Origin of the sequence: Paenibacillus sp. FSL L8-0641 (assembly GCF_038006265.1) — a bacterium.
GTDB lineage: Bacteria > Bacillota > Bacilli > Paenibacillales > Paenibacillaceae > Paenibacillus > Paenibacillus polymyxa_D.
Genome location: NZ_JBBOUW010000001.1, coordinates 445,001 through 502,671, shown reverse-complemented (window position 1 = coordinate 502,671; position 57,671 = coordinate 445,001). Strand labels below are relative to the sequence as shown.

The window sequence follows — 57,671 nt, the reverse complement described above, 5'->3', positions numbered from 1 at the left end:
GGCGAGCAAATTCCACTTTTATGTCGGATGCTGACGATCATCGACTCTTTTGATGCGATGACAACCGAGCGTCCCTATCAACCCACCAAAACGTTCGAGGAGGCCATTGAAGAATTACGTGCTTGCTCGGGTAGCCAATTCGATCCCAAACTAACGGCTATTTTTATCCATTATATTCAACACAAGCAACCTGCTTTCACGGATCTCATGGAAACAGGGCTCTAATTCCTTCATAGGCTCTTCCTCTTTCCCCTAGCATGGTTGAAATCGTCCTGAATTCAACCACACTAGGGGTTTTCATATGATTGGCATTTTGTATAATGCTTATTATTTCAAATTTCATATAAATGTCATAATTCGCTCCATCTATTCGCGCTATATGCACTATGATTAAGATAGGAATGGATTTGTACGTCAGGCAAAATCCTCCTGTATAAAATGTTATAAATGGGGATATCCTCGCTTCAAGTAATCGAGAGAAGGTGACTTCACAAGCATGTTGTATCTGTCCAGACCAGCCCGTGTGGCTTGTCTTTTATTGCTGTGTCTCCCCCTTCTGGTCCTGTTTCCTCACTCTTCGTGGGCTCATGCATTTGTCATTGAATCCAGTCCGACCGAAAATCAGGTTTTGGACAAGTCGCCTTCTCAGGTGACCATTACCTTCAATGAAGATTTGCAATCTGCCTTCATGTCGATCAAAGTGACCGACGAAACAGGCAAGCGGGTCGACACAGGAAAAGCACAGCTTGACCCGAATCACAAAGCCACCATGGAAATCCAATTGATCCCAGGGATGAAAAATGGAATTTACTCTGTTAGTTGGAGAGCTTTATCCGCAGACGGACATCCAGTTAATGGAGTTATTCCATTTCAAGTAGGCAGCGGTTCCAATGCGCCTACCCATCAAGCTACCGCACCTGAAGGCTCAGGGACATCACGAATCGACTTAATCGCTGTCCGTTGGTTTCTTTACATAGGACTATCGCTGCTTTTTGGAGCGATTTGTTTCCGGCTGTTCATCTTACCGAGCATAAGCCAAGACAAGAATCAAAGTGAACAGCATAAGCAAAATCAGCGGCCCTTTGAAACATCGCCCCGCTGGAATAAACTGCTATGGAGCGGCTACGGCATAACGTCTGCCGCCATTCTGATCAGCCTGCCACTTCAGGCTTCATGGGATGCCGGGGTTTCCATCAGGGAGGGCTTCTCACTCCCGATTCTGGGAGAAGCTCTCCAGTTTACTGGAGCCGGACAAATTTGGTTTATCCAGATGATTCTCGTGCTACTCCTAAGCGTAACGCTGATTTACGCGCTGGATTACAGCATTTCGAGTCGCCAGCGCCGTCTTTGGGGCTACAGCTCGGCTCTCCTAACGCTATGCCTCATGCTGTCCAAGGCCTTTGTCGGTCACCCGGCAGCGGCTACCCATCCAGCTCCAGCCATTGCGGCGGACTTCGTCCATCTCGCGGCAGCAGCCTTTTGGATCGGCTCACTTGCCGTCATGGTCGTGTGCCTGCCGGTTGCCGGAGCAGAGTTGCCCGTATCCGAGCGGGCAACTCTACGACAAGCCGCCTTGCGCCGCTTCGCCGGCTGGGGCATTGCTATGGTGGCGGCGTTACTCGCCACCGGTATATATGGAGCCGTGCTGTACATTCCGGCTCCCTCCATGCTGCTGAACACGTCCTATGGACTCGTTCTGCTCGGCAAGGCAGCGCTGCTGCTAGTCATGCTGGCCTTCGCGGCCAGCCAGTTCCGCAGCGCACGGCAAGCGGCGCCCAGCAAGCAAGCCGCCCGGGGATTGCGTGCCGAGTTGTCCGTCGGCCTGCTCGTGATGCTGTTGACTGCGGTGCTCACTCACCTGTCACCCGGTCAGGCACCTGCTGTACCGTTTGAGGAGACTCGCACTACGGGTGGATATAACGTTACCCTGGCAGTCAGTCCCAATGCTGTGGGCAGCAATGAATTTAAGGTATCCGTTCAGGACAGCAAGGGTGCTGCCGTTTCAGGAATCCAGCAGGTTACATTAACGCTCACTCCAGCAGACCCTGACCAAGATCAACAGGAATTTGTTCTACCTGTGAAGCAGCAACAGCCATTCCGCAGTCAGGAATTGATGACCTCCGAAGGAACATGGGCGGTAAAGGTACATGCTCTGACGGCTTCACTCGATGCGGTTGATGCTGAATTCACCCTGCATGTAGGCGGTAAAAAATAATTATTTTATACTTCAGGATTTTGTGAAATCCTCACTTAAAAGGAGCGAATTGAATATGAATACAACAATTCAAACAGCAAAATCCAGATTTTCCAGGTTTGCGACCTCTGTGGGTCTAATCGCAGCGGGTGCCTTACTTTTTGCAGGTATGGCCAGTGCACATGTGACAGTCAAGCCTTCTGTTTCACAACCTAATGCGTGGGAAACGTACACATTGAAAGTACCCGTGGAAAAAAACATTCCAACCACCAAAGTCGCCTTGAAAATTCCGAAAGAGGTCGTTTTCAAACAATACGAGCCTGTACCGGATTGGAAGGTAGCCACCGAAAAAGACAGCTCTGGCAAAGTAATCACCGTGACCTGGACGACTGAAAAAGACGGCATTCAAGCAGGTCAATATCAGCGTTTCGGCTTTGTAGCGCAAAATGCAGACCAGAATACCGCAGCAGCCTGGGACGCCTTCCAGTATTACAGTGACGGAAGTATCGTGGAATGGACAGGCGACGAAGGAAGTAGCAATCCTCATTCCATTACCGAAATTACGACGGACGCCACGTCCGCAACCCCTGCACCTGCCGCAGACAGCGGACACGATTCGGCGGGTACGGCAGCAGGCCACGCCAGCACAGATACGGCTAATGATAGCAACCCCGCACCTGCTTCGAACAATGCTGTAGAAGCTGCACCTGCCGCTTCTGCTCCAGCCAGCTCTGCTGCACAAACGACAGCACTCGTTCTCTCGATCATTGCAGTCGTTCTTGGTGCCACAGCTGTCGGCATTGCACTCAAGCGCCGCAAGTAATCTGGGTTACGTATAAAGTTAAGAGCGTTTTAAAAAGAAAAAGCTGATACCTATTTAAAAGGTGTCAGCTTTTTTTGTATGAAAGAAAACGATTAATAGTCAGCTTTAATACATACTCAGATTCATCTCATCCTATTATTTCACATTCACCTTTCTATCATTTTTTTGGTAAAATAGGTAGAACCCTCACGATTCTAACATGATAGCATTGCAATCTATTGAGCATAGGAGATCATAGGATGAAAATCGTAAATAAAGCTCTGTTATCTAGTGCTATTTTTCTGAGTACCACAGTGGGCATCTATAGCCCCTTGGCACAAGCTGAAGCCGGCAAGATCAGCATTATGCTGGACGGATATGCATTACCGTTCCCTGTACAACCTGCCATGATGAACGGCACGACCATGGTTCCCTTTCGTGCGATTTCTGAAGCTCTTGGCATTACAGTGAAATGGGACCAAGCCAGCCAAAGCATCACCGCTACCAAAGCGCAAGGTTCTGCTACCAAGCAGGTGATTCTAAAGATGGGTAGCCGCAATGCCACAGTGGACGGACAAGCGGTTCAACTAACAGCCGCTCCGCAAACCGTGCACGGCAGCACCATGATTCCGCTGGGCTTTTTCGGGCAGCAGTTTGGAGCCACGGTGAACTGGAACCAGGGAACACGGACGGTCTCCATTACATCGCCTCGTGAATCGATGTATACAGTAGGCTTCTATGCGCTGTCTTCCTTTGACCAAAAATCCAAAATACCGGATTTTAACGTCGTTGCCTTCGGCTGGAGTCGAATTGATACGAACGGACAATTTACCACAAACGGCAAAGAATACAAATGGCCTCAAGCCGCTGGAACTGTAACGCCAGAGTCCATTGTGCAGGAGGCAGACAGCCAGGGGACTTCCCCTTACCTGATGGTCTATTCCGGAGATGGCAATCACGAGCTGACCAAAGTTTTGGAAAATGCGCAGCTTCAAGAACAAACCATTTCCCAAATTGTTAGCACCGCCACCGACAAACAATTTAAAGGCATTTCGCTAGACCTGGAAGGATTGGGCTGGAGCGGCGACAAAGCCAAAGCTCGTTCAGACTACAACACCTTTATTAAAAAGCTATCGACCAAAGCGCATCAGGCCGGGCTCAAGCTCACCGTCGTTCTGCATCCGCTGAACAGTTCTTACTCTGGCTATGACTACAAAACGCTGGGCAATCTGGCGGACGATCTGATCATCATGGCTTATGATTACGGACAAAAGGCTACACCTGAGCCTTTGGAAAAAGTGGATGAAGCCATCCAACTGGCCTTGAAGGAAACCTCGCGGGACAAGCTCATTTTGGGGATTTCGATGGGTAGCGAAAAAGACAGCACCGTTAACGCCAAGATCGGTTTAGCCAAACGTTATGACCTCAAAGGAATCGCTATCTGGCGCTTGGGCATCATTGGAGAAACGGCCTGGTCACAGATGAACGAAGCCATCGAGTTTAAATAAGTGTACATTTTATCCAAGTAAAACCGACCTTATTTCGCCCGCCAGATGATTTCTTATGAGTCTTCTATGAAATCATCTGGCGGGCTTTCTTCATTCCCTTTAACAAAAGTGCTTGCCTGATTTGGAAGTTGTCGTCACAGGCTCGCAACCCTGTTCTCCATAGAAGATCCCCCAGTCTCTCATAAAATCCAGCAATGGCCTTAACGTATCTCCTAACGGGGTAAGCGAGTATTCCACACGCGGTGGGTTCTCGTTATAAATTTCACGGTGCACAATGCCATCTCTCTCTAATTCACGCAACTGCAAGGTTAGCATCCGCTGTGTAATATTAGGCAAGGTCCGTCGAATTTCGTTATAGCGCCGCGGTCCTGTGGTCAAATGATACAAGATGACTCCCTTCCATTTGCCGCCTATAACCCCGACGGTTTTCGCTACCGGACATCCAAAATTAACGCTAACTGCATGTTCCATCTCCTGTGCCATGTATACCCTTCTTTCTGTAGAATGTGTAAACCAATAGCCTCAGACGTATGACAAGAAACAAATATGTGCGTACTTGTTCCCTGCAAAAACTTTCTATATGATAACTATATATTCGATATCAGCTCTCATTATAGTAGCAGAAAACCCATAGAGCACCAACTAAACCCATACCCAAAGGAGTACATTTTATGTCTAATACATCAGCTAAAAAACAGGAAATTCTGGACGCCTTTCTGTTCAGGCACGCCACGAAAGAATTTGATCCCAATCGCATCATACCGGAAGAGGATTTTCAGTTCATTCTCGAAACCGGGCGACTTTCTCCAAGCTCCGTCGGTTTTGAACCATGGCAGTTTGTAGTTGTACAAAATCAGGCATTAAGAGAGAAGCTGGCTGCGGTTTCCAGCGGTGGCCAAAAGCAGATTCCTGCGGCTAGCCACGTCATCCTGATTTTGGCGCGCAAGGATGTTCGTTATGATTCTCCTTACGTGGAGTATATGTATAAAGAGGTTAAAGGTATGTCTGAGGAGGAATTTGCCTCACTGCCAGGCCGCTATAAGATTTTCCAGGGTGAAAGTCAACACCTGCTGGAAAACGAACGTACGCTATTTGACTGGGCTTCCAAGCAAACCTATATTGCCTTAGGCAATATGATGACCGCGGCGGCTCAGATCGGTATTGACTCCTGTCCGATTGAGGGTTTTAACTACGATCAGGTGCATGCCATTTTGGAGGAAGAAGGACTGCTGGAGAACGGGCTGCTCGATATTTCAGTCATTGCTGCCTTCGGTTATCGCGCTCATGAACCCAAACGTGAAAAATCCAGACAACCCCTGGAAAAGGTCACACGCTGGATTCTGTAATCTAATATCCCGATTCTCTCCCAAACGATGAACATTGAAGCATCAAAAAAGCGGGCTTGCGGCACTTCATCTGAATGATGAACCTACCACAGCCCGTCTTTTTTAGGTCACTTCAATTTCTATTAAAATCCCCTTGGAAGCCAGGTTATCCAGGCACTCCTTCATATACTCATCGTCATGCTCCACATATGCACCCGCGCCTGCCAGTTCCTCACCCAGCTCTGCCTCCCAAGGCTCACACTGCTTACCGCGATACAAAGGCTGTTCCCATAGTGGGTCAACATTGTACCCTCTGCTTTTCATTTCGTCCATAATGAGCCTATGATAGCGCACCAGCAGCATGGGGTGATAATCGAACACATAATTCACCGTGGCGTGTGGCTTGCCCCACCCATTCCCGCGCAGGGCACAGCACTCACGATGTTGCCCCAGCAGTTGCGGACGGGGTAACTTGTCGATTAAATGTTCATGCCAAAGCCTCATGCTTCCACAACCCTATCTGTAGCTTTTTCTGATCTATTGGATTAGCATACGGATACCTGTCAGCACAATGCCGATCAGGAAGCCTGTAACTGCGCCATTAATACGTATCCACTGCAAATCCTGTCCCAGTTTGTCCTCCATCAGTGCAATCAGGGATTTGTTATCCATTTTGTCTACATTTTCGCGCACCAAGTTACCAATCCGACTATGGTTGGCTTCCACCAGTCCAGTAATACCTTCCACAATTCGCACATTAATCTTGTCCAGCAGCTCGGTATTCCCTCTTAAATCAGTCAACATTCGATCCAATAGCGGTAAAATATAGGTCTGCACATAGCTTCCGTCTTCCATGTAGTCCAATAAGCGTATACGCAGTTCCTCCATTTTTCCCAGCACCGACGCATCACCTTCCCAGGCTTCAACAAGGCTATCCTTCCAGCCGTTCAACCCTTCCTGAACCGTATCTTTCGTCGCCAATCGGGTCACCTGTGTTCTTAGACCATCCAGCACGGCCTGACGGCGCGGGTGCTCTTCCCTTTGCAGTTCTGCTACCTGATCCAGCAAAAAATGACGAATCATTTCACCCATACGCTCTTCGTTCAGATAGCCGAGGAATGCGTTCAAGGCAAACTGCATCAGTCCGCTCACCTGCAAACCGCTGACAGCCTGCATACCTAAGGTACCCAGCGTATAGCCCGTTTCGGGTCGCAAAAGCCAGGACTCGGCTTGTTCCAGCGTGTAATCCAGCGCGCGGCGATCATAACCCTTCTCGCTGGTCTGACGAGCAAGCGCCTCCAGCAGCGGTCCGGCGTCAAAGTCAGTCATCTGCCGCTTGAGCTCTGCCACGATGACCGGAGCCAATTCCGCGAGCGGGAGCGACTGGACGAGCCGCTTGGCAAGAACATCTATGGATGCCGCCGCCTCCGGCGTGCGCAAACCTTTTTCCACACCACCCAGCACCAAATCGGCCAAACGAATATCTGCAATTTTAGACGCGATGCTGTCTTTGTTTAGCAAGTTATTTTCCACCGTACTCACCAAGGCATTTGTGAGCTTGTCCCTATTTTTAGGAAGCAGCGCGGTATGTGGTATCGGAATGCCTAGCGGATGACGGAACAAAGCAGTGACAGCGAACCAGTCCGCCAGTCCCCCTACAAGTCCTGCCTCAAAAGCTCCGGCTAACAAACGAGCCCAGCCATATTGCTGGAAGGGCAATGTGGCTGCAAAGCCTGCCCCTAGAATAACAAGCGACCAAGCCGCTGCGGTTTTCGTATTTTTGGGTTTTCCCATCCTGTAATCCTCCAAACTGACTGTCGAGTAAGTAAAGCACTATACCTGTATTACCCATCATATCATTGCCCGTGTCATTTCCAAAGTTGAAAGCACTCTTGATGAAACGCGTAAGGCCACTTTTTGCGTAATTTTTTATGCATATATCTCTCTTTTTTACATTCATGTTCGTGAACTAAATCACAACACTAGGCCCAAAATCTCATTTTTAATAATAAGCCTTACGAACCATTTTATCAGAACCAAGTCCTAAATTTCTTAAACCGAAAGGAGAAGTGAAGGGAAAAGTTGAATGGGCATGTAAGATATCTTTTTCAGCACTAATTCTATCTTTGACCCCAGAAAGGATTTGAATCCATGATGACCTCAGAATTCTTTCAACAATATTCGACCTTTTATACGGACGATCAGGTTAGATGTCCATAAGAGCGAGGCTTCTATAAAACTTACAAACATATTTTGATATATAGACATATTTCATGTGATAAAATAAACTTTTATATATAGTAAATCATGTTTAATCAGCCATTATATATTGGTTAAATCAAACCAAGATAAGCTAGATAAAATTGCTTCTTTGTAAAGGAATTGAATATGACAACAGACCAAAAAAACAACGAGGGCCTCTGGAACGGCGAACCTGTCGTAATTGTGCGCACTCCCTCCGCTTTTGCCAAGCAATCCCTTTTATATATTCAGGAATTAGGCTACTTCCAAAAAACTTCTGCTTTTACGGTGGAAAGAAAAGAACTCGCCTCTTTTTTGCTTGTTTTTACGTTGTCTGGTAAGGGAGAATTACTATACCGGGACAAGAAATATATTTTAAAGCCTCATGATTTGTTTTTTATTAATTGTGAGGAGTATGTGCAATATAGCACCTCCGGTCATGAAGCCTGGGAGTTTATCAGCTTATACCTGTACGGCAACCTGATCGGAAACTTTTACGAACAATTTGCCAAGCATAATAAACCGGTAATATCCATGCATAATCCGTATATTATATTGGACAAACTGCATGCTCTGATTTGTGGGCAGTCTGACAGAAGTCTTTCCGCTGAACTGCTAACGTCCAGGCTCATTGGTGAAATACTGATGTGCATCTTGCAGCATCCCTATGATCACCAGCATGTGAATGCTGAAACCCTCAGCGAAGTACGTCGGGTACAGCAATATTTGGATCAGTCCTACTGTGAGCGAATAACACTGGACTCGCTGGCAGATATGTTTGAATTAAACAAGTTTAATCTGGCTAAAAATTTCAAAAAGCAGATCGGTTTCTCTCCGATTGATTATCTCATTAATGTCCGTATCACGGCCGCTCAAAGCTGGCTTAAAACCAGTGACATGTCCATTGTGGATATCGCAAGGTACGTAGGTATTCCCAATACGAGCCATTTTATTAACCTGTTCAAGGAGCATGTAGGAGAAACACCTCATTCCTTCCGCAAAAAGTGGGGGAACCGTTCCAAGCTGTAAATGAGAGGTTACATGAAACCAGTTTGATAGATGATAGACGCACAAGCTATTCAAGTTAATGGCAAAGCTGTCGAAAGGCAGTGACGCAAAACTATAGGGCCTTCCTATCCGGATGGCAGCCAGCTACCAGATGAACGAGCTTTTTATTATGCCCTTTTTTACATAGATCCACCACAATTTGCTATGCCTATCTCGAAAAAAGCCCTGATCGCTATGATCAGGGCTTTTTTTTCTATTGGGATAGTCATGTCAGCCTAGCATGCTGAATATACTAATTTCGAACGAAGCATTGCCATATTACGATGAATAGGAGAATCACTTGGAGCATGAGAACAAAAATAAATGTAATGATCATTGCCTTATTGCTCATTGTCCAAAGCTTTTTCAACGCAACACTGGCTTACGCAGATGCTCCAGCCCCAGAACTGCCGCAGAGTGCTGTATCCGATCCTACACATACCGTTACGGATGCTGTATACGGTGTCCCAAACCTTGAACCTCCCAGGGAGATTCCTTCAAACACGCCCCCCTTCGTTCAAGGAGCAGTCAGTTCAAAATCTCAACATGATGCAACTCCGCAGAGCATACTAACGAAGTTGAGCCTGACCGACGAATCAGGGCATGTCATTGATGCAGTATATAGTCCCGACAGCCAATTCGACATCGGATCAGCCATCCAACTAGGCTATGAATGGGAGCTTCCTGACAATACCTATAAGTCAGGAGACACTTTCACCTTTCACTTACCAGAACAGTTTGTCATCTACACTGATATCTCATCTCCGTTAGTCACTACCGACGGAACCGTGGGATACTTCACAGTAGATCGTCAGGGCAAGGTGATCATGACCTTTAACCCATATGTAGAGACTCATTCCAATGTCAGCGGCAAACTGCAAATCAAAACCGAGTTTACAAAAGAAATAGTGAAAGGTAGTACAGAGGTCATCATTGCGATTCCGATCAAAGGCGGGGTGCAAACGGTCATCGTGAATGTAAAGCCCCAGTCAGGGCCGACCCTAAGCAAACAAGGGAAACTAGCTGGCACAAATCAGATCGACTGGACCATTGATGTGAACAAACAGCTAAACACCGTAAAGCATGCCTTCATCACCGATCCAATTCCTTTAGGACTGGAACTCAGAAGAGACTCTATCCGGCTCTATCATCTCCAAGTCAATATCGACGGATCGACCGTTGTTCGAGACCTAGTAAATGCGAGTGAATATGCCATTGAAGCAGATCAAGCCGGGACAGGGTTTGTGATTCGTTTTCAAGACGGTAGCATGAACACGGCCTACCAGATTCAATATTCCACGCGCATTACTGGCGACGAAACTCGTTTTTCCAACACAGCAACGCTTTCAGGAGATGCGATAGAGAACGTTGCTGCTACCGGTACTGTTCATGTAGAACGTGGTGAGTTTTTGTCCAAAAAGGTTGAAAAATATGATCATGCCACACAAACACTCTCGTGGGCCATACGATACAACTTCGGCGAGACAAAAATCCCCGAAGCCAAAGCTCTTTTAATTGATCATTTCAACAAAACTCAAGAATTGCTACCCGGTTCCTTGAAAGTATTTAAAGGAAACACGCTGGAGGAACTCCCATCGTGGGCGTATACTGTCATCCCAGTTGATTATCCGGACCGCAACGGCTTCAAACTTCAATTTAACTTTGACGTAGATTCAGCCTATACCATCCGATACCAGACTCAAGCCAGAGGCCGTGTCTATGAAAATGGAAAAGTTATAAACATCATAACCTCAGATGGAATCCAGAAGATCGTATCGACAGAAATCACAAGCGGAGTTATGACTAAAATGTATGACACACCCAATTACAACACCAAAATCATACCTTGGGTGATTACCATTAATACAGACTTGTACACCATGAAAAATATTGTCATTCACGATGTGTTTCCAAACGGGGGCTTGGCCTTGTTGCCGGACACCCTGAAAATTCAAACTGTTGACGGAACAACGGAGCTACGTGCCCCCACGGATTATGAGCTGATTCCGCTATCACAGGACTATAAACAAGGATTTACGCTCAAATTTCATAAAACCATTCATAAAGCTTATACGATCAAGTATTCAACCACCTATAACAATGACTGGAAAACGGATACGACGAAGCCTGAGTTTCGTAATAAATCCATTATAGAATACCAGTTTGAAGACGGAGAAACATCATCGCATGCCGTGGAGTGCCCGATCTGGCCGGACTTTATGACACAACGAAACGGTGCCAAGCAAGGAAGCTATAATGCGACCTCCAAGCTCATTACCTGGGACATTAAAGCCAACTACAATCGCAAGATCCTAAACCACGCGGAAGTGAGAGACCCCTTGCTGCAAGGTCAGAAGTTACTGCCCGGCTCCGTGAAAGTACACGATATGACCTTGCTGGGATGGTGGGATGGCGTACAAAAAGGGGCTGAAATCCCGGCAGATCAATACACCATTATCCCTCCCTCCGAGCAAAATGGGAATGAATTGCGTATCCAGTTCAAGGAGCAGATACAGACTCCCTACTGGATTACCTTTCAAACTTCATTGGAAGGAGAACTGATTGACAAGGAAATTCATAATCAAGCCCTTCTACTGGATGGACAAAAAACAGTCTCCAAATGGGCAGCGCAAGTCACGGTACCTCATGGTGGAGAATATGTATCTAAAGTCGGTACACAAAATGGAAATAAGATCGACTGGAGCATCCGCATCAATGAAGGACAGTCACATGTATCCAACGCTAAAATTATAGATCAGCCTAGCAGCAATCAAATCTTAATCGAGGATTCCTTTCATTTGTACTCTACAATCATCGCTGCCAACGGAAATACCACCAAGGGCACCGAGTTGATTAGAAACCAAGATTACAAGCTGTATATCAAAACAGATGCTCAAGGCCAGCAAACTTTTGAACTTGCTTTTGCCAAGGATATTTCCTCTGCTTTTATTCTTGAATACCAATCATTCATTCATGCTGAGGACAAAGCCAAAGTGAGTAATAAGGTTGCCTTTGAGGGGGATCGCTTGACGACAGAGATACGGGAAACCAGCCAGGAAATCATTGTACGAACGTCTTCCGGCTCCGGTTCCGGCGGGGGTGTGACCGAAAGTCTTGAGTTGACCAAGGTAGACCAGGATATGCCTGAGAAGATACTGCCTGGCGCACAGTTTGCACTCTATGATAAAGGTCAAAAAAGAGCCCCTCTCATTCAGACCACCAATCAGGAAGGCAAAATCATCTTTTCCTCCTTGCTTCATGACGATTACATCTTGGAGGAATTGGCAGCACCGGAGGGCTATAAAATCACCGAGAGCAAGCTTGAGATCAAAATAGACGCAACACTGCGACAAAGCTCTGGTGTAAAAAAGATTGTGATCACCAACCGTAAAGAAAAGAAAAACGAACCAGGAACGCCTACTCATCCAGACCCGTCACCCCCGTCTGGAGGCTCAGGTAAGAAACATGACAGAGATCCGGAAATACCCGATACTCCGTCTGTAACCGTTCCTCCGTCATTGCCAATGTCTCCGGAGGACATAGCCCTTCTACAGGAGGAACCTGCACCTATACCGCCGGAGCCGCCAGCCGTCATGCCTCATCAAGATCCTTCTCCTCCGGTGGATTCGAAAGACGATCCCAAACCTAAGATCCGTGTCAAGGTTCCCGGGAAAGAGCCAGAAGAGCCAGAGGATCCACCTGCGGTACATCAGTTGCCCCAAACAGGTGAAAGCAGCCCCGTTCCGTTCTATTTGACAGGCATAGCGTTGGTTATGTGGGGCGTATTGTTGAAATTCACACGGACGAACAAAAAATAAAATGGATCACCTGCCCTGATCTCTCGCCTCATTCCATTTCCGATTGGAATGAGCCGGGAATGGGGCATTTTTCAAAAAAATATGTATAATCCGTACTTTGCTTAGGGGAGGCGAGATTGCTGAGTCTGCGTAAACTTTCCTACGTATTTATTTTGTTAGGCTTACTTTTTATTTTGTTTCCTAAAGCGACGGAATGGAATGAGGATCGGGAACAAAGCAAGCTATTAAAAGCAGCAGAACTACCATCAGGAAAAAGCGATGCGCTATGGCCCCCCAGTCTTACGGACAGCTATGCTCGCTTGTCCACTACTCTTACGGAAGTCCCGGCTCGTGAAGCACGACAAAATACTTCCACACCCCCTGTTACCATTGGAAGCGCTAATGAACAAACTCCCATAGCCACTATTAGTATAAGTCGTATTGCTTTAAAGCTCCCTGTATTGGAAGGCGCAACGAGGATAAATATGAGACACGCGGCTGTACATATGCCGGAAACGGGGACGCTGGGACAGGCGGGGAATGCCGCCATTGCTGCTCATCGAGCCCGCACCTCTGGACGTTTATTTAATCGTCTAAATGAATTGAAGATCGGGGATAAGATTGTTGTTAACACTCGGGGTAACCAATATGTATATAGCGTTTATAGCCTGAAAGTGGTCGATCCTACGGACGTGTCTGTTCTGAAAAGCTTCAAAAAACAAAAGCTGCTCACACTGATTACATGTGACCCTCTCGTAAACCCCACCCATCGTCTCATTGTTCAGGCGAAACTAAGCACCTAAAGCCATTTTAAAGCGCCTATTTCTATGAGTAAAAATAAATCAGGCGGGCCATTCCTGTTCATTTACAGAAATACACCCGCCAATGTTCACATTACGATTCAGTTGGATTCTTGGCAATCAGCTTGAAGTCATCAAAGTGGAATCCTGGTGCAACAACACAGGTTACTAGCACAGGCTCATCCCCCAGCGGACGTGCTGTTTGCCATACTGTTCCTGGTACGAGTGCTTGTGGATGCTGTCCTGCCTCCACATCTGCACCGACGATGATAACAGTTTCTTCGCCTGGCTCTTCTCCGCTTCCACCCAATTTCAACTCTACAGGGCTTCCGCTATGATATAGCCACAGCTCATCAGAATGGACCACATGCCACTCGGAGAACTCACCCGGATGCAGCAAGAAATACGTAGACGAAGCTGCAAAACGCGGACCGGAATACACATCCGGCAGTACAGGCTTCGGAATTTGAAAATTGGCCTTCCACATCTCTTTGTACCAGCCGCCTTCTGGATGGGGCTCCATGCCCAATGCCGTGACTAGCGGTGAAATAGCTTTCGTCATTGTCTAACCTTCCTTTACCCTAAATTCCTTCTTCCCTACTGTAAAACATAGCGTTGCTTTTGTCACGTTTCTCCCTTGGCATGTCGAGGATTAATATTTTATGTCAAATTTAATAACATAAAATTGCGGATAATTACTTATTATTATCATATAAATAACAAATCAATAGTAAAAAAACACATCAAAATACATTTCACGTAAAGTTTTATAACATAATATCTTGTTTTTTATTGTAAGCTTATAGTATCATGAGAGAAATTTTTAAATTCTAATAGAGCTTGATCATGTCAATCCGTCTACTAAGCTATGTATCCAAGCCTAAAAGGGGTGAGCTCTCTGATCCAGTTTCGCAATGTCAACAAGCATTACGGTCACTTTCATGTACTCAAAGACATTAATCTTCAGATTAAGGAGGGCGAGGTCGTCGTCATCATCGGTCCCTCCGGCTCGGGTAAAAGCACCCTGCTTCGCTGCATCAATCGTCTGGAAACGATATCGGATGGGGAACTGATCGTTAACGAGATCCCTGTACATGACAAAAAGATTGATATTAATGCCTTCCGTCGCAATATCGGAATGGTGTTCCAGCATTTCAATCTGTATCCCCACAAAAAGGTAATTGAAAACATTGTACTGGCACCTATGAAGGTACTGGGCATCTCGAAAGAAGAAGCTACTCAAACAGCCATCACTTATCTAAAGCGCGTCGGAATCGAGGAAAAGGCACAGAGCTACCCCGCCCAATTGTCTGGTGGACAGCAGCAGCGGGTCGCGATCGCCCGCGGGCTCGCGATGAATCCAAAAATTATGTTGTTTGACGAGCCTACCTCAGCTCTTGATCCCGAAACGATCGGAGAGGTACTGGATGTTATGCGCTCGCTCGCCCATCAGGGCATCACAATGGTCATTGTCACTCATGAAATGGGCTTTGCACGTGAAGTGGCGGACCGCGTGATTTTTATGGACAAAGGACAGATTTTGGAAGACGGCCAACCTGCCGAATTTTTTCAGAATCCGGGTGAAGAACGGGCCCGCCTGTTCCTGAGCCGTCTGATTCATCATTAAACAGACTTACCAATGTAGCGTAAATCGAAAGGGGAATGTTCTGATGAGAAAAAGATTTCAATGGAGTACTTTGGTGCTGGTAGCTTTATCTTGTCTGCTCGTCTTGGCAGGCTGCGGAGGCAAAGAAGGAGCGGCAACGTCGGGAAATGAGCCGGCAGCAGCCAACGGACTGGAAGCGATCAAACAGCGTGGCAAACTAGTCATTGGTGTGAAATACGATACCAAGCTGTTCGGACTGAAAGACCCGGCTAGCGGAAAAGTAGAAGGTTTTGATATCGACATCGCCAAGGCTGTAGCCAAACATATTTTTGGCGATGAAACCAAACTTGAACTAAAAGAAGTCACGTCCAAAACACGAATCACCTTATTGCAAAACGGAGACATCGACGCCATTATCGCGACGATGACCATTTCGGATGAACGTAAAAAGCAGGTTGATTTTAGCGACGTCTATTTTAACGCCGGGCAATCTCTACTCGTGAAAAAGGGGAGCCCCATCACCGGGCTGGAGTCCCTGACCCCGAATACCAAGGTGCTCGCCGTGAAAGGCTCTACTTCCGCCAAAAATATCCGTGAAAAAGCACCAGAAGCGACGATATTAGAATTCGAAAACTATCAGGATGCTTTCAATGCCCTCAAAGCAGGTAAAGGAGAAGCGTTAACTACCGATAACTCTATTCTGCTCGGCATGCAGAAGCAAGATCCGAATTATATTCTTGTAGGCGGGAACTTCACAGAGGAACCTTACGGCATTGCAGTAAAGAAGGGACAAACCGAACTCCTACAAGCCATTAATGATACGATCAAGGAACTGAAAAGCAACGGTGAATACGATAAGCTCCACGAGCAATGGCTTGGGGTTAAGCCCGAATAGTATTCTTGTGAAGGAGCCGCGCTTGCGAGCTCCTTCCTTTCTTAAGTCTGGATAAGGAGGTATACCTGTAGATGCTTACTTTTGATATCAACGTACTTTTCGATCATAGCGACCGTTTCAGAGAAGGCTTGCTTCATACCGTTCAAGCTAGTGTCATTGCCTTGATCGGAAGCTTTATTCTGGGAGCTATTATTGCCATCCTCCGAATTGCGCCTTTTAAATGGCTAAACTGGATCGGTACCGTCTATGTAGAGGTCATCCGCAATATCCCATTGCTGATCGTCGTGCTGTTTTTTTATCTGGGGCTTCCCACTTTGGGCATCCCTTTGGACGGATTCGTATCTGGAACGCTTGGATTGACCGTATACACAGCCTCCTTTATTGCTGAAGCCATACGTGCCGGCATTCAATCTGTGCCCAAGGGGCAATTTGAAGCGGCAAGGTCCTCCGGGTTGAGTTACAACCAGACGATGATCAGCATTATTTTACCGCAAGCCATCAAAATTGTGCTGCCTGCGATCGGCAACCAATTCATTAATCTGGTCAAAAACTCTTCCGTGCTGGCTATTGTGGCCGGGCTGGATCTCATGTATTACTCGGACCTCATTAACTCGGATACCTTCCTGCCCATCACAGTCTACGTCATCACGGCGTTGTTGTATCTTATCTTGACAGTTCCGCTTAGCTTTCTTGTACTGTACATGGAACGGCGTCTGTCCAAAACATCCTAAGGAGGGAAGCCTGTATGGATTTCGGTGGATTGTTTGTGTGGCCTAATGTGCGTTTTATACTGGAGGGCTTCCTGCTCACGCTGGAGGTTGCTATTTACTCTATCGTGTTCAGCTTCGCTCTTGGTATCTTATTCGGCATTCTGCGCTATACCCGCTTACCTGTCATTTCACAGGTTGCAGCCTTTATCATTGATCTCATTCGTAATCTTCCATTATTGCTCATTATTTTCTTCATCGGTATGGTTTTACCATCTATCGGTCTTTCCATTTCCCTCAAGTGGGCAGCCATTACAGGCCTGTCGATCTTCGAGGGAGCCATGATTGCTGAGATTGTGCGTAGCGGTCTGAATTCGGTCCATAAAGGACAGGTGGAAGCCGCACGTTCCTCTGGTCTAAGCTATTCTCAAACCTTATGGCATATCATTCTGCCCCAAGCGCTTCGTCGCATGGTGCCCCCGATTGTCAGCCAGTTCATTTCCCTATTCAAGGATACCTCACTGGCTGTCATTATCAGTTTGCCGGAGCTGACGCATAATATTCAGATTGTCGGTGGGCAAAATCAATCCTTTGTCATTCCAGCCCTGCTGTTCGCAGCTTTCCTGTACTTTGCTGTCAATTACAGTATGTCACTGATTGCACGCAGGCTGGAAGTTCGTACACATTAAAGCTCGTGATACTCATCAGGGTTGCCACTAGTTGGAACGCACGGTTAGTACAGCTTGTATCTCTTTAATCAATTGCTTCAACGCTTCTCCCTGATAACGGCCAGACCGATAAACCAGCTCTAGCTGACCCTGGAGCACGTCGCACAAAATAGGTACAGTGCAAAATTGTGAGTGATCCAATTCTGTTGCAAGGGACTCCGTCTGTAGGGTTACGGCAAGTCCATCCTGCACCCAGCGCAGGATGGAAGGTATGGAATTGGTCTCCAAGACGGTTGCAAAAGGATACCCGCGATCACGGAAGCACTTCTCAATCAGTTTCCTGCCGGGATGACACTCTGGCTGCATCCCCCAGGGTACATGCCTCAATTCGTCCAGCGTAATGGAAGAACGGTTGGAAAACACATGCTCTACCGGAACAACAAGACAGTAGTTCTCCGTACGAAGAGGAAGCTGGACAAGCCTTTCATCCGTACCCGAATGCAGCGTGATGCCAACATCCACTCGGTTATCCAGCAGCTGTTCTGTGACATCAAATGATGGATGGATGTGCAAGCTGACTCTAGGAAATGACTGATGAAAATGGATAAACATTTCTTGTAATGGTTCCTCCAGCTCCGGTAATGCGATACCAATCCGCAAACTCCCGCGTTGCTCGGTGCGCAACTCCTCAATGGAAGCCTTTGCTTGCTGTAAATCCTTGAGCGCATGTGCACTGTGTTGCAGCAACAATTTCCCGGCATCTGTCATCTTAATTTTCTTGCCTGCACGGTCAAAAAGAGTCATGCCCAATTCCTCTTCCAACGCCTTAATTTGCAAGCTAAGTGTGGGTTGGGAGATTCCGATCTTTTCCGAAGCTTTCGTAAAATGCAGTTCCTCGCATACCGCAATGAAGTATTGAAGCTGACGTATCTCCGTCTTCCTTCTCTCCCTTCGAGAATCCCCAGAATGATTGCATAAAAGGTCAAAAGAAGCGCAAAATCGGATCAAACCGGTTCGCGCTTCTTCTTCAGGTTATTGCGCTTTTTTTAGATTATTGGGCTACTTCTGCTTTTTCCGCAGTCAACGTAATATTCGCAAACGTGTCTGCATCATACTCCTTGCCACGGGTAATATCGTAATTGGCTACCCGATTATTCACTGCCTCCAACGAGTAACGGAATAACGTCGGTACAATGGGTGCCTCCTCGCTCATATACGCCTGCCACTGATTGTATATATCTTTACGATAATTGTCGTCAAAGGCTTTCACAGACACCCCTTCCTGCAACAGCTTATCATTCTCTTCACTGGTAAAGCGCGAGTAGTTAAAGCTGGCTCCGCGTCCATACAGCCCACTAGGGTTTACATCTGTACCTGTACTCCATGCGCCGCCAAAAATATCAATGCCAGGGTCATCCTTCTGCACACGGTCATAGAAAGAATTGAACTCAAGCAGACGGCCGTCCACCAGCTCGACATGAAGCCCGACATCCTTCCAATTTTGCAAATAAAACTTCGCCAGCGATTCGGCTGTCGCATCCCCGCTCATTGCCGCATAATGTAGCACCAGTTCCTTGCCCTTAGGGTCCTCACGGTATCCATCTCCATTGGTGTCCACATACCCTGCCTCGTCCAGCAGCTTTTTTGCCTTGTCCGGATCATACGCAATGCCCTTCGCATTCACATCATGATATCCCTTAAAGGCGGGCGGGACCAAGGATGTCGCAGGAGTCCGAAGCCCATGATAGAGCTGCTTGCCAACCTGCTCGTTATTCAGCGCATAGCCGAGGGCCTGACGTAGTGACTTGTTCGCCAGCTTGGCGTTCGGGTCCATGATATTTAGACTCTTGGCCTGATCGAATTTTCCCATTTTAAAGCCTACATAGCTATAAGATAATTCCTCCTGACCGAGAAACTGTACATTTTTCGGATTGCTGGCCTCATTGTAACGGGTGGTTGGATAGCTGGCCCAGTCGACTTCTCCACTTTTCAGCGCCTCGGTAATGACATTCGGGTTCACCACCTTCAGATGAAGGCCATCCAGCTTGGGTACACCGTGAAAATAATCCTCATTTTTGACAAATTCCACAGATTCACCTGTAACCATGGATTTAATTTTGAACGGCCCATAGCCAATCGGATTTTTACGGACAGGATCTGATCCGGCCATATCTTTCACGGGGATATTCTGAAACACCTTTTTCTCCAGGGGTGTAGACCAAAGTCCCGATTTCACCGAAGGATTAGGTTCCTTGAAATGAATGGTAACCTCTTTCTCATTGAGCACTTTGATGCCAGAAATGGTTTTGGCCTTACCCGAGTGATAATCTTCCATACCCACAATATTCGTCATAAAACTATCATAACGCGGACCTTCGTAGTCTTTATGACCGATCACTTCATAGGAAAAAGCATAGTCCTCCGCCGTTACGGGATTACCATCCGTCCAGTTCAGTTTGGGATCAATTTTCACAGTCACCGCCTTATTGTCTGGGGAAAAGGAAATCGTCGCCGCCCCTTTATTGTCAATATTCAGATTGGAGTCAATCGAAAACATAGAAGGATAAAAAAACTGGAAGACTTCAAAATCAGGATTGCCTTCATAAAATACAGGATTCAGAATGCCTTCAAAAGGGGTATCAGACACGAGTGCATAATTGATGATGCCACCCTTAATCGGGGCCTTATCGTTCTTGATCGCCTTCGCCAGCGCTGTCGCATTCACCTGTTTGCTGTCGGACCCTGAGCCGCCTGTACCGTCAGACGATTTCCCTCCATTTGAAGCGGAAGGCGAACCGCTGCATGCCGCCAATGAAAGTACCAAAATTGCAGCTAGAACAGGCAGAATCCCTTTTTTCCAGTGTTTAACCATTGTAAATCCCTCCTTGTCATTGTCCTTATCCTTGAACTTCGGTTAACCCAATCGTTGTCTGGCATCCGTGGCGCGTTTGAGCGCCTGGCCAATAAAGTTAATCGCCAGCATTAACACCAAAATAAGCAGTGAGGCAGGTAACCACATCCACCAGCTATTCTGCAAAACATCCGGGTCATTGGCATAACTCACCAGTGTACCCAAGCTTGGCGTAGATTCCGGTAAGCCAAAGCCGAGATAAGAAAGCCCGGTCTCAATCCCGATATTCCCCGCGAGACTGAGGGTCAGATTGACGATCACGACCGAGCTAAGATTGGGCAGCACGCCAAACCAGATGATTTTCCAATTGGGTGTGCCAAGGGTTTTGGAAGCCTGCACATAATCCAGTTCGCGCTCCGACAACACCTTCGCCCGGATCAGGCGTGCTTTTCCAATCCATAAAAAGGCAGTCATGATAAAAATAAAGGACCCTATGCCGCTTTTGGGTACAATGCTGACAAATACGATGACCAACATCAAAAATGGAAGCACCAAAATAAAATCAATAATCCGCATGATGATGTTATCGACCATTCCCCCATAAAAACCAGCCAGTAAACCTAATGTTAAGCCAATAGCGGCGGATAACAATGTAATCGTAAAGCCAATAGTGAAGGAATTGCGGGCTCCAATGACCAGTTGGCCGAAAATATCTCTGCCCGCTCGATCTGTCCCCAGCCAATGCACTGAGCCTGGAGCTTCACGAATCGCGCCCAAATCGACCGTCGTGACTACATCCTGATTTACAAACAGGACAGAGGCATATATAAAGATCAAGAACAGAATCACAAAGCCAATGGAAACCAAGGCCATTTTGTCACGCACCAGCTCACGACGTAGTACAGACCAACTGGATGGTGATTTACGAATGATTCCCGGCGTGAAAACCTCCTCCACCTGTATAGACACCATAATCCCTCCCTTTCTCTAGACTTGTTCGCTACTCAATTCGAATGCGGGGATCGACTTTGCTTAGGATGACATCAGATAAAAGAGTTCCTAATAGCGCCAAGAAGCCAGAGATCATGACCAGCGCGTTCACGACTGAAAAATCCCGTTGAGTGATGGACTGGAGAAATAATTGGCCCAACCCCGGATAACCGAAAATAGATTCAAGAAAAATGTTGCCTGCAATGACTCCCGTCAGGTCATAACCCAAAAAGGCAGCGATCGGCAATAACGAGTTTTTGAAAATATGGCGGGAATAAATTTTACCTTCGGGTACCCCTTTGGAACGCGCTGTCTTCACAAAATCCTTCAGTCTTGTGTCAATGACCTCATTGCGCAAATACTGAATCGTAGCCGTTGTACTGAGCAATGCGCCTGTAACCGCCGGTAAAATGAGATGATACGACTTGTTCACGTAATATGACCATGCCCCCGGCTCCACACCTACATCCACACTGCCGCTGGTTGGAAACCAGCCGAGCCTGAAGCCGAATACATACAGCAGCAGCAACGCGAGTATAAATAGAGGTGTCGCAAAGCTGAGATAGGTATAGCCCACTACAGTTTTGTCCAGCAGACTATGCTGATAACGACCGCTGAGTACGCCGAGCGGGATGGCGATCAGATACGTCAGAACCAGAATGACTACGCCCAGAAAGAACGTGTTCCCCAGACGGCTGCCAATCAGATCGGTAACGCTAATTTTATGTACATAAGATTTGCCCAGATCCCCGTGAGCAAGCTGGACGAGCCAGTTCCCATACTGCATCCACACCGGGTCATTCAGTCCCAGTCTTTGTCGCTGCTCTTCCAGTGCGGCCGGATTCAGATTGGGTGTCGAAGTAATAAGTCCTGTCAGGGCATCCCCCGGCATAGCCTTAGCCAGGAAAAATATAAGCACGCTCAGTGCAAAAAGTTGAGGGATCATAACCAGTAGCCGACGCAGTGTAAATTTCCACATTTCTGTACCCCCCTTATGGTAGTGCGACTTGATGGGATGGACTTACTGATTTTAGTGCAAACGGTTTTCCACTCGCGTCTAGATGTTTGGGTAGCTCTGTTTTGTAGGAGGATAAAAGCATTCGCCTTTTTTGAGCATTTTCCAGCCGTTTTGTAGGATCAATATTGGGAATGGTTGCAATGAGGCGCTGGGTATACAGATGCTGTGGACGCTCATAAATATCTTGCTCGCTCCCCTGCTCCACTAGACGGCCCCGATACATAATACCGATTTGGTCGCACATATGGCGGATAATACCTAAATCATGGCTGATGAACAAATACGTCAAATTAAATTCCTGCTGCACATCCTTCATAAAATTAAGCACCTGTGCCTGCACGGAAACGTCCAGTGCTGACACTGGCTCATCAGCAATGATCAGCTTGGGGTTTAATGTCAGCGCACGCGCGATCCCGATCCGCTGTCGTTGCCCCCCGGAAAATTCATGCGGATATTTATAGGCTGCATCGGCGTTCAAGCCGACCTTTTCCAGCAACGTCTGTACTTTTCTCCGTTCTTCCTCACTACTCAGCCTTTCAAAATTTCGCAGCGGTTCAGCAATGACATCCAATACGCGCTTACGCGGGTTAAGCGAAGAGTATGGGTCCTGAAAAATCATCTGAATATCTCTACGCAATGGATGACGATTGTTACTACTTAGAGCTGCAAGGTCCTTTCCTTTAAACAAAGTCCGTCCGCTCGTCAGCTTATTTAGACCGATGATCGTCCTGCCTGTCGTCGTTTTCCCACAGCCAGATTCCCCCACCAGCCCGTAGGTCTGGCCTGCCTCAATGCTGATCGACACGCCATCCACTGCTTTCACCTGATCGATAACACGCTGGAAGAAACCACCGCGCACCGGATAGTGCACCCTCAAATCATTTAACTCCAGTAGTGCCATGAGCAGCCTCCCCCTTCGCCTCGTCTTCAAAATGAAAATGCTGATAACATGTACAACGGACCCAATGTCCAGGGGAAATTTCATTTAATTGGGGATGGTCTTCATGCACCCTCTGCTGAATCCAGGGAATACGTGGAGCAAAGCGGCAGCTATTGCGGGGGATATCTTGTAATGAGGGAACAATGCCGCCGATGACATGCAGTGATTCCCCCTTGGTATGCGATCCCGGCATGGAAGCAAGCAAAGAACGCGTATACGGATGCTGTGGTTGCCTGAATAATTCAAAAACATCAGCGCTCTCCACGATTTCTCCGGCATACATGACCACCACGCGGTCGGCTACTTCTGCCACAACACCAAGATCGTGCGTAATCAGGATAATACCGCTCCCAGTCTCCTGTTGAAGCTGTTTCAGCAAGTCGAGAATTTGCGATTGGATCGTTACATCGAGCGCAGTCGTCGGCTCATCTGCAATAATAAGAGAAGGTCGGCAAGCTATGGCAATCGCGATCATCACACGCTGCCGCATCCCTCCTGACAGTTCATGCGGATACTGATCATACACACGCACTGGATTCGGTATATCTACACTTTCCAGCAGCTCCAGCACACGTTCCCTTTTTTGCTTCGTAGATAGTGACGTATGATAATCGAGATTTTCCTCAATCTGCTTGCCAATGCTCATCAACGGGTTGAGTGCTGTCAACGGGTCCTGAAAGATCATGCCAATTCCCGCTCCGCGGATTTTATTCATTTGCCCTGAGGAAAGACGGTTCAAGTCCGTTCCTTTAAAAAAGACCTCCCCCTCTACACGCGTGCGTTCCATGTCATGCAGTTGCGGGATCGAAAGCGCTAACGCGCTTTTGCCACAGCCGGATTCTCCGACTACAGCCAGCACTTCATTGGGGTTGACCGTCAGATCCAGATGGTCGACTGCGGGGTGATATTGATCCTGGATGCGAAAAGATACGGATAATCCTTTAATTTCCAACACAGGTTCGGTATTCAATGCGCGCTTCCTCCATTCTCCATGGTCTTGTCCCGCTTATTCTCACCATGTTTGATGTTTAAAACCTCTCATGAACATTACATACCGTTTTTGTCGGAATAATTTGAATACATCCTATCACCAGTATATGGATATATCAATTAAGATTATGCTATCAACATCATTTAAAAAATCAATGATCCAGCAATAGTGCGGCCTTTCTGGCACAAAATGTAATGAAATAACCAACCACAGGTTAATTTTCATCACAAAAAAAGTCGCCTGATCCCTCAGCAGGGATCAAACGACTAACTAACCCAAGCTCACATTGAGCTCCTGACAATATAATTTACGAAGCCGCTCCATAGGAGCCAGACTTGAATGTTCTAGGATCGTACCATTTGTAGCCTGCTGCCGGAGCAGACCAAGGCTCAGGCTGTGGTTCCGTGGACGCCGCAGGCTCTTCGAATGGCAGAAGCTTCGTTGGTTGATCCAGAGTCAAACCTGCCACATCGGACAATTTCGTGTAGTCCTGCTTCCATGCAAGCCATTGAACCGTTTGCACCAGGAAGGTTGAATCATCCACTTCTTTGAAGCCATCATATGTCTTCTTCGACTGTCCGTTTTCCTCACGCACATATTTCGGTGTAGCATCTTCTACAGGGGAAGAATCACCGATGAATGCCGCCTTGCCTTGGCCTACCTTGGAGATAGCGGCATAAGGTCCTTCCGCACGGCCCCCGCCGTTATAAACCCCCTGATCTACCGCATTCCCCCATTTTTTCGTGCCTGAAGGGATATAAGCAATGCCTTTAGCCTTGGTAGGATCAATAATAGCCAGCGTAGATCCTGCATGCATGGCAATCGAGCGCACACCCTTGGTAATACCGAAAGATTGATCTGCGGCTACAATGTCGGTAGCATTCACATCACCGAGCGCATTGTAACGGAAACGAACGCCAAAGTTGGCCGCCAGCCAATCGGAGCTTGTTAATCCTTGCATTGCCGGTGATGCAGCCTCTTCTGCAGTCATGCCTTTGGCCGGATTAGTATAAGCTCCACGACGGTAGCCATTCATAACCTCGGAGGAATCCCAACGGTTTTTGTTACGGTCCGCATTATAATGATCGGAGATGAAGAAGACGCTCCCTCCGTTATTCACGTATTGCAGCAGGGCAGCCTGCTCGGATGCCTTAAAGGCAACATTCGCTTCACCAATAATGAACACATCATATTGGCGCAGCTTGTCATAGGTTATGGCCTGCTCTCCATAAGTAAAAGGAATAGGACGATTTAATGGGTCTACCGTAAAGCCTACATTACGCAGTCCATTGGCAAAGTCGGAGAAGGCGCCTTCAATGACCCAATCTGCTGCACCAGCGGTCTGTGCGTGCGTATTATCGAACAGCACCTTTTTGCCTTTTCCATCCGGCAATGTAGTACCGGGTTGACCCGGGTTGCCAGGTTCAGGTTGACCCGGGTTGCCAGGTTCAGGTTCACCAGGTTCACCTGGTTCCCCCGGCTCGCTTCCGTTCACCAGTTCAACAGCGCTTGGGCTTTTCACTCCACCAAAATTATTGTAGGCGCCAAGTGTACCCGTCACACGAATTTTGCTGCCGATCAGCTCAGGATGGCCTGACAGTCCAAATTGCCCTCTGTACGCGGATGTCAGCTGTACATCCAATAGATTAGAAGTGCTACGTTCATTAGCCTGGTCAGCAATCAGTACGTTAAAATCATTCGCAAACGGAGAAGAAAAGTTAGCCGTTTTCGATCCGGTAGCATGTCCGACGATATAACCTTCTACCGTCACCGTACCTCCACTGCTTTGGCCCTGAAGTGCTTCGGCTACTGTCAATGCTCCCTCTGCCTTGACCTGACCGAACGGAACGAAGATCCCGATCAGCAGTGATGCGATCGCTGCTAGATGCAGCATCCCTTTTAAGCGTGAACCTGTGAACCGCAAGCCTTTTACCATACGTCAATATCCCTCCTATGATTTCCATAAATGTACTTGTCCTCTATCAGATTAGCCGCCAATCTTCTAATTCCTTCCTGATTTCATCCATAATTATGTAAACTTTAATCTTTTTTATTGGAAATGCACCTGTTTCAGGATTTTGCAAAATTCGATTCCAGTCGCTCCAAAGCGCAATATCTAGACGAACTAGGCCATTTCGATCTATATATTGTTCATTGGAAGTCGCTTATTGGATTTTTGCAAAATCCTCGTTTATGTAAAAATTGAACCCTGTGATTGACACCGAGCACGTCATACATTACGCTAAGAAAGACATGTAGAACGGTATACGCGAATGAAGATGACGGGAGAGTCTGTCCAGGAGGCTTACACTCTGGCGGCACCGAAGGAGCAAGACGCCAGCACCCGGCTGGCGGATAATCTCTCAGGTCCATGTATCGTCATCTGACGCAACTCTGGAGAGAGCGCAAGCCACCCAAGGGGTAAGGCGGTAAGAACACCGCACGAAACTCTCAGGTAACGAGGACAGAGATAAGGGAAACTTCCTTATCCTGTCCTTTTTTGTGCTCACATTGTGCGTCAGCATTAGGAACCGTCATAACCGCGCAAAGACGCGGAAATACCATATAGTATGGTATTAGAACATACAGGGGGCCACACCATGCGTTTCAAAGATGTATTTTCTATTATCGGCCCGGCCATGACCGGACCTTCCAGTTCACACACTGCAGGCGCGGTGCGACTCGCACGCGTTGCCCGGCACTGGCTCGGGGCGCAGCCTGACCGTGCCCGTATGACACTGTACGGCTCCTTTGCCGACACGTATAAAGGACACGGTACAGACCTCGCGCTCATCGCAGGGCTGCTTAATTACGATACGGACGATCACCGGATTCCCGATGCCGAGCAATGGGCCGAGCAAGCCGGGATGACCGTGGAATTCGCCGTCAGTGGACTCCCCGCTCCTCATCCGAACACCGTCCGTTTCGAGTTGTGGAAGGGCGAGGATCAGCGCACACTGCTGGGCTCCTCCATCGGCGGCGGCAGCATCCATGTCCAGCAACTCAACGAATTCCGGGTCAATCTGACCGGGGAGCTGCCTACGCTGGTGCTTCTCCACTCGGATAAGCCCGGTACATTGGGCGCAATAACTTCAGCGCTGGGCGCGGCCCACATTAACATTGCCTATATGCACGTAGATCGCAAAGGCCGGGATGGTGAAGCACTCACCGCCATTGAAACGGACAGTTCTGCTCCAGCTGAACTGATTGCGGAACTGCGTTCTTTACCTCATATGTATGAAATTAAGATGATTAATTTGAAAAAAGGAGCTGAATCCGATGCGGTTTAGCCATCTACATGAGATCAGCGCTTTATGCGCTGAAGAATCCACCACGATTGGCCGCTTGATGATTCAAGAGCAGGTACAAGAAACGAATACAACGGAGGAAGAAATCTTTCGACAAATGTCTGATTATTATGAAGTCATGAAGGAAGCCGTTCATCGCGGTCAGACACAAGACACCGTATCCCGCAGTGGATTGACGGGCGGCGACGGCAAGCGCCTGGCCGAGTATCTGCGGTCAGGGGAAACCTGCTCCGGTGATGCCTCTGCGCTCGCCATGGCTTATGCCCTCTCCGTGTCGGAGGTTAATGCATCCATGGGTCGCATTGTCGCCACTCCTACCGCAGGCTCATGTGGGGTTATCCCTGGTGTGTTCATCAGTGCGCAGGAACGGTTCGGCTGGGATGATGAGCATATGGTGAACGGCCTATTCGCCGCTGGAGCCATTGGCTACGTGATCGCCAACAACTCCTTCATTTCTGGCGCGGAGGGAGGCTGTCAGGCTGAGATTGGCTCAGCTATCGGGATGGCCGCTGGCGCTATGGTCGAGCTACGCGGTGGTACGCCTGAACAGGCTGTTCACGCCGCAGGCCTCGCTCTTAAGAACACGCTCGGCCTAATCTGCGACCCCGTCGCCGGACTCGTGGAGATTCCGTGCATCGTGCGCAACGGCCTGGGAGCCGTGACTGCGCTTGCCGCAGCGGACATGGCTTTGGCGGGTGTGCGCAGCGCTATTCCGTCTGACGAAGTCATTGACGTGATGCTTGAAGTCGGCAGCGCGATGCCGTCGAAGCACCGCGAGACCGCCAAAGGCGGCTTGGCTCAGACGCCGACTGGCAAGCGTTTGACCGAATCACTTACACGCAACGCATCAATCAAGAAGAATAAGTCGTAATTTCTAAGCTTTAAACCAATTACTTTCCCTCTATAAAACAAGGCGACTACCTCTCCCCCACATTGTCCTAGGGAAAGAGAATTCGTCCTTATAAAGAAAAGAGCAAGCATATCGTCGCTGGACGTATGCTTGCTCTTTTTCTTTTTAGTCGGGTTACAGATTACTGAACGGTTACCTGTATCTTCGTCATTTTACCTGCATATTTCACAGTAATTACTGCTTTGCCTTTGCCCTGTGCCTTAATGTTACCGTCTTTGACGGTCGCCACAATAATTCTGGACGAGGACCAGACAGCCGGTTTGGAAACATCCTTCTCCGACTCATCCTTATACGTGGCTGTAGCCGTAACCTTAGCCAGCTGTCCTGCCTTCAAATTCAAGGCGACTTCGTCTGTTTGCAAATATTTAAGCGTATCAACATCTACAGGTACGCTGATTATCTTCCCGCCGAACTTCGCCTGAATGTTAGCTTTACCGTAGCTGACCGCGGTAACCTGACCCTTTTTAACAGTGGCTACCTTATAATTGGACGTTTTCCATTCAGCTTGGGTTGTAACATCCTTTTCTTTACCATCGCTCGATTTAACCACAATCGCGATGGTTTTTTGATCTCCAGATTTGAGCGATAGCGCGATTGCATCCGCTTCAATCTTTTGCGCTACGTCCACTTCTACCGTAAACGTAATGTTTTGCTTGCCATATGAAGCAGTCACAGTTGCCTTACCACTACCATTCGCTTTGATCAAACCTTCGCTAACTTCAACCACTTTTACATTGCTAGTTGTCCAGGTGGCATCCTTGGTTACATCTGTTTTTGTACCGCCACTCTTAACTCCTGTTACTTTCAGCTGCTTCGTTTCCTGAGCACCAAGCGCAATTACACGCGAGTCTGTTTCCAGACGGTCTACAAGGCCAACTTGTACGTTAATCGTCAGTTTTTTGCCATTATAGGTCGCTGTAATAACCGCTTTACCAGCGGATTTACCCGTAATCGTTCCTTTGGACACAGAAGCAATATCTTCCGCGCTTGAAGCCCATTCTGCATCCTGTGTTACATCTTCCTTACGCCCATCCGCGTAAGTAGCCGTCAAAGTTGCAGTATAGTCCTCATTAATATCAATTGTTGCCGTTTTGGAGGACAGAGACAGATCCCCGGGTACATTTACGGATACCGTAGCTGTAGCTGTTTTGCCGCCATAAGAAGCGGTGATGGTAGCCTCACCTGTTTTATAACCTGTGACTTCCCCCGCGCTGACAAAAGCGATATCTTCATTGCTGGACTTCCACTCTGCCTTACTTGTGATATCTTCTTCCGTACCTGTTACGTACGTTGCGGTCAGCTTGAGCTTTTTGGATTCCTTGGCATTCAGGCTCAGCTTGTCCTCGCTCAAATCCAGAAATCTAGAGGTTTCGACATCTGTCTTGATCGAAACGGTCTTATCTCCATACTTAGCGGTCACCGTTGCCGAACCCGCACCGATGGCCATAATCGTTCCTTTATTCACCGTTGCAATTTTTTCATCGCTTGATGCCCAAGTAGCTTTATCCGTGATATCCGTTACTGTTCCATCCGGGTAAACAGCAGAAACCTGTATTTTTTTAGATTCATCCAGACGGAGAAAAATATTGGATTCGCTGGCTTTCAGCTTATTCGTTTGATCGACATCCACCGAAATCGTAGCGGACATCGTGCCATATTTACCTGTAATTGTCGCCTTTCCCGCGCTGTAACCGGTAATGGTGCCTTTCAGGACATCTGCCACGGCTGTATTGTTGGAGCTCCACTCGGCAGACTCTGTAACATCCTGAACTGATCCATCCGGGAACGTGGCTGTCAATTTAACTTTCTCTGTATCTTTCAACAAAAGAGAAACCTCTGATGAACTGACATCGAGACGTTTAACCTGCTCCACCTGCACAGCAATGGTTACGGTCTGTTGACCATATACGGCCTTAATATTGGCTGTACCTGCTCCCTGAGCGGTAACCAAACCGTTAACTACAGTTGCAATCTTTTGATTATCCGAGGTCCAAGTAGCATCACCCGAAACCTGAGCTGTTGTATTATCACTGTATGTCGCTGTCAAATCAACCTGTCCTGTACCGCTTGAACGCAAGTTCAGGCTTTGTACACTAGATGTCAGCGCCTTAACCTTTTTCGTTACATGTACCTGAACCGATTGTACCTTATCTTTATAGGTCGCAACCACGGTGGCTTCCCCTTCAGCCTTGGCCGAAACTGTACCATTATACACAGTAGCAATAGCTGTGTTATCACTTTTCCAATCCGTGCTTACGGTTACATTTGAGGTTGTCCCATCACTAAAAACAGCCGTAGCCGTCAATGCAGCTGTATCCCCCTGTTGCAAAGTTACCTCGTTAGACGAAAGGACAATCTTGGAAAGCACTGCTTCTGCTGCAGATGCAAACCCTGCATATGATGTAAAACTTGAAATCAGGATGACCAACGCCAGAAAACCGGACCATCTATTCTTCAAAATCTAATTCCCTCCCATTTCAAAACTTAAATTAAGGATTTCGCAAAATCCTTATACCTACGTTTTATGTCGTCATATGGAAAAGAATAGTTTAGGCTTCAAGGGAAATTTAGTCCTTATTAACTAGATCATTTCTGATAAAGATTTAGACATTACAATTTGTGTATCTTCAGGGCCATAGTGAAGAGTTTTCACAACAGATCCACAATCCCGCATTTATAAACAGCTATAAGCTGCCGCGCGAACTCTCAAATGATGATACTCTTCCATATTGGGATCGAGCTGATGCATATATACGACGGAGAATTGTTCGCTCGGATCTATAGAAACCCAGGTGCCTGCCATTCCCGTCCAGCCAAATTCTCCAATCGAGCTGTTTGCATGCCCAACCGCTTTATCCATTAACGTGCGCACACCAAGTCCATAGCCATAACCTGTATGGTATGAATTGGTGAAATCCGATAGTTGAGCTGTATTCAGATGATTGGTGCGCATTAAATCAATGGTTTTTCTCCCCAATAAGTTCACACCGTTTACCGTGCCGCCATTTGACATCATTTGTGCAAATGTGAGGTAATCTTTGACTGTCGAATATAAACCTGCGCCTCCGCCTTCATATATAGCATCTGGCTGATGATATCCATCCAGGAAACCCTCCATTTTTTCAAGTTTTCCGGCGTCTTTCCGTTGATACATGGAGGCCATCCGCGATTCAATATCTCCACGATAACGGTAACCTGTATTGTTCATTCCAAGTGGATCAAAGATTTCATCCTTTAAGAATTGTCCTACTGATTTACCTGAAATCACTTCAATAAGGCCTGCAACAAAATCATGTCCATATCCGTATAACCAGCGTGTTCCGGGCTCAAACGCAAGTGGAACTTCAGAAAGCGCTTCAATTTCTGTGCGTAGGTCATATTTCCCCTGCTTTTCCTTTAATCCTGCAATGGCCTTCTGCATAGCTTTTCCTGTTTCTGAAGACTCGGAAGCGTAAGGAAGACCCATACTCATATTGAATATATGCTTAATTAAAATGGGATTCTCTGCCTTATCCACGTAGGTGTATCCGTTAGGAGCGGTTTTGAATACATACGCATTACGATATTCGGGAAAATATTCATACAAGGGTTCATTCAACAAAAATTGCCCACGTTCGTACAGCATAAGTGCAGCCGCACAGACAACAACCTTTGTCATGGAAAACAAGCGATACACTGTATCCTCAGTGATTGGCTTTCCGGCTTCCAGATCAGCATATCCATGATACCCTTCATACAACACTTCACCATTCTGGGCAATGGCACAACCGCAACCTGCCGGCCCATTTACTATAAATTGTTGCAATAGCTGATCTACCTTGTCAAAACGAGACATATTCATCCCTCCTATTTTTCCTTCAAAAGAAACAAGCTTCCCCTCGCGCTCTAATTCTTGTTCCAACAAGTTCAGCGTGATTTCTTGTAAGCGCTTATTCCCTCGCATTTATTTTAACGGTAAACTTGGTAAATACATAGATTATTTATCATAATCAGATGGCTTTACATTAACAGCTCAGCCACCGTTTCCTTCCAGCGATGAATCACCGATTCCGGTTCCTTGAGACGAACCGTGACACCTGTCAAAATATCCGCATATTGGGCCGAATCCTCTCTGGCTGCAAAAACATGAGCCGCAAATCGCTCACGTACATGCTTGGCTCCGGGCAAAGCAGGCAGATGTTCCAGTGACAACCGCACATAATGCGCCTTCCCCCCGGTAAACACCGCAAGCGTCGCCTTCCCAGTGCGGATCATGTTGCCCGTCGTGGTTGTACCCGGCCATAGGGCCAGACGCAAATTCCCCTCGTCCAGCGCTACAACTTCGCCCACACTAATCATCGCTATGTGCGGCCACTGATCTTCCGTGACCGTCAGCAGCATCATGGCTTCATGCTGCTTGTTCTCCAATGCCTTGCCGTCCAGTAGCGTGAACAGTTCCTTACCGATCCTTGGTGTCTGCATGAAGTATAATCCCCTTTACTTTTGGCCTATAACTTCAAAGTACCATAATTTACGGTTACTTACGAACGACCCTATAACCGCTCTGGAATAGGAGGAACATGAGCAGCATTCGGAATATCTTTGGGGTTTACCTTGAACGCCGATTTATACTTTGCTGGATCCGTAATGCTATCCGGTTCTGAGGTTCGCCATGTGAACAGGCATACAGGGCACAACAAAACCTCCCAGGCATCTTTAACCGGCGAATGGGAAACAACTTCTGAACGATTGGACTCACAACGGGGACAAATATGCATCTGTCAGCACTCCTTTAATCTTTCTTTGTTTTTTAAAAATATTTAGCGAAGCATTTGGCTCAACTTTTTCTCCCATTCCGCTACACCCAGCGGGGAATCGAGCGGCTGCGAGTAATGGCCTCTAATATCCGGTGCTACAGGTGTCGTCGCATCCAGTATCATTTTGTGCGTCATACCTGCCGGATCAGAGCCGGGGTCAAGTGGTAAAATAGACAAGCCAGGAACAATGACAGCATCATGCTTTGGATGAAGCTTGGTGGATAAAGCCCACATGACTTGCGGCAGATTGAACGGATCGACCCCCTCGTCCACCACAATCACCAGCTTGCAATACCCCAATCCATGCGGAGTCGTTAACGCACGCATTCCCACAGCCTTCGCAAAGCCGCCATACCGGGTTTTCGTGGAAATAATAGCAACCAGCCCATGCGTATACATAGCATTAACGGCTACGATTTCATTAGGAAAAGCATCCTTAAGCTGCTGAAACAACGGTACACTTGTATTCACACCGATCATATAATCCGTTTCCGTCCAAGGCATCCCGATGTACAGATGCTCAAAGATAGGCTGTTTGCGGTGATATACACGATTAATCTGGATGACTGGCATCGCGCGACCGCCGGAATAGTGACCTGTGAATTCACCGAATGGACCTTCATACTCACGTTCACCTGCCAACACTTCGCCCTCCAAAATGACCTCGGCTCCCCAAGGCAGATCCAGATCTGCGTCCTTCGCTTTGACCACACGATAAGGCTCACCCTGAATGGCCCCAGCCATCTCATATTCGGATTGATCGTACAGCAGCGGTGTAGAAGCAGCCGTTGTAATCACAGGCTCACATCCGAGGGCAATAGCCACCTTCAGATTTTCGCCGCGTTCCTCAGCCTGACGGATATGGATCGCAATATCATGCTGTGGTACAGGCTGGATGCCCAAACGGTTCTTGCCTTTCACCTGCATCCGGTACAAGCCGACATTTTGCTTACCGTAGGTGTCCGGGTCATCCAGATCGCGTGAAACTAAAATCGCTTTGTCCAGATAAAATCCTCCGTCCCCCTGGTTCAAACGAAACAACGGCAAAATATCAAACAAATTAATATCCTCTGTAATCTCGACTTCATGAAAAGGAGCCGTTTCTTCCCGCTTCACGGGCACCGGAAATTGTTCATAGCGTCTGGCGAATTCAAAAAACTGCTCCTTCAGCGGCGTATTTTTTGGCATTCCCATCATAAGGGCATGATTGGGCCAGGAGCCCATCACATTCATTGCAATACGAGCATCCGTATATCCATAGATATTATTGAAAAAGAGAGCAGGTGTCTTATCTCCAAGATTGCTTAATGCTTTGTTAGCTGCCGCCAGGTCTGGCTCCGGCTTTACCTCGTCGCTGATCGTGAGTAGTTGTCCCTCCTTTTCCAAGGTGTTTAGAAAATCGCGAAAGTCTTTATAAGCCATCATTCATTCTCCTTCGTCTTTCGATTTCTCAATTCTGGTGCAGTCTGGAGTCAGTTTGCTTCATTCCATCCCATCGTTTGGCTGCGGTTGTGACGATACCGAACTGATCTAATATGCGAAAAACAATATGATCTACCAATTCCTCGATACTTGCAGGATGATTATAAAAGGCAGGCATCGGCGGCAGGATCATCACGCCCATACGTGACAGCTCCAGCATATTTTCCAGATGGATACTGCTTAATGGTGTTTCCCTGGTCATGAGCAGTAGCTTCTTTCGCTCCTTCAGCATCACATCCGCTGATCGGGTGAGCAGGTTGTCCGCCATACCGATACGAATAGAGGCAAGAGTCTTCATGCTGCAAGGAGCGACGACCATACCGTCTACCCGAAAGGAGCCGCTGGAAATACGCGCAGCCTGATCCTTATACGAGTAGACTGCATCCGCCATTGCCTCCACTTCCTTCACCGTATAGCCTGTCTCATAGGGAATGTTCGCAATAGCCCACGGGGATAGTACCAGATGGCTTTGAACTCCAGCCTCTCGTAATTGTTGCAATATACGGATACCAAAGATCGACCCTGTCGCTCCCGATATTCCTACAATCATTTTTTTCATATGTCCCCTCCTTCCACTCCATCGTTTTATGTTCACCCATGCATTACTGTCAAAAATTATACGCCTGTTCCCTGCACACGAAAAATATATATAATATATGTAATACATACTTTAAAAGTATCCTAATTGAAGCGTTGTTTAGAAATAAGGAGGAATCCCAATGGATATGAAGCATCTGCATTACTTTTGTGTCATCGTGGAGGATGGGCAAATCACCAAGGCTGCCAGAACGCTCAACATGGCCCAGCCTCCACTGAGTCAACAACTCAAAAATATGGAGGACGAGCTTGGCGTAAAGCTGATTTACCGTGAAGGAAAGAAGTGGGAAGTTACCGAGGCCGGGTATACACTGTATACACGCGCCAAACGATTATTGGCTGAAATGGAGGACACCTGTAGAGAAATTGGGGAGTTTGAAAACAAAGTAACCGGCACACTTGCTATAGGCACGTCATCCGCCTGTATGTCTCTGATTACTGAACAACTCAGCCGCTTTCATCAGGATTATCCAGAGGTATACATTAAAATAGGACACGGAGACACACATCATCTGGAAGAGCTGCTGCACCAAAATAAAGTGGATCTGGCCCTGTTGCTGCTTCCGGTAGATGACAAATCGTACCATTCAATTGAGTTGGAGGGCGTTTCCTTTGTTGCCGTACTTCCGTCTGAATGGGCAGATCGTCATCCCAGTGGGGAAATTACGTTACAAGAAGCTGCCAACTATGACCTCTTGCTGGGACGCCGAACAGAGGGACACGGACTATACGAAACCGTCATACGCAAATTTCAGGAACACCATCTTGTTCCGCGTGTCGTACTGGACTGTCCTGAAATATCGACCATTCTCTCGCTCGTTTCCACAGGCATGGGAATTACCATCATTCCAGACGCTGGCTTGGGACAAGAATACGGGGACAGATTTCGCACACTCTCCATTAAGGAGCCGTTCCCCTTCACACGGCCTGCCGTCGTATGGCGCAAGGATCGTTATTTATCCAATGCAGCTCGCAAATTGGTTGAACTGCTACAAGCTGAAAACACAAAAAAGACTGTTCCCGAGTAGATGCTCTACCGCTCTACTCCTGAAACAGTCTGATGCTGGATAAACTTCCTTCATTCGGTCGTTGATATCGCCTTACTTGACTCCCTGATGTCGATACTCGGTTGGAGTCATTCCACATTTGCGCCGGAATACCTGTGTAAAATGCCGCATATCCTGATAGCCGATCCGCTCTGAAATATCAGCCAGCCGCAAATGAGGATCACTGAGCAACCGCTTCGCCTCCTCCATACGCAAGGAAATGACGTAATCCTTATAGCCTTGTCCCGTCTTTTGCTTAAATAACTGGCTAAAATACACCGGATTTAAAAATACAATTGAGGCCACTTTTTCAAGTGACAGCTCCTCTGTAAAGTGAGCCCGAATGTATTGCAACGCCACATCTACCGTATGCATGCCTTTGCGGAGACATTCTCCTGTATCCGTTGCTGCGGCTGCAATCTCCTCTGGCGTACGTCTTAGCCGCGCCACCTCTTCAGGTATGGAAGCAAAATTGTGATGAACACCCGAACGTGTAATTTGTAGGGGCACCTTCACATAACGCTTCAAATGGGATTCGAGCAACGTCTCTAGCCGTGCGGCCTCTGCCTCACTCCTTAGCCTTGCAATACCCAGCAGACTATGGCGGTCTAGACTAACGACAAAGCCGCTGCCCCCTGCCTCAACGAGTTCGGACAGTACATTTTCAATCATAAAATGCTCCAGATGTGTCTGCTTGTGATCAGGTTCCATGCGAACCATGAAGAGATGGAATTCCGGATAATTTTCGACAAAAGGCTGTATATCCAGCTTACCAGTATCCAATCCAAGGGCATAGCGCTGGAAAACGGCCTCACGCAAATAAACCATATTGGATTTGAGAAGCCTACCCTCGTTCGCCTGCTGCGAGGCTACAAGCGCCTCGGCTGCCAACATTTCAATGCATTCCAGCAGCTTTCTTTTACCAATCGGCTTTAACAGGTAGTCTTTGGCACCCAGCTTTACTGCTCTTTGTGCATAATGGAAGTCGGAATGGGCCGAAATGACAACCCACTGCAGATGAGGATGCTTTCGCTTAGAAATACGCATGAATTCCAGACCATCCATGCCAGGCATCAGGATATCAGTTAATACAATATCTACAGGATGCTCCGCCAGAATGCCTGCTGCTTCCTCGGTGGAAGCAGCGAGATGAATGCCGCAGGTGGGTAGAGCTTGGCCAATGGTACGCCGAATCCCCTGCCGTATCATACTTTCATCGTCAGCTATCAGAATATTCATGTTTCTCCTCCTTCTGTGGCAGAGGCACACTTACAGTGGCTGTTGTTCCGGCCCCAGGTGCGCTAGAGATCCGTAGGCCGTACTCTTCTCCGAACATGTGCCGTAGCCGTAAATTTAGGTTTTGCAGGCCGATGCCTCCCGCCTGCCCGCTGCCCGCCTGTTTGCCGGGTTCTGCCAAAGCGACCTGGACCACCTCCCATCGTTCGTACTCCATCCCTGCACCGTTGTCGATGATGTGCAGGCTCAATACACCCTCATATTCCTCCGCTCTGACGAGCAGCTTGCCACCTGTATTCGCATGAAGAGGCTCCAGTCCGTGCTTCACCGCATTTTCAATCAAGGGCTGTAAGGTCATTTTTGGCAAGCGGATATCCATCCATCGTTCATTAATGCTAATGTCTACAGATACCCTGCCCTCCAGCCGAGCTTGAATAATGGTGAGATAGTGGCCAACCTGCTCCACTTCTTCACGAAGGCTTACATCAGCCCCCTCTTCCCAATGGCTACTGTAACGGAACATATGGGATAAGGAGAGAATCACCTCTCCGAGCTGATCCTGCCCCTCTTCGTCCAGCATCCAATAGATCATATCCAGCGTATTATACAGAAAATGTGGATTGACCTGCGTCTGTAGCGCGTGTAGCTCCGCATTTTTTTCACTGACCGATGATATACGCACCAGCTCGATTAGCTCTGCAATTCGTCTTACCATATGGTTAAAGGAAGTAGCTAACTGATTGATTTCTTCATAGGATTTGGTGTTTACCGTATGGCGGAAATTCCCTGTCTCTACTCGCTTCATCTCCCGAATGACTCGCTTGAGCGGAAGGGAAATGCTTCTGGAGACGATGGACGCAATTAACGCCGACACAATAATAAGTATAGGTGCCACGATAAATAGGTACCTTTGATTTTGCACCAGCTCCACGTTCAGATCCTCACTAGGTGTCACACTAATCACAGACCAGTCGGCAAACGGCAACTTGGAAGCGATTACAACATTCTCATTACTTCGATTTACAATAACTTCCCCCTCTGGCACCTGCTGCTCTAGATTTCGCAAATCCGGTGGCGGATCAGGGGAAGTGGCCGACACAATTCGATTTTCATGACCCAGCAGATATACCTGACTATTGGTACCTAACCGCAAATTGTGGAGAGCCGACAAAACAGAACCCGGCTCAGCCTCAAACAAGACAATACCAATCGGCTTGTGCTCATCCAAATCATAGAGCTGCCGTCCAAACGCAAATACGGGTCTGGTTTCCACCTGATCAATGACAGAGTGAGGATACACGCCCAGCCATGCAATTTTTCCCGCCGACTTTCGAATTTCCTTATACCATTCCGTCTGTTCGTAATGAGTATCAATGACATTCATATAATTGCCATAGTTATATACCTTGCCTGTGTCTGTGATGACATGGATGCCAATCAGATCTTCACGCGAATAATAGATAGCCCCCAGAATATTCGTAATCGTACGTTCGTTGATGTAATTGACAGCAGGTAAATCAATACTATCCGTCGTCAACAGACGAACCAAATCCATATTGTTGCTGATTGATTTGGAGAGACTATTATAGCTGCCGAGCAGCAATTCGAACAGTCCTGCCGTCTGGGATACATTTTTACGCGCCAGCTCGCTGACCTTATCATGGAACTGCACCGTAGTACGGTTGTAAAATAATAGACTGACCGCCAGCACAATGCCCGACATGCTTAATAGGAACAGAACAAACAAGCGGTATTGAATGGATTGAAAACGGCGCATCATACCTCTCTGCGCTCCTTTCGCATCGGCCGCCTATCCTTTAACCGCTCCCGCAACCATGCCCTTGGTGATATTTTCGGACAGAACAAAATAAATAATAATGACCGGTAAGGCACCCATGACTAGAAAAGCGCCAATATTACCGTAGTTCACAGAATACTGGCTGACGAACGTATATACGCCGAAAGGGAGAGTTTTGAGCTTCTCGGACGAGATAAAGGTGGCAGCCATAATGTATTCATTCCAGATATTAATGAAAGTTAAAATACATACCGTCATGGTAGGCGGAATCGAGATGGGTAAGATTACACTGCGGAAAATACGATAAATGCTCGCTCCGTCAATGTAAGCGGACTCTTCAATTTCGTGGGGAATGGACCGCATAAAGCCGGATAGGATGAAGACCGCAATCGGTGTCTGAAAAGCAATGTAGGGTAAAATCAATGAGAAATACGTATTCAGAATATGGACATTTTTAAACATCACCATCAGCGGCAGTAGTGTAGCTTGCATCGGGATCATCATCCCGATCAGAAACATGGTCAGCACAACAGCCCCGAAGCGCCAACGAAAACGTGTAATCGCATAAGCAGTCATCGAGCTTAATAAAATGACGAAAATCATCGTAACCCCGGTTACCAGCACACTGTTTCCTAAATAACGCAAGTAGCTCCCTGATTCATAGGCTTCCTGATAGTTGTGCCACTGAGGCACTTGAGGGAGTGCAAAGAAGCTTGAGCTCAATATCTCTTCATTTGTCTTCAACGAATAGGTCAGAAGCCAAAAGAGTGGATACAGCTGCGTGACCATTAAGATTGCCAATAAGGAAAAGACTCCCGTTTTCTTCAAGACATTCAACAGTTCCATCTCCTTTAGCTTACCTTATTTTCGATTCGTTTGAAAACAAAATTTATCACAATTGTAAATGACAAGCAAATCACTACGAGAATTGAAGCCAATGCGCTGCCATATCCGTATTTCATCGATAAAAAGGACATATTGTACATATACGTAGATACTGTATCCGTCGCATGGGCTGGTCCTCCCCCCGTCATCACCCAAATCAAATCAAACGATTGCAGGGAGCCGATAAATGCTAATACAATTGATATCTTGAAAATAGGTACAATGAGCGGCAGCGTAATATAGCGGTCTGCTTTGAATCCTTCAGCTCCATCAATTTTGGCTGCTTCGTACAGCTCATTCGGTATATTTTGTACCCCGGTAAACTGGATAAGCAAATGATAGCCAAAATACTGCCATAACGATACAAAATAGAGGGCGTACATCGCGATCTGCGGTTCCGTCAGCCATGAGCGTGTCCAGCTTTCCAGCCCAATCGCCAGCAAAATACCGTTCAGCATTCCACCCATCGAGGCTGGATTATAGATCGTCTTCCACAGCTGCCCGATAATGACCACCGACAGAATAACCGGCAGAAAATACATCGTTACCAGCGTATTGGCCTTACGCACATAGCGATTAAGCAAGATCGCCAGCAGCAGACAAAACGGAATTTCCAGCATGGAAAACACAGCGAACATCATAGTCCGTTTCACGGATGGCCAGAACACTGAATCTGATGTGAAAATCCGCTCAAAATTAGCCACCCCCACAAACTTTGCCTCGGCGATTCCGTTCCAATCCAGCAATCCGCAATATACCGACACCAAAATTGGAACAAATACCATACAGGTATACAACAACAGGCAGGGTAGCACGAAAACGGCAATGGTACGTGCTGGCACCTTCAGTACATTCATGCTCTAATCTCCTTTATGTTGATTCTGAACATCTTCTGAGGATGTACAACCTACATGATTTCCAATCAGGGAAGAAGCATTCCGCCCCCTCCCTAGTGCCTGCTACTTCGGGATTTTGCAAAATTCCATTCCAGTCACTCCAAAGTGCAATATCTAGATGAACTAGGCCATTTCGATCTATATACTGTTCATCGGAAGTCGCTTACTAGATTTTTGTAAAATCCTCACTTATTTATTCGCTTCAAAAGTGTTTTGATGTTCCTTAGCAACTTGTGCGGAGTCTTCTTTTTGTACGAACAGGTTTTGAATGCTACTCAGATGCGCCTGCGCAATAGCCGGATTCATCGTATTATCAAAAGCGAGATCGCCCCCTTTTACATTCTTGAACAGCTCATTAAGACTAATCGCTAACTCGGAGTAGCCCGCTTCCTTCAGATCACCTTTCATTTTCTGACCGCTGCCAATCGCATTTTTCAGATCAAACTGAATTTTGGGCATCTCCTTAACAAAATAATGCAGAAAATCCTTCGTCTCCTGTAAATGTTCACTGTTCGCAGATACCGCAAATGCGCTGCCCGGCGCAATTACATACTCATTCACATCACCCTTGCCATTCACCGTAGGGAATTGAAACGCTCCTACCTTACCCGCTACCGAAGAAGCATCAATTGACCCCGTTTCCCATGTACCCATGATATACATCGCGGCTTTTCCTGTTTTAAAAATATTACCACCTGCATTGTAATCAATAGACGTAGCTCCATCCGGGAAAGCTCCTGCCTGCACCAATTCCTGAAATGCATCCACCGCTTCCACAAAAGCCGGGTCGTTAAACGTCTTTTTGCCGTCCAGTACATCATTGAGAAAATTCGGTCCTTCATTCGTACGCAACAAAATGTTCATAAAAAGGAGGGACCCCGTCCATGAATCCTTTTCCCCAACGGCAATCGGAGTAATTCCCTTCGCCTTCAGCGTTTTGACCGTCGTAATCAGCTCGTCAAAGGTGGTCGGCAACTTCTGGATTCCCGCCTGCTTGAACAGTTCCTTATTGTAAAACACCACTTCTATATTGTTGCCGTCCGGAAAAGCGTAGAGCTTATCGTCGAAGCTATAGTAATTAAGAAGTCCATTCTGGAACGTATCTTTTAACCCCTCTTTATCAGCCACATCGTTTAATGGAGCTAGCAGCCCGGCATCTACGAATGGCTTCATCTGTGCAGCAGGGTTTACAATCGTGATATCAGGCACTTCCTTCGCCGCTGCCTGTGTTTTCAGCTTAAGCTTTTGTTGATCTGTATTTAGCGAATCCAATTCAATTTTGACATGAGGATGATCCTGCTCGTATTGACCTACAATTTGCTTAATCATTTTGTACGAAGGGGTGCTCGGATCAGGATTGATGTTCTGAAAGGTAATCGTAACATCTTTCGTTGCGGTGCCTTTGCTCGGTTCTCCTGAATTTCCCGGACTTGCGTTTTGTCCGTTATTACAAGCTGCCAGCGTCAATGCCAAGGCGCTCGCCATCATAATAGCAAACGCTTTCATTTTTGTTCTGCTCATGGTCTTTTTCCTCCTCTTGTTGAAGCATTGCGCAATTTGCCCTCCTTATTGGTGGACACTCAATGCCCGCTTGTTCTTTTCATTATGTTCCATAGAAAAGACGTGAACAATGCGTGAACTTAAGGAGAAGGGTTTGTTTTTTCAAGCCCTCATTTGCGTGCTTCAAAATTCATTCATATCATAACTTGCAATTTATCTAGAACACAGGCATAATATGAATAAGATCGTTTTTTGATAATGATTATCATTATTAAATAATAAATACACATAGACTTTAAAGGAGGCAGGACCGCAGTGAAAGAAACTTTCAGTAAAACCTCCCTGCATATTGATGATTATTTGGACCTTCTCAATCTTGCCGTACAAGTCGGAGATACCAAGTGGCAAAAAGAAATTACCCGTAAACTTCAAGCCTTGAGTGTCCTTCAGACAGAACAGGTTGAAATAGATTAACTGCCCCAGTTAATACTGTCCTCAGTTAAAAATGCTGACTAGGCACCACTATATAAAGGACAACCAAGATACCATAAAACTTTTGACCGAATCCATAATGGTGATCTTTCAGGTGAATGATAAATAAATCGGTTATAGGAAAAAGAGCACAGCCTTAACGGGCTGTGCTCTTTTTATCGTGCTTGGCGACGTCCTACTCTCCCAGGACCCTGCGGTCCAAGTACCATCGGCGCTGGAGGGCTTAACGGTCGTGTTCGGGATGGGTACGTGTGGAACCCCTCCGCTATCGCCACCAAACATGAATTTGCTATGCAAATTCTATCGTACGGTTATTCAGTTCATCACATATCGTGTGAATGAATAGCCATGCGCTTGTTGTATGTATTTCTACATACCTTCAAGGTTACACCCTGAAAACTGGATCCGAAACTCATTGCGCTTTATCTTAGGATAAGCCCTCGACCGATTAGTATTGGTCAGCTCCATGCATTACTGCACTTCCACCCCCAACCTATCTACCTCGTCGTCTTCAAGGGGTCTTACATACTGGGAAATCTCATCTTGAGGGGGGCTTCACGCTTAGATGCTTTCAGCGCTTATCCCTTCCGTACATAGCTACCCAGCGGTGCTCCTGGCGGAACAACTGGTACACCAGCGGTACGTCCATCCCGGTCCTCTCGTACTAAGGACAGCTCCTCTCAAATTTCCTACGCCCACGACAGATAGGGACCGAACTGTCTCACGACGTTCTGAACCCAGCTCGCGTACCGCTTTAATGGGCGAACAGCCCAACCCTTGGGACCTACTTCAGCCCCAGGATGCGATGAGCCGACATCGAGGTGCCAAACCTCCCCGTCGATGTGGACTCTTGGGGGAGATAAGCCTGTTATCCCCAGGGTAGCTTTTATCCGTTGAGCGATGGCCCTTCCATGCGGTACCACCGGATCACTAAGCCCGACTTTCGTCCCTGCTCGACTTGTAGGTCTCGCAGTCAAGCTCCCTTCTGCCTTTGCACTCTTCGAATGATTTCCAACCATTCTGAGGGAACCTTGGGGCGCCTCCGTTACTCTTTAGGAGGCGACCGCCCCAGTCAAACTGCCCACCTGACACTGTCCTCGCACCGGTTTACGGTACCAAGTTAGAACCTAGATACGATCAGGGTGGTATCCCAAGGATGCCTCCCTTCAAGCTGGCGCTCAAAGTTCGACGGCTCCCACCTATCCTGTACAGATCGTACCCAAATTCAATATCAAGCTGCAGTAAAGCTCCATGGGGTCTTTCCGTCTTGTCGCGGGTAACCTGCATCTTCACAGGTATTAAAATTTCACCGGATCTCTCGTTGAGACAGCGCCCAAGTCGTTACGCCATTCGTGCGGGTCAGAATTTACCTGACAAGGAATTTCGCTACCTTAGGACCGTTATAGTTACGGCCGCCGTTTACTGGGGCTTCGGTTCATAGCTTCGCTCTTGCGAGCTTACCACTCCCCTTAACCTTCCAGCACCGGGCAGGCGTCAGCCCGTATACTTCGCCTTGCGGCTTCGCACAGACCTGTGTTTTTGCTAAACAGTCGCTTGGGCCTTTTCACTGCGGCCCCCTCGGGCTATTCACCCTACCGAGGCACCCCTTCTCCCGAAGTTACGGGGTCATTTTGCCGAGTTCCTTAACGAGAGTTCTTCCGCGCGCCTTAGAATTCTCTTCTCGCCTACCTGTGTCGGTTTGCGGTACGGGCACCTTCTCCTGGCTAGAGGCTTTTCTTGGCAGTCTGAGATCATGACCTTCGCTACTACAATTTTCGCTCCCCATCACAGCCCAGCCTTAACGATGTGCGGATTTGCCTACACACCAGCCTCACTGCTTAGACGGACATCCATCCGTCCGCGTCACTACCCTACTGCGTCACCCCATCGCTCATAACGGATTACGGTGGTACAGGAATTTCGACCTGTTGTCCTTCGACTACGCCTATCGGCCTCGCCTTAGGTCCCGACTTACCCTGAGCGGACGAACCTTCCTCAGGAACCCTTAGGCTTTCGGCGGATCTGATTCTCACAGATCTTTTCGTTACTCATACCGGCATTCTCACTTGAATGCAGTCCAGCGCTCCTTACGGTACACCTTCAACCCGCATTCAACGCTCCCCTACCCCTGATGCAAAGCATCAAGCCATAGCTTCGGTGGTGTGTTTAGCCCCGTTACATTTTCGGCGCAGAGTCACTCGACCAGTGAGCTATTACGCACTCTTTCAATGGTGGCTGCTTCTAAGCCAACATCCTGGTTGTCTGTGCAACTCCACATCCTTTCCCACTTAACACACACTTGGGGACCTTAGCTGATGGTCTGGGCTGTTTCCCTTTCGACAATGGATCTTAGCACTCACTGTCTGACTCCCGGAACTAAATCTATGGCATTCGGAGTTTGACTGAGCTTGGTAACCCTTGCGGGCCCCGCACCCAATCAGTGCTCTACCTCCACGATTCTTCTTTCCGAGGCTAGCCCTAAAGCTATTTCGGGGAGAACCAGCTATCTCCGGGTTCGATTGGAATTTCTCCGCTACCCCCACCTCATCCCCGCATTTTTCAACATGCGTGGGTTCGGGCCTCCAGTGCGTGTTACCGCACCTTCACCCTGGACAGGGGTAGATCACCCGGTTTCGGGTCTACGTCCACGTACTCATTCGCCCTATTCAGACTCGCTTTCGCTGCGGCTTCAGCTCTTCACCTTAACCTTGCACGGGAACGTAACTCGCCGGTTCATTCTACAAAAGGCACGCCATCACCCATAGATCGGGCTCTGACTTCTTGTAAGCACACGGTTTCAGGATCTATTTCACTCCCCTTCCGGGGTGCTTTTCACCTTTCCCTCACGGTACTGCTTCACTATCGGTCGCCAGGGAGTATTTAGCCTTGGCAGATGGTCCTGCCGGATTCATACGGGGTTTCACGTGCCCCGCACTACTCGGGATCCGTCTCGGAGAGAACCAGTTTTGAACTACAGGGCTTTTACCTTCTCTGGCGGGCCTTTCCAGACCTCTTCATCTAACCGGTTCCTTTGTAACTCCATGTGAGACGTCCCACAACCCCAAGGAGCAAGCTCCTTGGTTTGGGCTAATCCGCGTTCGCTCGCCGCTACTGACGGAATCACTATTGTTTTCTCTTCCTCAGGGTACTTAGATGTTTCAGTTCCCCTGGTCTGCCTCTATTCTGCCTATGTATTCAGCAGAAAGTGACTGTCGATGAAGACAGCCGGGTTTCCCCATTCGGACATCCCCGGATCAAAGCTTGCTTACAGCTCCCCGAGGCCTTATCGTTGTTCGCCACGTCCTTCGTCGGCTCCTGGCGCCTAGGCATCCTCCGTGTGCTCTTTGTAGCTTAACCTAGTATTTACATCGTAAATACGATTTGCTTTGAATTTCGGTTCAACACTTACGTGTGAATGAAATTCAAGGCAGCTACCTTTATTTCACTTGTTTACACAAGATCAGCTTAAAGGAATATTCTAAAACGCAATTTCGTTTCGGTATCCAGTTTTCAAGGTGCAATTCGCTTCATCGAAGCGAAACCCGATGAATATTTCGGTTCCACACGAATGTGTGAATGAAGTATTCGTCGAAGCTTGAGAGTTTGAACTCTCAAAACTGAGCAACGAGTGAGTAACAGGCCTAAACCTGAGTTTTGAAGCTTACGCTTCATATTTGAATGTTTCCATCGCAGGAAACGATTCTCCATAGAAAGGAGGTGATCCAGCCGCACCTTCCGATACGGCTACCTTGTTACGACTTCACCCCAATCATCTACCCCACCTTCGGCGGCTGGCTCCCTTGCGGGTTACCCCACCGACTTCGGGTGTTGTAAACTCTCGTGGTGTGACGGGCGGTGTGTACAAGACCCGGGAACGTATTCACCGCGGCATGCTGATCCGCGATTACTAGCAATTCCGACTTCATGTAGGCGAGTTGCAGCCTACAATCCGAACTGAGACCGGCTTTTCTAGGATTGGCTCCACCTCGCGGCTTCGCTTCCCGTTGTACCGGCCATTGTAGTACGTGTGTAGCCCAGGTCATAAGGGGCATGATGATTTGACGTCATCCCCACCTTCCTCCGGTTTGTCACCGGCAGTCTGCTTAGAGTGCCCAGCTTGACCTGCTGGCAACTAAGCATAAGGGTTGCGCTCGTTGCGGGACTTAACCCAACATCTCACGACACGAGCTGACGACAACCATGCACCACCTGTCTCCTCTGTCCCGAAGGAAAGCCATATCTCTACAGCGGTCAGAGGGATGTCAAGACCTGGTAAGGTTCTTCGCGTTGCTTCGAATTAAACCACATACTCCACTGCTTGTGCGGGTCCCCGTCAATTCCTTTGAGTTTCAGTCTTGCGACCGTACTCCCCAGGCGGAATGCTTAATGTGTTAACTTCGGCACCAAGGGTATCGAAACCCCTAACACCTAGCATTCATCGTTTACGGCGTGGACTACCAGGGTATCTAATCCTGTTTGCTCCCCACGCTTTCGCGCCTCAGCGTCAGTTACAGCCCAGAGAGTCGCCTTCGCCACTGGTGTTCCTCCACATCTCTACGCATTTCACCGCTACACGTGGAATTCCACTCTCCTCTTCTGCACTCAAGCTCCCCAGTTTCCAGTGCGACCCGAAGTTGAGCCTCGGGATTAAACACCAGACTTAAAGAGCCGCCTGCGCGCGCTTTACGCCCAATAATTCCGGACAACGCTTGCCCCCTACGTATTACCGCGGCTGCTGGCACGTAGTTAGCCGGGGCTTTCTTCTCAGGTACCGTCACTCTTGTAGCAGTTACTCTACAAGACGTTCTTCCCTGGCAACAGAGCTTTACGATCCGAAAACCTTCATCACTCACGCGGCGTTGCTCCGTCAGGCTTTCGCCCATTGCGGAAGATTCCCTACTGCTGCCTCCCGTAGGAGTCTGGGCCGTGTCTCAGTCCCAGTGTGGCCGATCACCCTCTCAGGTCGGCTACGCATCGTCGCCTTGGTAGGCCTTTACCCCACCAACTAGCTAATGCGCCGCAGGCCCATCCACAAGTGACAGATTGCTCCGTCTTTCCTCCCTCTCCCATGCAGGAAAAGGATGTATCGGGTATTAGCTACCGTTTCCGGTAGTTATCCCTGTCTTGTGGGCAGGTTGCCTACGTGTTACTCACCCGTCCGCCGCTAGGTTATGTAGAAGCAAGCTTCTACATAACCCCGCTCGACTTGCATGTATTAGGCACGCCGCCAGCGTTCGTCCTGAGCCAGGATCAAACTCTCCATTAAAGACCAACCGAAGCTGGTTTATAGAAAGAGCGATAAGCTCATTTTGAAACTGACGAGATAAAAAATATCTCTTGTTTGATTTTGCGAACAAAATCGTTTTACTCACTCGTTGTTCAGTTTTCAAAGATCAAACATTTCTCTTTCGCTGCGTTTTTCAGCAGCTATAAGATCATATCATGTTCGTTTCAAAAATGCAAGGGCTATTTTTCTTTTTTTTAAAAATCATTTCACCCAAGCTTTTCGCTTTTGAAACTGCTGTTTTGTTGTCAGCTTAAATAATATATCATTTTCGGCCAGAGAAAGCAACTTGTAAAAATATCCTTTTTTTTAAAATATGGGATTTCTTCCTCCTTTTATTCAACCATTATTAGAATTAGCTCCACTGTTACTTCAAAACGGTTGGTGCATAAAATGTCATGCATTCAGTTCCATTTAATATATATACTTTATTGCTAATTAGCCGCTATACGACGTTAATTAGTTATTTGGTAATCTATGTTGTTCGTACCCCATGTGCTAGATTGCTATAAGACCTGCGGCAAGGCGAAGTCTCTTGGACCCCGCCTAATGGTATTCATATATTAGAGGCGACAAATTTCATGGGCACATTGGCCGTACGAAGGACAGCAGCACATGCCACGTAATACCTTGAGATCGTGAATGACAATCTTTCCATCCCTTGTATCTAGGGTTCCCTGCTCTTTCAGCGCGCTCAGCATCCGGTTCACACTCTCGCGCGTCGCTCCAATCATCTCACCTAATTCGGAGTGACTTAGCTTCATATTTAGTAAAATGCCATCCTTCACAGCCACGCCACATGTATTGCTAGCACGGATCAATGTAGACGCTAACGCTCCAGTTTTACCATACAACAGTAAGTCCCGAAAACGCGATTGCATAATGCGTTGCTTCATCGCCATCCACTGGATGAACTGAAGTGCCATTTCCCCATTTTTGGACAAGAGCGACTCCAGATCCTTAACAAGCACGACGCCTAACTCACACACATCAGCTGTTTCCGCAGTGCAACTATACTCTTCTCCATCTATCCCGCTAAATTCCCCAATTAAGTCGCCTTGATGCTGAATGGTCAGAATCAGTTCTTTACCATCTTCTGTCGATTTACGAAGTTTGACATGACCTGAATGTATATAATAAAGCTGCTCTGCATCATCGCCCTCTCGGAAAAGCATAACGCCTGCCTTTACCTTCTTCCAGGACATAATATCTTTTAGCAGATCAAAATGCTCATCTGTCAAATAAATCTGAATTCCCGTGCGTTCCGCTTCGTCCCCAAACCGTTCCATACAAGTGGCTTGCATGTTAGCGTCCTCCTCGTGTTTACCTGATATCTATATCATAATGTTTTAACGCCTGGGTTGTTATCGGGAGAACACCTGATTTTATACCTTCCTACTCCCTGATTTGCTGTGATAAATATCACTTCTGAAGTAAGCTAACGCCCCATTTATCGACCATTTCCCTACTCCTTATCCGACCAGATGAAAAGTCAGTGTTTCCTGCGCCTATAGATCAGGGGGTTCCCCGATCTACTTTTGCAACTGTCGAAACTACAATGAACTAGAGATATAGTTTGGTTATGAAAAAGGATGTGTCTTCTATGCTACAAATAACGGATGAAATGCGAAAAGAACTGAACCAGTTGAGAGATACTATTTATGGTGATCTCACTGCCCTTGCATTTATGTCCAAGTCAGGTGGTAAGTTGCATTGGTATTACGCCTCTGGTAGCCGAAGCAATCGCTATCGCCTTATTTCTTTTAAGATTGGCCATGGTATTGCCGGTATGGCTGTTCGCTTGGGGCGTACCGTAACTGTAAGTGCTTTGTTATCAGGTAGTATACGTCTGCGTCAGGAATGTGCACTAATGCTGGCCGAGCAGCTTCACTCTGCTGTTGCCATTCCCTTTTCCAGCACAGGGGATCTGCCCAACGGTGTGCTGCTTCTTGGTAATCGTGATGTGAGGATGTTCACAGAGTCTGATATAGCCGAGGCTACTCAAGTAGCTCAACGCCTTAGCCAACTATGTGCTTACCCTCTCACTCCATAGCTCAACAATGTTTCTATAGATAATGATCCTCATCAGATACTTGATATAGCTGTCCCTAACTATCTTTGTTGATTGAAATCCCTAAAATTTGCTATGATTATGACAAAACGTACGGTTTTTTACCGTTCGAGGGGATGACAAATTGATTCGTATACTAGTAGTGGATGATCACGTTGTCGTACGTTCTGGCCTCATGGCCCTATTGGACGGCAAAAACGGTATTAAGGTAGTAGGAGATGCAGCAGACGGGGATGAGGCAATCCGCAAGGCAGTGGAGCTACAACCTCATGTTGTGCTCATGGATTTTAGCATGCCACCTGGAAAAGATGGTCTCACAGCAACCACTGAATTAAAAAAACAGCTGCCCGATACAGAAGTCCTTATTTTAACGATGCATGACGATGAAGAATATCTGTTCCGAGCCATTCAAGCTGGAGCATCCGGATATATTTTAAAAAGCGCACCTCACGAGGAGTTACTCGCTGCCATCCAGTCTGTGGCCGAAGGTAGTGCCTATTTGTACCCGAATGCAACCAAACGACTGATGAGTGAATATCTGGACAAAATCAAACAGGAAGGCATAGCCGGACCCTATGAATCCTTGTCTGAGCGGGAAAAAGAGATTCTATCCTGGGTAGCCAAAGGATATGCCAACAAGGAAATTGCCGAGCACCTGGTGATTAGTGTCAAAACCGTAGAGTCCCATAAAAGCAATCTTATGGAGAAGCTTAACTTGAAAACACGACCTGAGCTAGTCAAATTCGCACTAAAAAAGGGGCTACTCCATTATGAATGAACCTTCTAACCCTTTACTGCAGCATGCCTTTGGTGAATCAACCGATAAACTGCTGAATGATCTGGAAATTTATATACCAGAATCCCCTTTTCTTCATGCGCTGCGTAACTCACTCCACCAATTATCCAATCTGAAATTTGCCCTAGATACGTCTTCCATCGTTGCTTTGACCGATCATCGAGGTATTATTCAGTACGTAAACGACAAGTTCTGTGAGATTTCGCAATACAGTCGTGAAGAGCTGATCGGTCAGGATCATCGTCTCATTAATTCAGGCTATCATACCCCCGCCTTCATGAAAAACCTGTGGACTACGATCCGTTCAGGTGAGGTATGGCGAGGAGAAATACGTAATCGTGCTAAAGATAACAGCTACTACTGGGTGAATACTACGATCGTTCCGTTTATGGACGAGGAAGGTAAACCCTATCAGTACTTAGCGATCCGCAATGAGGTCACTAAACTGAAGAGAGTAGAAGCTGAACTTCAGTCTATGATGACACAAGTCATGCAAATACAGGAAGAAGAACGTAAACGCTTTTCAAGAGAGCTGCATGATGGGATAGGGCAAAGCTTATTTTCACTTATTATTCAATTGGATAGCCAACTTGCCGAACAACCTAGTGCTACTCTGGAGAATCTCCGTTCGCAGGTGACCGACATCATCAAAGATGTTCGTGGTCTAGCGTGGGAACTTCGTCCCTCAGTTCTGGATGATCTGGGTGTCGTCCCAGCCATAAGAACCTATATTGAAAACTTCTGTTCTCATTACGGGATTGAGGTGCATTTTCAATGCAATCTACGTAAACGGGTTGATATTCGCAAGGAAATTGCAATTTATCGGATTGTACAAGAGGCGTTAACGAATGTAGCCAAATACGCAGATGTAGCAGAGGCATATGTCGACGTTGAGGATCAAAATGAAATGATACAAGTGACCATTCGGGATAAAGGCATTGGATTCTCTGGAAAGTCCCAAGGAGAGGGAGTTGGATTGTTCAGTATGGAAGAACGAGCTAGAGGGGTAGGGGGATTTATGAGCATAACCTCTGCTCCAGACGAGGGAACCTCCATCCAGCTGACCATTCCCGTGTAAAAACTGTCCACTAGATCGGTTATCGGCGTATACCAGTTGCATGATCAGAACGAATACACCGATACCGAAGATTATGGATAATCAACACATTGTGGATTACATGAGGATAAATACAAAAAAAGAGAGAGCTCTGTCCCCAGACAGGCTCTCTTTATTTATAAGGTGTCACCACTGAGGCAACAAGAATCCGCTATAGCAAAAAGCGGGTGATGGGAATCGAACCCACGCTACCAGCTTGGAAGGCTGGAGTTCTACCATTGAACTACACCCGCAAATCAGTATCGGGATGACACGATTTGAACATGCGACCCCCTGGTCCCAAACCAGGTGCTCTACCAAGCTGAGCTACATCCCGACATTATACATTTTTTAAGAAATGGCGCGCCCTGAGAGATTCGAACTCCCGGCCTTTTGATTCGTAGTCAAACGCTCTATCCAGCTGAGCTAAGGGCGCATATTAAATTCCATAATGAGCAGTCAAGGCGCCACCCAGATTTGAACTGGGGAATGAAGCTTTTGCAGAGCTTTGCCTTACCACTTGGCTATGGCGCCGTATGGATAATGGAGCGGACGACGGGAATCGAACCCGCGACCCTCGCCTTGGCAAGGCGATGCTCTACCGCTGAGCCACGTCCGCAAAATATGGTGCGGTCGAGAGGACTCGAACCTCCACGGGGGGTTAGCCCACACGGACCTGAACCGTGCGCGTCTGCCAATTCCGCCACGACCGCAAAATAATTATAAATGGTGAGCCATGAAGGACTCGAACCTTCGACACCCTGATTAAAAGTCAGGTGCTCTACCAACTGAGCTAATGGCTCTTAATGGCTGGGGATATAGGATTTGAACCTATGCATGACGGAGTCAAAGTCCGTTGCCTTACCGCTTGGCTAATCCCCAATAAATTAAGAATAAAGGGCGGCCGATGGGGCTTGAACCCACGAATGCCGGAGTCACAGTCCGGTGCGTTAACCACTTCGCCACGACCGCCATATGATTATGAAAAGACTGGTGGAGGATGATGGATTCGAACCACCGAACCCGTAAGGGAGCAGATTTACAGTCTGATGCGTTTGGCCACTTCGCTAATCCTCCAAAATGGTGCCGGCGAGAGGACTTGAACCCCCAACCTACTGATTACAAGTCAGTTGCTCTACCAGTTGAGCTACACCGGCACATTACTCATTTCCCACTTGAAAGGTGGCTCGGGACGGAATCGAACCGCCGACACGAGGATTTTCAGTCCTCTGCTCTACCGACTGAGCTACCGAGCCATATTAAATTTTATTACTACATCATATAATCCGCACTATATATGCCAATTATATATGAAGCTAAAATGGCGGAACTGACGGGATTCGAACCCGCGATCTCCTGCGTGACAGGCAGGCATGTTAGGCCTCTACACCACAGTTCCAGAGGCATTTCCAATAGGAAATTAATTGCGGGGGCAGGATTTGAACCTACGACCTTCGGGTTATGAGCCCGACGAGCTACCGAACTGCTCCACCCCGCGACATTAAAAAGCATTTCTCAAATTTTCTTATGGTGGAGGCTGAGGGGATCGAACCCCCGACCCTCTGCTTGTAAGGCAGATGCTCTCCCAGCTGAGCTAAGCCTCCATGTTATGACCCGTAGGGGATTCGAACCCCTGTTACCTCCGTGAAAGGGAGGTGTCTTAACCCCTTGACCAACGGGCCTTACAAAATAAGTTCTGGTCTCAATAAATTTATGGCGGAGAGAGAGGGATTCGAACCCTCGCACCACTTTCGCAGTCTAACCCCTTAGCAGAGGGTCCCCTTATAGCCACTTGGGTATCTCTCCGAGTAGCGGCAGAGGGGATCGAACCCCCGACCTCACGGGTATGAACCGTACGCTCTAGCCAGCTGAGCTACGCCGCCACCTTAATATATAAAAGTCAGAAATATTCAAAATATGGCTCCCCGAACAGGACTCGAACCTGTGACAACTCGATTAACAGTCGAGTGCTCTACCAACTGAGCTATCAGGGAATATTGGTGGAGCCAAGCGGGATCGAACCGCTGACCTCCTGCGTGCAAGGCAGGCGCTCTCCCAGCTGAGCTATGGCCCCAATCTTTTTGTTATTCTAGAAGTGGTGGGCCTTAGTGGACTCGAACCACCGACCTCACCCTTATCAGGGGTGCGCTCTAACCAGCTGAGCTAAAGGCCCTAACATGTAAAAATTTATCATCCTCTAAAGGATATCGCTTGGCGACGTCCTACTCTCCCAGGACCCTGCGGTCCAAGTACCATCGGCGCTGGAGGGCTTAACGGTCGTGTTCGGGATGGGTACGTGTGGAACCCCTCCGCTATCGCCACCAAACATGAATTTGCTACGCAAATTCTTCCGTATTGAAACTCGGTTCATCACAGCTGTGTGAATGAATTTCAATGCGTATTTCGTATGTATTTCTACATACCTTCAAGGTTACACCCTGAAAACTGGATCCGAAACTCATTTGCGTTTTATCTTTAGGATAAGCCCTCGACCGATTAGTATTGGTCAGCTCCATGCATTACTGCACTTCCACCCCCAACCTATCTACCTCGTCGTCTTCAAGGGGTCTTACATACTGGGAAATCTCATCTTGAGGGGGGCTTCACGCTTAGATGCTTTCAGCGCTTATCCCTTCCGTACATAGCTACCCAGCGGTGCTCCTGGCGGAACAACTGGTACACCAGCGGTACGTCCATCCCGGTCCTCTCGTACTAAGGACAGCTCCTCTCAAATTTCCTACGCCCACGACAGATAGGGACCGAACTGTCTCACGACGTTCTGAACCCAGCTCGCGTACCGCTTTAATGGGCGAACAGCCCAACCCTTGGGACCTACTTCAGCCCCAGGATGCGATGAGCCGACATCGAGGTGCCAAACCTCCCCGTCGATGTGGACTCTTGGGGGAGATAAGCCTGTTATCCCCAGGGTAGCTTTTATCCGTTGAGCGATGGCCCTTCCATGCGGTACCACCGGATCACTAAGCCCGACTTTCGTCCCTGCTCGACTTGTAGGTCTCGCAGTCAAGCTCCCTTCTGCCTTTGCACTCTTCGAATGATTTCCAACCATTCTGAGGGAACCTTGGGGCGCCTCCGTTACTCTTTAGGAGGCGACCGCCCCAGTCAAACTGCCCACCTGACACTGTCCTCGCACCGGTTTACGGTACCAAGTTAGAACCTAGATACGATCAGGGTGGTATCCCAAGGATGCCTCCCTTCAAGCTGGCGCTCAAAGTTCGACGGCTCCCACCTATCCTGTACAGATCGTACCCAAATTCAATATCAAGCTGCAGTAAAGCTCCATGGGGTCTTTCCGTCTTGTCGCGGGTAACCTGCATCTTCACAGGTATTAAAATTTCACCGGATCTCTCGTTGAGACAGCGCCCAAGTCGTTACGCCATTCGTGCGGGTCAGAATTTACCTGACAAGGAATTTCGCTACCTTAGGACCGTTATAGTTACGGCCGCCGTTTACTGGGGCTTCGGTTCATAGCTTCGCTCTTGCGAGCTTACCACTCCCCTTAACCTTCCAGCACCGGGCAGGCGTCAGCCCGTATACTTCGCCTTGCGGCTTCGCACAGACCTGTGTTTTTGCTAAACAGTCGCTTGGGCCTTTTCACTGCGGCCCCCTCGGGCTATTCACCCTACCGAGGCACCCCTTCTCCCGAAGTTACGGGGTCATTTTGCCGAGTTCCTTAACGAGAGTTCTTCCGCGCGCCTTAGAATTCTCTTCTCGCCTACCTGTGTCGGTTTGCGGTACGGGCACCTTCTCCTGGCTAGAGGCTTTTCTTGGCAGTCTGAGATCATGACCTTCGCTACTACAATTTTCGCTCCCCATCACAGCCCAGCCTTACGATGTGCGGATTTGCCTACACATCAGCCTCACTGCTTAGACGGACATCCATCAGTCCGCGTCACTACCCTACTGCGTCACCCCATCGCTCATAACGGATTACGGTGGTACAGGAATTTCGACCTGTTGTCCTTCGACTACGCCTATCGGCCTCGCCTTAGGTCCCGACTTACCCTGAGCGGACGAACCTTCCTCAGGAACCCTTAGGCTTTCGGCGGATCTGATTCTCACAGATCTTTTCGTTACTCATACCGGCATTCTCACTTGAATGCAGTCCAGCGCTCCTTACGGTACACCTTCAACCCGCATTCAACGCTCCCCTACCCCTGATGCAAGCATCAAGCCATAGCTTCGGTGGTGTGTTTAGCCCCGTTACATTTTCGGCGCAGAGTCACTCGACCAGTGAGCTATTACGCACTCTTTCAATGGTGGCTGCTTCTAAGCCAACATCCTGGTTGTCTGTGCAACTCCACATCCTTTCCCACTTAACACACACTTGGGGACCTTAGCTGATGGTCTGGGCTGTTTCCCTTTCGACAATGGATCTTAGCACTCACTGTCTGACTCCCGGAACTAAATCTATGGCATTCGGAGTTTGACTGAGCTTGGTAACCCTTGCGGGCCCCGCACCCAATCAGTGCTCTACCTCCACGATTCTTCTTTCCGAGGCTAGCCCTAAAGCTATTTCGGGGAGAACCAGCTATCTCCGGGTTCGATTGGAATTTCTCCGCTACCCCCACCTCATCCCCGCATTTTTCAACATGCGTGGGTTCGGGCCTCCAGTGCGTGTTACCGCACCTTCACCCTGGACAGGGGTAGATCACCCGGTTTCGGGTCTACGTCCACGTACTCATTCGCCCTATTCAGACTCGCTTTCGCTGCGGCTTCAGCTCTTCACCTTAACCTTGCACGGGAACGTAACTCGCCGGTTCATTCTACAAAAGGCACGCCATCACCCATAGATCGGGCTCTGACTTCTTGTAAGCACACGGTTTCAGGATCTATTTCACTCCCCTTCCGGGGTGCTTTTCACCTTTCCCTCACGGTACTGCTTCACTATCGGTCGCCAGGGAGTATTTAGCCTTGGCAGATGGTCCTGCCGGATTCATACGGGGTTTCACGTGCCCCGCACTACTCGGGATCCGTCTCGGAGAGAACCAGTTTTGAACTACAGGGCTTTTACCTTCTCTGGCGGGCCTTTCCAGACCTCTTCATCTAACCGGTTCCTTTGTAACTCCATGTGAGACGT

At 47.8% G+C, this 57,671-nt stretch carries 42 protein-coding genes, 21 tRNA genes, 5 rRNA genes and 2 riboswitches (2 of these 70 running past the window's edge); of the genes, 19 read left to right on the top strand and 49 right to left on the bottom strand.

Translation table 11 applies throughout. The annotated features are described in order from the left end of the window. From MKY16_RS02225 to MKY16_RS02210, 4 genes are all read left to right on the top strand, one after another. Positions 1–225, top strand: the final stretch of a protein-coding gene (locus MKY16_RS02225; protein ID WP_049816859.1) for a bifunctional diguanylate cyclase/phosphohydrolase. Its footprint begins 1,626 nt before the window's first position; the window shows 225 of its 1,851 coding nt (coding positions 1,627–1,851); its start codon lies off the left edge, out of view; the stop codon is at positions 223–225. Between the two features lie 271 nt (positions 226–496). After that, a complete protein-coding gene (locus tag MKY16_RS02220; RefSeq protein ID WP_069010748.1) occupies positions 497–2,215 on the top strand; it encodes a copper resistance CopC/CopD family protein in 1,719 nt (572 codons plus the stop codon). Between the two features lie 55 nt (positions 2,216–2,270). Then, a complete protein-coding gene (locus tag MKY16_RS02215; protein ID WP_340953924.1) occupies positions 2,271–3,017 on the top strand; it encodes a YcnI family copper-binding membrane protein in 747 nt (248 codons plus the stop codon). A 239-nt stretch (positions 3,018–3,256) separates the two neighbouring features. Continuing rightward, positions 3,257–4,504 carry a stalk domain-containing protein gene (locus tag MKY16_RS02210; RefSeq protein ID WP_340884139.1) on the top strand — a complete coding sequence of 416 codons (1,248 nt, stop codon included), beginning with the start codon at positions 3,257–3,259 and terminating at the stop codon, positions 4,502–4,504. Positions 4,505–4,603: 99 nt separating this feature from the next. Here the strand turns inward: MKY16_RS02210 and MKY16_RS02205 are convergent, their stop codons facing one another. Beyond that, complete coding sequence (locus MKY16_RS02205) at positions 4,604–4,987, bottom strand: winged helix-turn-helix transcriptional regulator (protein WP_023986690.1); 384 nt, start codon at positions 4,985–4,987, stop codon at positions 4,604–4,606. A 188-nt stretch (positions 4,988–5,175) separates the two neighbouring features. On the opposite strand from MKY16_RS02205, the gene MKY16_RS02200 reads away from it, so the two are divergent. Then, on the top strand, positions 5,176–5,850 hold the full coding sequence (locus MKY16_RS02200; protein WP_029514680.1) for an NAD(P)H-dependent oxidoreductase: 675 nt from the start codon (positions 5,176–5,178) through the stop codon (positions 5,848–5,850). Positions 5,851–5,952: 102 nt separating this feature from the next. Here MKY16_RS02200 and MKY16_RS02195 read toward each other — a convergent pair whose 3' ends face one another. Further along, positions 5,953–6,333: a TIGR02328 family protein gene (locus tag MKY16_RS02195; protein ID WP_029514679.1), complete on the bottom strand. Its 381-nt coding sequence runs from the start codon at positions 6,331–6,333 to the stop codon at positions 5,953–5,955. 33 nt (positions 6,334–6,366) lie between these two features. Continuing rightward, on the bottom strand, positions 6,367–7,623 hold the full coding sequence (locus MKY16_RS02190) for a DUF445 domain-containing protein (protein ID WP_069290903.1): 1,257 nt from the start codon (positions 7,621–7,623) through the stop codon (positions 6,367–6,369). Positions 7,624–8,217: 594 nt separating this feature from the next. On the opposite strand from MKY16_RS02190, the gene MKY16_RS02185 reads away from it, so the two are divergent. From MKY16_RS02185 to MKY16_RS02175, 3 genes are all read left to right on the top strand, one after another. Continuing rightward, on the top strand, positions 8,218–9,099 hold the full coding sequence (locus MKY16_RS02185) for an AraC family transcriptional regulator (protein ID WP_029514677.1): 882 nt from the start codon (positions 8,218–8,220) through the stop codon (positions 9,097–9,099). Between the two features lie 50 nt (positions 9,100–9,149). Next, a riboswitch (cyclic di-GMP riboswitch) is annotated at positions 9,150–9,230 on the top strand. A 195-nt stretch (positions 9,231–9,425) separates the two neighbouring features. Further along, positions 9,426–12,935 carry a collagen binding domain-containing protein gene (locus tag MKY16_RS02180; protein WP_340953922.1) on the top strand — a complete coding sequence of 1,170 codons (3,510 nt, stop codon included), beginning with the start codon at positions 9,426–9,428 and terminating at the stop codon, positions 12,933–12,935. Positions 12,936–13,051: 116 nt separating this feature from the next. Beyond that, positions 13,052–13,717, top strand: a complete 666-nt coding sequence (locus MKY16_RS02175; protein WP_340953921.1) for a class D sortase — start codon at positions 13,052–13,054, stop codon at positions 13,715–13,717. A gap of 91 nt (positions 13,718–13,808) precedes the next feature. On the opposite strand, the gene MKY16_RS02170 is transcribed toward MKY16_RS02175, so the two are convergent. Then, positions 13,809–14,276 carry a cupin domain-containing protein gene (locus MKY16_RS02170; RefSeq protein WP_340953920.1) on the bottom strand — a complete coding sequence of 156 codons (468 nt, stop codon included), beginning with the start codon at positions 14,274–14,276 and terminating at the stop codon, positions 13,809–13,811. Positions 14,277–14,603: 327 nt separating this feature from the next. Between MKY16_RS02170 and MKY16_RS02165 the strand changes: the two genes are divergently transcribed. The 4 genes from MKY16_RS02165 (at position 14,604) to MKY16_RS02150 (ending at position 17,611) form a co-directional block, all read left to right on the top strand. After that, positions 14,604–15,341 carry an amino acid ABC transporter ATP-binding protein gene (locus tag MKY16_RS02165; protein ID WP_081317548.1) on the top strand — a complete coding sequence of 246 codons (738 nt, stop codon included), beginning with the start codon at positions 14,604–14,606 and terminating at the stop codon, positions 15,339–15,341. A gap of 43 nt (positions 15,342–15,384) precedes the next feature. Beyond that, a complete protein-coding gene (locus tag MKY16_RS02160; protein WP_069010734.1) occupies positions 15,385–16,215 on the top strand; it encodes a transporter substrate-binding domain-containing protein in 831 nt (276 codons plus the stop codon). Positions 16,216–16,286: 71 nt separating this feature from the next. Further along, the gene (locus MKY16_RS02155) at positions 16,287–16,946 is read left to right on the top strand and encodes an amino acid ABC transporter permease (protein ID WP_307351781.1); all 660 of its coding nucleotides are present in this window, start codon (positions 16,287–16,289) and stop codon (positions 16,944–16,946) included. A gap of 14 nt (positions 16,947–16,960) precedes the next feature. After that, a complete protein-coding gene (locus MKY16_RS02150; RefSeq protein WP_029514671.1) occupies positions 16,961–17,611 on the top strand; it encodes an amino acid ABC transporter permease in 651 nt (216 codons plus the stop codon). 27 nt (positions 17,612–17,638) lie between these two features. Here MKY16_RS02150 and MKY16_RS02145 read toward each other — a convergent pair whose 3' ends face one another. From MKY16_RS02145 to MKY16_RS02115, 7 genes are all read right to left on the bottom strand, one after another. Beyond that, positions 17,639–18,598, bottom strand: a complete 960-nt coding sequence (locus MKY16_RS02145; protein ID WP_029514670.1) for a LysR family transcriptional regulator — start codon at positions 18,596–18,598, stop codon at positions 17,639–17,641. Between the two features lie 43 nt (positions 18,599–18,641). Next, positions 18,642–20,462, bottom strand: coding sequence for an oligopeptide ABC transporter substrate-binding protein (gene opp4A / locus MKY16_RS02140; protein WP_029514669.1), 1,821 nt, complete (start codon positions 20,460–20,462; stop codon positions 18,642–18,644). A gap of 42 nt (positions 20,463–20,504) precedes the next feature. After that, complete coding sequence (locus MKY16_RS02135) at positions 20,505–21,413, bottom strand: ABC transporter permease (RefSeq protein WP_069010733.1); 909 nt, start codon at positions 21,411–21,413, stop codon at positions 20,505–20,507. 28 nt (positions 21,414–21,441) lie between these two features. Then, positions 21,442–22,410: an oligopeptide ABC transporter permease gene (gene opp4B / locus MKY16_RS02130; RefSeq protein WP_029514667.1), complete on the bottom strand. Its 969-nt coding sequence runs from the start codon at positions 22,408–22,410 to the stop codon at positions 21,442–21,444. A 13-nt stretch (positions 22,411–22,423) separates the two neighbouring features. Further along, positions 22,424–23,350 carry an ABC transporter ATP-binding protein gene (locus MKY16_RS02125; RefSeq protein WP_340953917.1) on the bottom strand — a complete coding sequence of 309 codons (927 nt, stop codon included), beginning with the start codon at positions 23,348–23,350 and terminating at the stop codon, positions 22,424–22,426. Next, complete coding sequence (locus tag MKY16_RS02120) at positions 23,328–24,359, bottom strand: ABC transporter ATP-binding protein (RefSeq protein ID WP_209949238.1); 1,032 nt, start codon at positions 24,357–24,359, stop codon at positions 23,328–23,330. The genes MKY16_RS02125 and MKY16_RS02120 overlap by 23 nt, the downstream gene beginning before the upstream one ends. A 328-nt stretch (positions 24,360–24,687) precedes the next feature. Then, the gene (locus tag MKY16_RS02115; protein WP_340953915.1) at positions 24,688–26,316 is read right to left on the bottom strand and encodes a DUF6359 domain-containing protein; all 1,629 of its coding nucleotides are present in this window, start codon (positions 26,314–26,316) and stop codon (positions 24,688–24,690) included. Positions 26,317–26,653: 337 nt separating this feature from the next. Next, positions 26,654–26,769, top strand: a riboswitch (glycine riboswitch). Between the two features lie 211 nt (positions 26,770–26,980). Between MKY16_RS02115 and sdaAB the strand changes: the two genes are divergently transcribed. Both sdaAB and sdaAA read left to right on the top strand, forming a co-directional pair. Continuing rightward, complete coding sequence (gene sdaAB, locus MKY16_RS02110) at positions 26,981–27,670, top strand: L-serine ammonia-lyase, iron-sulfur-dependent subunit beta (protein WP_069010729.1); 690 nt, start codon at positions 26,981–26,983, stop codon at positions 27,668–27,670. Continuing rightward, positions 27,660–28,559, top strand: a complete 900-nt coding sequence (sdaAA, locus tag MKY16_RS02105; protein ID WP_340953912.1) for an L-serine ammonia-lyase, iron-sulfur-dependent, subunit alpha — start codon at positions 27,660–27,662, stop codon at positions 28,557–28,559. Before sdaAB ends, sdaAA begins: the two co-directional genes overlap by 11 nt. 160 nt (positions 28,560–28,719) lie before the next feature. Here the strand turns inward: sdaAA and MKY16_RS02100 are convergent, their stop codons facing one another. From MKY16_RS02100 to MKY16_RS02075, 6 genes are all read right to left on the bottom strand, one after another. Then, positions 28,720–31,056, bottom strand: coding sequence for an Ig-like domain-containing protein (locus MKY16_RS02100; RefSeq protein ID WP_340953909.1), 2,337 nt, complete (start codon positions 31,054–31,056; stop codon positions 28,720–28,722). A gap of 216 nt (positions 31,057–31,272) precedes the next feature. Then, positions 31,273–32,433 carry a serine hydrolase domain-containing protein gene (locus tag MKY16_RS02095; RefSeq protein WP_340953907.1) on the bottom strand — a complete coding sequence of 387 codons (1,161 nt, stop codon included), beginning with the start codon at positions 32,431–32,433 and terminating at the stop codon, positions 31,273–31,275. A 164-nt stretch (positions 32,434–32,597) separates the two neighbouring features. After that, entirely contained in the window at positions 32,598–33,059 is a 462-nt protein-coding gene (locus tag MKY16_RS02090; RefSeq protein ID WP_029514659.1) for a hypothetical protein, read from the bottom strand. A gap of 71 nt (positions 33,060–33,130) precedes the next feature. After that, entirely contained in the window at positions 33,131–33,355 is a 225-nt protein-coding gene (locus tag MKY16_RS02085) for a non-oxidative hydroxyarylic acid decarboxylases subunit D (RefSeq protein WP_029514658.1), read from the bottom strand. A 42-nt stretch (positions 33,356–33,397) separates the two neighbouring features. Further along, on the bottom strand, positions 33,398–34,816 hold the full coding sequence (locus MKY16_RS02080) for a non-oxidative hydroxyarylic acid decarboxylases subunit C (protein WP_029514657.1): 1,419 nt from the start codon (positions 34,814–34,816) through the stop codon (positions 33,398–33,400). Between the two features lie 28 nt (positions 34,817–34,844). Beyond that, positions 34,845–35,435 carry a flavin prenyltransferase UbiX gene (locus MKY16_RS02075; protein ID WP_340953904.1) on the bottom strand — a complete coding sequence of 197 codons (591 nt, stop codon included), beginning with the start codon at positions 35,433–35,435 and terminating at the stop codon, positions 34,845–34,847. 160 nt (positions 35,436–35,595) lie between these two features. Between MKY16_RS02075 and MKY16_RS02070 the strand changes: the two genes are divergently transcribed. Beyond that, a complete protein-coding gene (locus tag MKY16_RS02070; protein WP_029514655.1) occupies positions 35,596–36,501 on the top strand; it encodes a LysR family transcriptional regulator in 906 nt (301 codons plus the stop codon). Between the two features lie 72 nt (positions 36,502–36,573). Here the strand turns inward: MKY16_RS02070 and MKY16_RS02065 are convergent, their stop codons facing one another. The 5 genes from MKY16_RS02065 to MKY16_RS02045 all read right to left on the bottom strand — a co-directional run bounded on the left by MKY16_RS02065 (position 36,574) and on the right by MKY16_RS02045 (position 42,855). Further along, the gene (locus MKY16_RS02065) at positions 36,574–37,758 is read right to left on the bottom strand and encodes a response regulator (RefSeq protein ID WP_029514654.1); all 1,185 of its coding nucleotides are present in this window, start codon (positions 37,756–37,758) and stop codon (positions 36,574–36,576) included. Beyond that, on the bottom strand, positions 37,739–39,535 hold the full coding sequence (locus MKY16_RS02060) for a cache domain-containing sensor histidine kinase (protein ID WP_069010723.1): 1,797 nt from the start codon (positions 39,533–39,535) through the stop codon (positions 37,739–37,741). Before MKY16_RS02060 ends, MKY16_RS02065 begins: the two co-directional genes overlap by 20 nt. 30 nt (positions 39,536–39,565) lie before the next feature. Beyond that, positions 39,566–40,399 (bottom strand): carbohydrate ABC transporter permease, encoded by an 834-nt coding sequence (locus MKY16_RS02055; RefSeq protein WP_069010722.1) that lies wholly within the window; start codon positions 40,397–40,399, stop codon positions 39,566–39,568. A 5-nt stretch (positions 40,400–40,404) separates the two neighbouring features. Beyond that, the gene (locus MKY16_RS02050) at positions 40,405–41,295 is read right to left on the bottom strand and encodes a carbohydrate ABC transporter permease (RefSeq protein ID WP_340884120.1); all 891 of its coding nucleotides are present in this window, start codon (positions 41,293–41,295) and stop codon (positions 40,405–40,407) included. 228 nt (positions 41,296–41,523) lie between these two features. After that, positions 41,524–42,855: an extracellular solute-binding protein gene (locus MKY16_RS02045; protein ID WP_340953899.1), complete on the bottom strand. Its 1,332-nt coding sequence runs from the start codon at positions 42,853–42,855 to the stop codon at positions 41,524–41,526. A gap of 294 nt (positions 42,856–43,149) precedes the next feature. On the opposite strand from MKY16_RS02045, the gene MKY16_RS02040 reads away from it, so the two are divergent. Further along, positions 43,150–43,308 (top strand): hypothetical protein, encoded by a 159-nt coding sequence (locus tag MKY16_RS02040; RefSeq protein ID WP_165147892.1) that lies wholly within the window; start codon positions 43,150–43,152, stop codon positions 43,306–43,308. Between the two features lie 180 nt (positions 43,309–43,488). On the opposite strand, the gene rrf (MKY16_RS02035) is transcribed toward MKY16_RS02040, so the two are convergent. From rrf (MKY16_RS02035) to MKY16_RS02020, 4 genes are all read right to left on the bottom strand, one after another. After that, a 5S ribosomal RNA gene (rrf, locus tag MKY16_RS02035) occupies positions 43,489–43,605 on the bottom strand. Between the two features lie 149 nt (positions 43,606–43,754). Beyond that, a 23S ribosomal RNA gene (locus MKY16_RS02030) occupies positions 43,755–46,683 on the bottom strand. Positions 46,684–47,036: 353 nt separating this feature from the next. After that, positions 47,037–48,592, bottom strand: a 16S ribosomal RNA gene (locus MKY16_RS02025). Together the 16S, 23S and 5S rRNA genes form the textbook arrangement of a ribosomal RNA operon. Before the next feature lie 581 nt (positions 48,593–49,173). Continuing rightward, complete coding sequence (locus tag MKY16_RS02020) at positions 49,174–49,914, bottom strand: Crp/Fnr family transcriptional regulator (protein WP_029516024.1); 741 nt, start codon at positions 49,912–49,914, stop codon at positions 49,174–49,176. Positions 49,915–50,213: 299 nt separating this feature from the next. Between MKY16_RS02020 and MKY16_RS02015 the strand changes: the two genes are divergently transcribed. From MKY16_RS02015 to MKY16_RS02005, 3 genes are all read left to right on the top strand, one after another. Further along, entirely contained in the window at positions 50,214–50,663 is a 450-nt protein-coding gene (locus MKY16_RS02015; RefSeq protein ID WP_029516025.1) for a GAF domain-containing protein, read from the top strand. 142 nt (positions 50,664–50,805) lie between these two features. Then, positions 50,806–51,459, top strand: a complete 654-nt coding sequence (locus MKY16_RS02010) for a response regulator (protein ID WP_029516026.1) — start codon at positions 50,806–50,808, stop codon at positions 51,457–51,459. Continuing rightward, on the top strand, positions 51,452–52,555 hold the full coding sequence (locus MKY16_RS02005) for a PAS domain-containing sensor histidine kinase (protein WP_340953896.1): 1,104 nt from the start codon (positions 51,452–51,454) through the stop codon (positions 52,553–52,555). The genes MKY16_RS02010 and MKY16_RS02005 overlap by 8 nt, the downstream gene beginning before the upstream one ends. 201 nt (positions 52,556–52,756) lie before the next feature. On the opposite strand, the gene MKY16_RS02000 is transcribed toward MKY16_RS02005, so the two are convergent. The 23 genes from MKY16_RS02000 to MKY16_RS01890 form a co-directional block, all read right to left on the bottom strand. Then, positions 52,757–52,827: transfer RNA gene (locus tag MKY16_RS02000), tRNA-Gly, on the bottom strand. Between the two features lie 9 nt (positions 52,828–52,836). Further along, positions 52,837–52,910: transfer RNA gene (locus MKY16_RS01995), tRNA-Pro, on the bottom strand. Between the two features lie 22 nt (positions 52,911–52,932). Beyond that, positions 52,933–53,009, bottom strand: a tRNA-Arg gene (locus MKY16_RS01990). A 26-nt stretch (positions 53,010–53,035) separates the two neighbouring features. Then, positions 53,036–53,107 (bottom strand) — tRNA-Cys (locus MKY16_RS01985). Between the two features lie 10 nt (positions 53,108–53,117). Beyond that, positions 53,118–53,192, bottom strand: a tRNA-Gly gene (locus MKY16_RS01980). A gap of 6 nt (positions 53,193–53,198) precedes the next feature. Further along, positions 53,199–53,286 (bottom strand) — tRNA-Leu (locus MKY16_RS01975). A gap of 14 nt (positions 53,287–53,300) precedes the next feature. Next, positions 53,301–53,376, bottom strand: a tRNA-Lys gene (locus tag MKY16_RS01970). Positions 53,377–53,380: 4 nt separating this feature from the next. Next, positions 53,381–53,455: transfer RNA gene (locus tag MKY16_RS01965), tRNA-Gln, on the bottom strand. Between the two features lie 17 nt (positions 53,456–53,472). Further along, positions 53,473–53,545: transfer RNA gene (locus MKY16_RS01960), tRNA-His, on the bottom strand. A gap of 19 nt (positions 53,546–53,564) precedes the next feature. Continuing rightward, positions 53,565–53,650: transfer RNA gene (locus tag MKY16_RS01955), tRNA-Tyr, on the bottom strand. 4 nt (positions 53,651–53,654) lie between these two features. Beyond that, a tRNA-Thr gene (locus MKY16_RS01950) sits at positions 53,655–53,730 on the bottom strand. A 26-nt stretch (positions 53,731–53,756) separates the two neighbouring features. Next, a tRNA-Phe gene (locus tag MKY16_RS01945) sits at positions 53,757–53,829 on the bottom strand. Between the two features lie 66 nt (positions 53,830–53,895). Next, positions 53,896–53,972 (bottom strand) — tRNA-Asp (locus MKY16_RS01940). Positions 53,973–53,997: 25 nt separating this feature from the next. Then, a tRNA-Met gene (locus MKY16_RS01935) sits at positions 53,998–54,071 on the bottom strand. A gap of 30 nt (positions 54,072–54,101) precedes the next feature. Further along, positions 54,102–54,177: transfer RNA gene (locus tag MKY16_RS01930), tRNA-Val, on the bottom strand. Positions 54,178–54,183: 6 nt separating this feature from the next. Then, positions 54,184–54,255: transfer RNA gene (locus tag MKY16_RS01925), tRNA-Glu, on the bottom strand. A 32-nt stretch (positions 54,256–54,287) separates the two neighbouring features. Then, positions 54,288–54,379: transfer RNA gene (locus tag MKY16_RS01920), tRNA-Ser, on the bottom strand. A 3-nt stretch (positions 54,380–54,382) separates the two neighbouring features. Next, positions 54,383–54,456: transfer RNA gene (locus tag MKY16_RS01915), tRNA-Met, on the bottom strand. 35 nt (positions 54,457–54,491) lie between these two features. Next, positions 54,492–54,567: transfer RNA gene (locus MKY16_RS01910), tRNA-Asn, on the bottom strand. A 4-nt stretch (positions 54,568–54,571) separates the two neighbouring features. After that, positions 54,572–54,647 (bottom strand) — tRNA-Ala (locus MKY16_RS01905). A gap of 22 nt (positions 54,648–54,669) precedes the next feature. Beyond that, positions 54,670–54,746, bottom strand: a tRNA-Ile gene (locus MKY16_RS01900). A 36-nt stretch (positions 54,747–54,782) separates the two neighbouring features. Beyond that, positions 54,783–54,899, bottom strand: a 5S ribosomal RNA gene (gene rrf, locus MKY16_RS01895). A gap of 150 nt (positions 54,900–55,049) precedes the next feature. Then, positions 55,050–57,671: ribosomal RNA gene (locus MKY16_RS01890) — 23S ribosomal RNA — on the bottom strand; it runs 305 nt beyond the window's last position.

What these genes read in the sequence shown, in the direction of transcription:
- MKY16_RS02050 (WP_340884120.1), bottom strand. Translation starts at nt 41,295, where the DNA reads ATGAATGTACTGAAGGTGCCAGCACGTACCATTGCCGTTTTCGTGCTA.
- MKY16_RS02045 (WP_340953899.1), bottom strand. Translation starts at nt 42,855, where the DNA reads ATGAGCAGAACAAAAATGAAAGCGTTTGCTATTATGATGGCGAGCGCC.
- MKY16_RS02060 (WP_069010723.1), bottom strand. Translation starts at nt 39,535, where the DNA reads ATGATGCGCCGTTTTCAATCCATTCAATACCGCTTGTTTGTTCTGTTC.
- MKY16_RS02005 (WP_340953896.1), top strand. Translation starts at nt 51,452, where the DNA reads ATGAATGAACCTTCTAACCCTTTACTGCAGCATGCCTTTGGTGAATCA.
- MKY16_RS02115 (WP_340953915.1), bottom strand. Translation starts at nt 26,316, where the DNA reads ATGGTAAAAGGCTTGCGGTTCACAGGTTCACGCTTAAAAGGGATGCTG.
- sdaAB (WP_069010729.1), top strand. Translation starts at nt 26,981, where the DNA reads ATGCGTTTCAAAGATGTATTTTCTATTATCGGCCCGGCCATGACCGGA.
- MKY16_RS02170 (WP_340953920.1), bottom strand. Translation starts at nt 14,276, where the DNA reads ATGACGAAAGCTATTTCACCGCTAGTCACGGCATTGGGCATGGAGCCC.
- MKY16_RS02150 (WP_029514671.1), top strand. Translation starts at nt 16,961, where the DNA reads ATGGATTTCGGTGGATTGTTTGTGTGGCCTAATGTGCGTTTTATACTG.
- MKY16_RS02070 (WP_029514655.1), top strand. Translation starts at nt 35,596, where the DNA reads ATGGATATGAAGCATCTGCATTACTTTTGTGTCATCGTGGAGGATGGG.
- MKY16_RS02065 (WP_029514654.1), bottom strand. Translation starts at nt 37,758, where the DNA reads ATGAATATTCTGATAGCTGACGATGAAAGTATGATACGGCAGGGGATT.
- MKY16_RS02135 (WP_069010733.1), bottom strand. Translation starts at nt 21,413, where the DNA reads ATGGTGTCTATACAGGTGGAGGAGGTTTTCACGCCGGGAATCATTCGT.
- MKY16_RS02180 (WP_340953922.1), top strand. Translation starts at nt 9,426, where the DNA reads ATGAGAACAAAAATAAATGTAATGATCATTGCCTTATTGCTCATTGTC.
- MKY16_RS02220 (WP_069010748.1), top strand. Translation starts at nt 497, where the DNA reads ATGTTGTATCTGTCCAGACCAGCCCGTGTGGCTTGTCTTTTATTGCTG.
- MKY16_RS02125 (WP_340953917.1), bottom strand. Translation starts at nt 23,350, where the DNA reads ATGGCACTACTGGAGTTAAATGATTTGAGGGTGCACTATCCGGTGCGC.
- MKY16_RS02085 (WP_029514658.1), bottom strand. Translation starts at nt 33,355, where the DNA reads ATGCATATTTGTCCCCGTTGTGAGTCCAATCGTTCAGAAGTTGTTTCC.
- MKY16_RS02195 (WP_029514679.1), bottom strand. Translation starts at nt 6,333, where the DNA reads ATGAGGCTTTGGCATGAACATTTAATCGACAAGTTACCCCGTCCGCAA.
- MKY16_RS02160 (WP_069010734.1), top strand. Translation starts at nt 15,385, where the DNA reads ATGAGAAAAAGATTTCAATGGAGTACTTTGGTGCTGGTAGCTTTATCT.
- MKY16_RS02205 (WP_023986690.1), bottom strand. Translation starts at nt 4,987, where the DNA reads ATGGCACAGGAGATGGAACATGCAGTTAGCGTTAATTTTGGATGTCCG.
- MKY16_RS02200 (WP_029514680.1), top strand. Translation starts at nt 5,176, where the DNA reads ATGTCTAATACATCAGCTAAAAAACAGGAAATTCTGGACGCCTTTCTG.
- MKY16_RS02015 (WP_029516025.1), top strand. Translation starts at nt 50,214, where the DNA reads ATGCTACAAATAACGGATGAAATGCGAAAAGAACTGAACCAGTTGAGA.
- opp4B (WP_029514667.1), bottom strand. Translation starts at nt 22,410, where the DNA reads ATGTGGAAATTTACACTGCGTCGGCTACTGGTTATGATCCCTCAACTT.
- MKY16_RS02080 (WP_029514657.1), bottom strand. Translation starts at nt 34,816, where the DNA reads ATGGCTTATAAAGACTTTCGCGATTTTCTAAACACCTTGGAAAAGGAG.
- sdaAA (WP_340953912.1), top strand. Translation starts at nt 27,660, where the DNA reads ATGCGGTTTAGCCATCTACATGAGATCAGCGCTTTATGCGCTGAAGAA.
- MKY16_RS02215 (WP_340953924.1), top strand. Translation starts at nt 2,271, where the DNA reads ATGAATACAACAATTCAAACAGCAAAATCCAGATTTTCCAGGTTTGCG.
- opp4A (WP_029514669.1), bottom strand. Translation starts at nt 20,462, where the DNA reads ATGGTTAAACACTGGAAAAAAGGGATTCTGCCTGTTCTAGCTGCAATT.
- MKY16_RS02190 (WP_069290903.1), bottom strand. Translation starts at nt 7,623, where the DNA reads ATGGGAAAACCCAAAAATACGAAAACCGCAGCGGCTTGGTCGCTTGTT.
- MKY16_RS02075 (WP_340953904.1), bottom strand. Translation starts at nt 35,435, where the DNA reads ATGAAAAAAATGATTGTAGGAATATCGGGAGCGACAGGGTCGATCTTT.
- MKY16_RS02090 (WP_029514659.1), bottom strand. Translation starts at nt 33,059, where the DNA reads ATGCAGACACCAAGGATCGGTAAGGAACTGTTCACGCTACTGGACGGC.
- MKY16_RS02210 (WP_340884139.1), top strand. Translation starts at nt 3,257, where the DNA reads ATGAAAATCGTAAATAAAGCTCTGTTATCTAGTGCTATTTTTCTGAGT.
- MKY16_RS02155 (WP_307351781.1), top strand. Translation starts at nt 16,287, where the DNA reads ATGCTTACTTTTGATATCAACGTACTTTTCGATCATAGCGACCGTTTC.
- MKY16_RS02185 (WP_029514677.1), top strand. Translation starts at nt 8,218, where the DNA reads ATGACAACAGACCAAAAAAACAACGAGGGCCTCTGGAACGGCGAACCT.
- MKY16_RS02020 (WP_029516024.1), bottom strand. Translation starts at nt 49,914, where the DNA reads ATGCAAGCCACTTGTATGGAACGGTTTGGGGACGAAGCGGAACGCACG.
- MKY16_RS02055 (WP_069010722.1), bottom strand. Translation starts at nt 40,399, where the DNA reads ATGGAACTGTTGAATGTCTTGAAGAAAACGGGAGTCTTTTCCTTATTG.
- MKY16_RS02095 (WP_340953907.1), bottom strand. Translation starts at nt 32,433, where the DNA reads ATGTCTCGTTTTGACAAGGTAGATCAGCTATTGCAACAATTTATAGTA.